Genomic DNA, 53,812 nt, shown 5'->3' with positions numbered 1-53,812 from the left:
GCCTACCACGCCATCATCGGCACCCTGGAGCAGGTCGGCATCGCCGCGCTGATGGCCGTGCCGCTCGGCGTGCTCGGCGCGATCTACCTGGTCGAGTACGGCCGGGGCAAGTTCGCCGCCACGGTCCGCTTCTTCGTCGACGTCATGACCGGCATCCCGTCGATCGTGGCCGGCCTGTTCGTCCTGTCGTTCTGGGTGCTGATCGTCAGCAAGTGGTTCAACGACGGGACGCCGCAGTTCTCCGGCTTCGCCGCCTCGCTGGCCCTGACCGTGCTGATGCTGCCGACGATCGTGCGGTCCACCGAGGAGATGCTGCGCCTGGTGCCCGGTCCGTTGCGGGAGGGCGCGTACGCGCTCGGCGTGCCGAAGTGGAAGACGATCCTCAAGGTGGTCCTGCCGACCGCCCTGCCCGGCATCGTCACCGGCGTCATGCTCTCCATCGCCCGCGCGGCCGGCGAGACGGCCCCGGTCCTGCTCGTGGCCGGCGGCGCCGCCGCGATCAACTTCAACCCGTTCGAGGGTGGACAGCAGTCCCTGTCGCTGTTCGTGTACCAGCAGGCCGGCGACGCCTCGAAGTACGCTCCGGCCCGTGCCTGGACCGCCGCTCTCACGCTGGTCGCTCTCGTTCTCGTCCTGACGATCGCGGCCAAGCTGCTCGCCCGCCGCTCGAGTCTCCGTTAAGAGGTATCCCCCCATGGCCAAGCGCATCGAGGCGAGCGGCGTCAGCTCGTACTACGGCAACTTCAAGGCGATCGACGGCATCTCGATGACCGTCGAGCCCAAGACGATCACCGCCCTGATCGGACCGTCGGGCTGCGGCAAGTCGACGTTCCTGCGGTCCATCAACCGCATGCACGAGGTGCTGCCGAACGCCCGCATCGAGGGCCGGCTCACCATCGACGACCAGAACATCTACGACCCGGACGTGGACGTCACCGCGGTCCGCCGGCTGATCGGCATGGTCTTCCAGCGGCCCAACCCGTTCCCGACGATGTCGATCTACGAGAACGTGGTGGCCGGCCTCAAGCTCAACGGCGTCAAGAAGAAGTCGGTGCTGGACGACGCGGCCGAGCAGTCGCTGAAGTCGGCCAACCTGTGGAACGAGGTCAAGGACCGGCTCAACCGGCCCGGCGCCGGCCTCTCCGGTGGTCAGCAGCAGCGTCTCTGCATCGCCCGCACCATCGCGGTCGAGCCCCAGGTCGTGCTGATGGACGAGCCGTGCTCGGCGCTCGACCCGATCTCGACGCTGGCGATCGAGGACCTGATGTTCAAGCTGAAGGACCGCTTCACGATCATCATCGTCACGCACAACATGCAGCAGGCGGCCCGCGTCAGCGACAAGACCGGCTTCTTCTCGATCGACAAGACCGGCGACCCCGGCCGCCTGATCGAGTACGACGACACGCAGAAGATCTTCAGCAACCCGTCGGAGAAGAAGACCGAGGACTACATCACCGGCCGCTTCGGCTGAGTTCGTCTTTTTATGGAAGGCGCCCTGCTGCTAAGGAATGTGCAGCAGGGCGCCGCCGTCTTCGGTGAATTCCACGCGAGGCTGAACGGGCGTCGCGGCATTGCGGCGGCTCGAGGCGGCGACCACTTCAGCTATTTTTTTGTACGGTCGTAATGAGTCAACGGTCGAGCGCGTCGGTGGGAGCATGGCCAGGTCGTACGCGGCTGCCGGGCCGGACCATTGGGTGCCGTCACTCTCACCAGAGACGTCACGGGCCGTCTGTCCTTCCGGCAGGAGAGAGACGAAAAACCAGGTGTCGAAGCGCCTCGGCTCGAATTCCGGCGTGATCCAGCGGGCCCAGGGAAAAAGTAGGTCGTCGCGCAGCCGCAGGTCGTGACGCCTCAGCAACTCGGTCAGCGTCAGCTCGCGGGCGGCCAGGGCGGCCCGCTCCGCCTCCCACTCGTCGGTGCTGACATCGCTCACCGTGCGGTCGGGCTGCTCGATCGGGCCGGCCAGCAGGACTCCGGCCTCCTCGAAGAGCTCGCGGGCGGCCGCGCCGACGACGGCCCGGGCGCGCTCATCGGGCACGCCGAGCAGCGCGGACCAGTCCTTGCGGATCGTCTCCGGGCGGTCGGACGGATCGACGCCGCCACCGGGGAACGCGTACAGGCCGCCGAAGACCATCGTGGTGGCGCGCTTCAAGACGTACAGCTGGAAGGAATCGCCCGAAGGGCGCAGAAGCACGACGGTGGCCGCGTCGCGGACCGGAGCCGGAGTGCCGCGGAACTCGCGTGCCCTTTTGACCATGGCCGGTGGAAGGCTGAACGGTGTCGAGTCGGTCACCGTTCGATCCTCCCCATCCAACCGCCCCACCCACCACCCTAAACCGGACTGGACGGCTGTCTTTCTGCCCCGCGAAAGATAGCGTAGCGATCATGACCGCACAGAAGGTTCGCTGGGGCATTCTCGGCCCCGGCGGGATCGCCGCCACGTTCGCCGCCGACCTGCCGCTCGTGCCCGGCGCCGAGCTCGCCGCCGTCGGATCGCGCTCGGCGGAGACCGCCGCCGCGTTCGCCGAGCGGTTCGGCTTCGCCCGCGCGCACGACTCGTACGTCGACCTCGCCGCCGACCCGGACGTCGACGTCGTCTACATCGCCACGCCGCACGCCTTCCACGCCGAGGCCGCACTGCTCTGCATCGAGGCCGGCAAGCACGTCCTGGTCGAGAAGCCGATCACGCTCGACCTGCTGACCGCGGCCGAGGTGATCGCGGCCGCCCGCGACAAGGGCGTCTTCCTCATGGAGGCCATGTGGATGCGGCTCAACCCCGCCATCCGCAAGATCGCCGAGCTGGTCGAGGAGGGCGCGATCGGCTGGGTCAGCGCGATCCACGCCGACTTCGGCCTGCAGGGCCCGTTCGGCGCCGAGCACCGGCTGCGCGACCCCAAGCTGGGCGGCGGCGCCCTGCTCGATCTCGGCGTCTACCCGATCAACCTGGTCCATCTGATCCTCGGCGCGCCGGCCTCGGTGCAGGCCTGGGCGCACCTCACCCCGGAGCGGGTGGACGAGAACACCGGCGTGCTGCTCGGCTACGAGCCGGGCGCGGTCGCCGCGATCACGTGCAGCATCAACGGCGAGAGCCGCAACAACGCGACGATCACCGGCACCGACGGGCGGATCGAGCTGCCCTCGGGCTTCTTCGTGCCGCGCTCGTTCCGGCTGCACCGGGCGGGCAAGGAGCCGGAGACCTTCGAGTTCCCGTTCGAGGGCAGCGGCTACCAGTTCGAGGCGGCCGAGGTGCAGCGCGCCATCCTCGCCGGCGAGCAGGAGAGCCCGCTCATGCCGCACGCCACCACGCTGGAGATCATGACTCTGCTCGACACGATCCGCGAGGAGATCGGCGTCGTCTACTAAGGTGGCTTGATGCCGTCGAGAAAGGTCGGCGGCAAGCCGACGTCGAGCGATGTGGCCAAGGCTGCTGGAGTCTCCCGGTCCGCCGTCTCGTTCGCCTTCAACAATCCCCAGCGCCTCTCGTCGGCGACCCGCGAGCGCATTCTCGCGGTCGCCGGCGAGCTCGGCTACACGCCCAGCCCGCTGGCCAAGATGCTGCAGTCCGGCGCCACCAACTCCATCGGTGTCCTGCTGCCGCAGAAACTGGCCCAGGTGCTGGAGAACCCGTACTACGCCCGCTTCCTGATGGGTGTCGGCCAGGTCTGTGACCAGGAGGGCTACACGCTCCTGCTCAGCCCGCCGCTGCAGGACTCGGTGCTCAAGGCCATCCCGGTCGCGGCGGCCGACGGCTTCATCGTGTGCGGCCTGCAGACCGAGGGCGCCGAGGTGGCCGAGCTGGAGCGGCGCGGCGCCCCGTTCGTGCTGATCGACAGCGACCGCTACGAGAACGCGCCGAGTGTCGACGTCGACGACCGCGGCGGGGCGTACGAGGTGGCCCGCTACCTGCTCGAGCTGGGCCACCGGCGGCTGGCCGTGCTCTCCATCGACCCCGGGCCGCTGACCCGGGGCTATCGCGGGCCGCTCGGGCGCCGGCTGGCCGGGATCGGCGAGGCCCTGGCCGGGGCGGGCCTGAGCATGGACGACGTGGCGCTGGCCGAGGTGCCGGTGTCGCGGACCGAAGGCTACCGGGCCGCCCGCGAGTTGATGGCCCGCGACCCGAGGCCGACAGCGATCCTGGCCCTGTCCGACGTGCTGGCCTACGGGGCGGTGGACGCGCTCACCGAGCTCGGGCTGGAGGTGCCGGGCGATGTGTCGGTGACCGGGTTCGACGATCTGGCGGAGTCGGCGTGGTTCCGGCCGCGGCTCACGACCGTACGGCAGCCGATCGTGACCAAGGGCCGGACCGCGGCCGACTTCCTGATCTCGGCGGTGCGGGGTGAGGACCAACATCCGCACCAGGTGCTCGGTACCACGCTGATCGTCCGTGATTCAACGGCTAAACCGGTGATGTAACACGAGTTAGTAATCCTGCTACGGTCACGATCATGAGTGATTCGTGGTGGCGGTCCGCTGTCATTTATCAGATCTACCCGCGCAGCTTCGCCGACGCGAACGGCGACGGCGTCGGTGACCTGCCCGGTATCCGCAGCCGGCTGCCCTACCTGCGCGACCTGGGCGTCGACGCGGTCTGGCTCTCGCCGTTCTACCTCTCGCCGCAGGCCGACGCCGGCTACGACGTGGCCGACTACCGGGTCGTCGACCCGCTGTTCGGCACCGTCGACGACGCCCGCGACCTGGTGGCCGACGCGCACGACCTCGGCCTGCGGGTGATCGTCGACCTGGTACCCAACCACTCGTCCGACCAGCACGCGTGGTTCCAGCAGGCCCTCCGTGAAGGCCCGGGCTCGCCGCTGCGCGAGCGCTATCACTTCCGCGACGGCCGCGGCGATCTCCCGCCCAACGACTGGCCCTCCATCTTCGGCGGCCCCGCCTGGACCCGGGTGCCGGACGGTCAGTGGTACCTGCACCTGTTCGCCCCCGAGCAGCCCGACTTCAACTGGGACCACCCGGCGGTCGCCGACGAGTTCCGCACCATCCTGCGCTTCTGGCTCGACCTCGGCGTCGACGGCTTCCGCGTCGACGTGGCCCACGGCCTGGTCAAGGAGGCCGGCCTGCCCGACATCGGCCGCGAGACCGAATGGCACCTGCTCGAGGTCGGCGAGAGCCCGTGCTTCGACCGGGACGGCGTCCACGAGATCTACCGCAGCTGGCGGCGCATCCTCGACGAGTACCAGGGCGAGCGGATCGCCGTGGCCGAGGCGTGGGCGCCCACCCTGGACCGGGTGGCCGGCTACGTGCGCCCCGACGAGCTGCACCAGGCGTTCAACTTCAGCTACCTGGCCACCCCGTGGGAGGCCACCGCCCAGCGTTCCGTCATCGACGCCTCCCTGGCCGCGATGCGGGCGGTGGGCGCACCCACCACGTGGACGCTGTCGAACCACGACGTGGTCCGCCACACCAACCGCCTGCTCCAGGACCTCACCGGAGACGTCGCCGGCCGCCGGCCCACCGAGGTCGACCCGGTGGCCGGCCTGCGCCGCGCCCGGGCGGCGTCGCTGCTGCTGCTGGCCCTGCCCGGCTCGGCCTACCTCTACCAGGGCGAGGAACTGGGCCTGCCCGAGGTGATCGACCTGCCGCCGGAGGTCCGCCAGGACCCGGCCTTCCACCGCGCGACCGGCCAGGACGGCTACCGCGACGGCTGCCGCGTCCCGCTGCCCTGGTCGGGCACGTCGGCGCCGTACGGCTTCGGCCCCGAGGGCGGCCCGTCCTGGCTGCCCCAGCCGGCCTCGTGGGCGGCACTGAGCGTCGAGGCCCAGGACGGCGTCGCCGGCTCCACGCTGACCCTGTACCGCGACGCCCTGGCACTGCGCCGCAAGCTGCTGTCGGGCGACGACCTGACCTGGCAGGAGGCCCCCGAGGGCCTGCTGATCCTCGACCGGGGCGCCGGCTTCCGCTGCACGGTCAACATGGGCGCGGCCCCGGTCCGCTTCACCCCGCCGGGCGAGCTCCTGCTGACGAGCGGCCCCGTCGACGGCACCCCCACCGAGATCGAACTCCCCCCGGACACCACAGTGTGGTGGCAGATCTGAGAAGACTCGCCAGGCCGGGGGACGGTCCCGGCCTGGCGCCTCTCACCGGCCTGATCCGGTCCGGCGGACGAGCATGTACCCGTACGGCGGCTCCGATCCTCCGGGCTGCGGGTTGCGACCCTCGAAGATCAGGGTGAACCCCGCGGCGGCGAAGCGGTCCGTCATCTCCTGGGCCGAGAGCCAATAGCGGTCGAAGTCGATGCCGAAGCTCGCGACACGGCTGTCCGGAGCGTTGCGGTGCCGGGCGCCGTCGCCGTGCTTGAAGGCGGCCACTAGATATCCGCCCGGCTTGGCGACCCGGGCCAGCTCGGCGAAGGCGGGAACCCGGGACTCCGGCGCCAGGTAGATCAGCGAGAACCAGCACACCACCCCGGCCAGCGAGGCGTCCCCGAACGGCAGCTCGCGCAGGTCGGCGACCTCGTAGGCGAAGCCGGGGTTGTCCCGCCGCGCCACCTCGATCATCCGAGGCGAGAGATCCACGCCGCGCGGCGACAGGCCCCGGCCCGCGAGGTAAGGAAGAAGGCGGCCGGTGCCGCAGCCCACATCCGCGACGTCGGTGCCCTCGGCCACCGTGAGCTCGGCGAACAGGTCGAGCATGGCCCGCTCGATGGGCATGCTCTCGAGCACCCCGGTCAGATTCTCGGCATACCACTCCGACAGCACGTCATGCGCGTCCCGCAGTTCCTCAGTACCAGCGTCCATCCCGGGCAACTTACCGGTGCGGTCGTTAGCCGGCTATCGGGTTACGCTGCGGCAAGATCGTTAGCTGGCTATCCTTCGATGGTGAAGAGCGTCGAGGTCATGCGCGTCAATGCGGCGCTGAACAAGATGAGCCAGCTGTACCGGGTGGCCAAGGCCAGGCGGCTCGGGGAGCTCGGGCTGCACCCCGGCCAGGACGTGTTGCTGTGGCAGCTGGCTCAGGAACCGGACGGGATCACCGTGACCGAGCTGGCCGGGCGGCTCGGGGTCGAGCCGCCCACGGCTACCCGCAGTCTGGCCCGGCTCGGTGCCGGTGGGTGGTTTCGGCGGGAGCCGGTGCCGGGGGACCGGCGGCAGGTACGGATCGTGATCTCCGAGGCGGGGCTGAAGCTGATCCCGCGTATCGAGGACGCCTGGAACGACCTGGCCGATCAGATCATCGGGTCGGCCACCGTGGCCGAGCGGGCGATCGTGCTCAGCGCCCTCGAACGGGCCAACGACCGGCTCCGGGCCGACCTGGGCGACGACGCCCCGGCCGATAGTTAGCCGAACAGCGGGCGGACCAGCAAGTAGACGCCGCAGGCGATCAGGCCGGCGGCCGGGAACGTGGTCACCCAGGCGACGACGATGTTGCCGGCCACGTTCCAGCGGACCGCGTTCAGGCGCTTCGTGGCGCCCACGCCCATGATCGCCGAGGTGATCGTGTGGGTGGTCGAGATGGGTGCGTGCAGCACGTACGCGTTGAAGAAGAGCACCGAGCTGGCGACCGTCTCGGCGGCGAAGCCCTCGGCCGGGCCGAGGTCGATGATCTTGCGGCCGAGGGTACGGATGATGCGCCATCCGCCGGAGTAGGTGCCCAGGGCGAGCATCGTCGCCGTGGTGATGTAGACCCACCACGGGATGTCGGTGCGGCTGTCCTGGAAACCGCCCGTGTACAGGGCCAGCACGACGATGCCCATGGTCTTCGCCGCGTCCTGGATGCCGTGGCCGATGGACATCGCGGCCGCCGACAGCGTCTGGGCGTGCCGGAAGCCGCGGTTCAGCTTGCCCGGATTGCCGCGCCGGAAGATCCACATGATGGCGACCATCACCAGGAAGCCGAGGATCAGGCCTACGATCGGCGAGGCGACCATCGGGATCAGCACCTTGCTGACGATGTTGCCCCATTGGACGGTGCCCAGGGAGGAGGCGAGCAGGGTGGCGCCGACCAGGCCGCCGAACAGGGCGTGGGACGAGCTCGAGGGCAGGCCGAAGTACCAGGTGATGAGGTTCCAGGTGACGGCGCCGACGACGCCGGCGAAGACGACGCCGAGGCTGGGCACGCCCGGTTCCAGCGTGACCAGGCCGTCGCCGACGGTCTTGGCCACCTGGCCGCCCAGGTGGGCGCCGATGAAGTTGCCGACGGCGGCCATCGTGAGCGCCACCCGCGGGGTCAGCGCGCGGGTGCTGATGCTGGTGGCGATGGCGTTGGCGGCGTCGTGAAAGCCGTTCGTGTAATCGAACGCCATGGCGGCGATGATGACCGCCAGGACGGCGATGAGCTCGGGCGACAAGGTCTAGGACTCCTTGACCGCGATGGTCTCGACCGTGTTCGCCACGTGTTCGAAGGCGTCGCAGGCGGCCTCGAGCTCGTCGGCGACCTCCTTCATCTTCAGGACGGTCAGCGCGTCGTACTCACCGGAGAAGAGCCGGACCAGGAGCATGCGGTACGCCCGGTCGCCCTCGTTCTCGAGGCGGTTGATCTCGATCCAGTACTCGTCGAGACCCTTCATGGCGCGCAGCTTCGGCATCGCCTCGGCGGTGATCTTCGCCTGCTGGTCGAGCACGTTCACCAGCTCGTGCATCTCGCGCGGCAGGGACGGGAGCTCGGTCAGCCCGTACAGGTAAAGCAGATTGCCGACCGCCTCGAGGTGGTCCATCACGTCGTCGAGCTGCGAGCCCAGCGAGTAGATGTCCTCACGGTCGAACGGCGTGATGAAGGTGGAGTTGATCTTCTTATACAGGTCGTGGGTGATCTGGTCGCTGTCGTGCTCGACGTCGGTGAGCCGGTCGCTCACCGACTGCACGTCCACACCGGGCAGCGCCAGCTCGTTGAGCATCTCGGTGCCCTTCACGAGGTTGTGCGCCGCCTTCGTGAAGAGCTCGTAGAAGGCTCCCTCGACGGGACGGAATGAAAACTTCACGGGGCGACCTCGATCGGCAAGCTGGGGATGGATCTCCAGGAATGCTAAGGCCTCCCGTGGTTTACCTTTCGTTCGCCTGTTAAACGGGCTCGCGGCGACGATCGCCACGGGCTGCCGTGGGCCGGGGTGAGGCACGCCGGACGGCCCGGGTCGGCAGCGGTTCGCGCGCCACCCACTGGCTGACCGGGTGGCGGCGCAGATGCTTGGCGAGCCCGCGCTGGTCGGTGTCGGCGATGACGTCGACGCCGGCCTCGCCCAGTTCCGTCCAGATCGCCCGCCGGGCTTGGCGGGTCCCTTCGGGCAGACCCGCGATTCGCACCGTACGGCCGTCCTCGTGGGCCGAGCGCACCATTGCGTGCAGCAGGTGACGCTCCTCGGCCGAGATCGGTTCGCGTCCGTCCCACCCGAACCGGCGGCTCCACGGCTCACTGATCATCGGGACCAGTCCCGCGGGCGCCGCCGGGGAGCCGATGTCGTCGAAGGTCCCCTCGGCGAACGCGTACCGCACCCGCTCGGCCGCGAGCAGCTCGCGCACGTCGACGATGCCGGCGATCGAGACGGTGACCGCGCCCGGAGTCAGCTCGTCACCGTCGCCGCGGCTGAGCAGGGCGGCGTGGTCGCGCAGCTGCTGGTCGAGCATGCGGTAGGCCTGGAGCAGCGTCTCGGCGTCCCGGTTGGCCCCGGTGAACTCGACGGTGAGCCGGAACGGCACCTGCTGCCCCTGGGCGAGCCGGCCACCGTGGGCCCCGATCCGCGCGAAGAGCGGGGTGAGTACCAGCCGGCGCAGGGTGCGCCCGGGCTGGGGGGTGCCGGGGCCGAGGAACAGCTCGCCGTGCGGCCCGGGGGTGACCGGCACGGTCAGGCCGCCCAGGCCGTTGCGCAGCACCGCGGGGAGCGGGTCGAGGTCGGCCGGCCGGGCGATGGCGTGCCCGGTCGCCTGGTACGGGCGGGGCCGGCGGGCCCGTACCGCGGCCGTGACCGCTCCGGCCACGGCCGCGACCCCGGTGAGACCACTCGCGATCGTCACGGCGTCGTTCACAGCGCACCATCCGTATTAGTCCAAAATGTGCGTTTTTACTGTGTCACATGTGCTACCCGCGGCAGGGCAATCTCCTTCAGAATTCCCCCATGCCGCCCGTCGAGGAGTTCGAGGCCCACCGCCCGCACCTGTTCGCGGTGGCCTACCGGATGCTCGGCAGCGCCGCCGAGGCGCAGGACGTGGTGCAGGAAGCGTGGCTGCGCTACTCCAACGCGCACGAGGACGTCCGGGATGTGCGCGGCTGGCTCACCACCGTGACCGGGCGGCTCTGCCTCGACGTGCTCAAGTCGGCCCGGGTGTCCCGCGAGGCCTACCCCGGGCAGTGGCTGCCGGAGCTGTTCGTGGACCCCGACGGCGACCCGGCCGGGCAGGCCGAACGGCGCGACCAGGTCGGCCTGGCCCTGCTCGTGGTGCTCGAACGGCTCACCCCCGAACAACGGGTCGCCGTCGTGCTGCACGATGCCTTCGCCATGCCGTACGGGGAAATCGCCCTGGTCCTGGGCAGCACCGAGGCGACAGCGCGTCAGCACGGGTCACGCGGACGCCGGGCGGTCGCCGACGGGCAGGTCCGGCACACCACCGACCAGGCCGAACAGCGCCGGGTGCTGGCCGCCTTCCTCGAGGCGGTGAACGGCGGCGACGTCCGCGAACTGGCCGCCCTGCTGGCGCCCGACGTGGTGTCGATCAGCGACGGCGGCGGCTGGTTCAATACGGCCCGGCGCCCCGTCGTCGGCGCCGACAACGTCGCCCGGTTCTTCCTCGGCATCATCACCGGCAAGCGGCTCGGCGACGACGCGGTCTTCACTCCGGCCCTGGTCAACGGCATGCCCGGGGTCTACGCCTCCGGCCGTTACGCCGACGGGCGGCCGCTGCGGGCCGCGCTCGCGCTCACCGTCTCGGGCGGGCGGATCACCGGCATGTTCCAGCAGCTCAACCCCACGAAGGTGCTAGTCAGCGACCTTCTGTAGGTACTTGTGGAAGTGGTGGGCGAACGGCTCGCTGCCGTCACCCAGGGCCACCATCAGCTTGTCCGCGGCCGCGTGGGCCTCCCGTACCAGATCGCCGGGATATCCGAACAGCTCCCGGTGCTCGGCGAACTCGTCCTCGTCGCGCAGCTCGACCACGCCCGTCGAACGCCGGCGCACCACGTCGAGGTCGAGGTCGACGATGTGCACGGTGTCGCCCTCCCACCGCGCCGGCGTCGTGATGTCGCAGTAGACCTCGCTGGTCCGCGGCGGCGGGTTGAACATGCCCGTCCACCAGGCGTGATGGGGGATGAGCAGGACGAACGGGATCTGCTCGACACTCGGCCGGCCGTGGTAGACCGACGACGTGCCGCGGGTGACACCCACCCACACGCCGAGGTCGTCCTCGTCGAACCGGCGGGCCGGATAGTCCCGGTGGGCCGAACCGTCGTACTTGGTGTAGACGACCCGGACCGTCTCGTTCGGCATGCGAGAACCCTAACGGTGGTCGGCTTCTGTCGGTGGTGGCGGGTACCGTCTCCGCGTGCCCGCAGCTACGAAGAAGAAGGCCACCGCCGAGCAACTCCTCGCCGCAGCCGTCGGGGCGGTCCCCGGCGGAGCCGCCCGCCCCGGCCAGCAGGCCATGGTGGCGGCCATCGACAAAGCCATACGCGACCGTGAGCACCTGCTTGTGCAGGCCGGCACCGGTACGGGCAAGAGCCTGGCCTACCTGACCCCTTCGCTGCTGGTGGACGGGCCCGTGGTCGTCTCCACCGCCACCCTGGCCCTGCAGAACCAGCTCGTCGAGCACGACCTGCCCCGGCTGGCCGCCGCCGTCGAGCCGGTCCTCGGCCGTAAACCCACCTTCGCCGTGCTCAAGGGCCGTCACCACTACCTGTGCGTCGCCAAGATGGAACACGCCGACGAGCAGGAGCCCACCGACACGCTCTTCGACGACGCGCCGCCGCAGCGGGCCACCCAGTGGCTGGGCGAGGCGGGCCGGCTCGGCAAGCAGATCCAGCGCCTGCAGGCCTGGGCCGAGAAGACGAAGACCGGCGACCGCGACGAGCTCGACCCCGGCGTCGACGACACCGCCTGGCGCCAGGTCTCGATGCCGGCCCGCGACTGCGTCGGCGCCGCCAAGTGCCCGTACGGCGCCGAGTGCTTCGCCGAGGCCTCCCGCGCCCGGGCCCGCGAGGCCGACATCGTGGTGACCAACCACAGCCTGCTCGCCGTCGACATGCTGGCCGAGCGGCACATCGTCCCGCCGCACAAGCTGCTGGTCATCGACGAGGCGCACGAGCTGGCCGACCGCGTCTCGGCCGCCTCGCAGGCCGAGCTGACCCCCGACGCGATCGAGCGCTCGACCCGCCGGGCCCGCACCCTGATCCCGCCCGCGGTGGCCGAGTCGCTGGCCGAGGCGGCCGACGCGCTGACCGTGGGCCTGGCCGACGTGCCGGCCGGCCGCATCACCTCGGGCCTGCCGCAGCCCCTCCAGCACGCGCTCACCCTGCTCGACTCGGCCACCCGGGCCGCGCTCAGCGCGATCGGCGAGGTCAAGTCCGACGACTCCGACCCGGTCCGCAAACAGCAGGCCAAGGCGGCCTTCGACGACCTGAGCGACACCACCCAGCGCCTGTTGGAGGAGGATGCCTTCGACGTCGCCTGGGTCGAGAAATCCGACATGGGCTCGGGCCGCCGCGCGCTCGTGGTCGCCCCGCTCTCGGTCGCCGGCACGCTCTCCCAGGGCCTGTACTCCGACCGCACGGTCGTCGCCACCTCGGCCACCCTGACCCTGGGCGGCCGCTTCGACACGGTGGCCCGCTCCCTCGGCCTGCCGGTCGCCGCCACCGCCCCGACACCGGCCGCCGAGGCGCCCTCGGCCTCCGGCGACGGCTGGACCTCGCTCGACGTCGGATCCCCCTTCGACTACCCCAAACAGGGAATTCTGTACGTGGCGGCGCACCTGCCCCGGCCGCAGATGTCCGGCCTGCCCGACGCCGCCGGCGAGGAACTGCTCAAGCTGGTCGAGGCGCTGGGCGGCCGTACGCTCGGCCTCTTCTCCTCCCGCAAGGCGGCCACCCAGGCCGCCGAGCTGCTGCGCGCCCGCACCGACCTGCCGATCCTGCTCCAGGGCGAGGAGTCGCTGCCGATCCTGGTCCGCAAGTTCCGGGAACAGAAGGAGAGCTGCCTGTTCGGCGTGATGTCCCTCTGGCAGGGCGTCGACGTGCCGGGCGACTCCTGCCAGCTGGTGGTGATCGACCGGCTGCCGTTCCCCCGCCCCGACGAGCCGCTGGCCGCCGCCCGCTCGGCCGCGGTCGACGCCAACGGCGGCTCCGGCTTCGCCTCGGTGAGCGTGCCGATCGCCGCGATCCGGCTGGCGCAGGGCGTGGGCCGCCTGATCCGCGCGACCGGCGACAAAGGCGTGGTGGCGGTGCTCGACTCCCGGCTCGAGACGGCCCGCGGCTACGGCGCCTTCCTGCGCAAGTCGCTGCCCCCGTTCTGGTACACGACCCGCACCGACGTGGCCGTCGGCGCCCTGCAGAGGCTGGCCAAACAATGATCAGAATCGCCTGCACCTTCGTGGTCGACACGACCGGCGCCCTGCTGTTGCAGTTGCGCGACGACAAGGCGCCCTACCACCCGAACGTCTGGGGCCTCCCCGGCGGCTCGGTCGAGGAAGGCGAGACCCCGGCCGAGGCGTCGGTGCGCGAGCTCTGGGAGGAGGCGTCCATCCGGCCGTCGGAGCCGGTGCGGCTGTTCGCCCGCCAGGAGCTGCCCGCGGAGAACAGGGTGAAGAACTACTTCTACGCCCCCACCACCGCGACCCAGTCCGACGTGGTCCTGGGCGAGGGCGCCGCGATGCTGTTCATCCCGGCCCTCGAGGTCCCCGGCCGCCCGTTCACCCCCGGCACGGCCGAGATGGTCGACCGGTTCCTGGCCTCACCCGAATACTCGGCCCTCCACCGATGACCGACCTGCCCCCACCCACCAGCTCCCGATCGAACGCCGACACCGCGCCGGGCGAGGGCTCGGGCGCCGGCTCTTCACTGGAAGCCTGCGTGCCGGGCCCTTATCCGCGGGGCGGTTCTTCCCCGGGAGGTCCGGCGCAAAGGCGGTGGTGGCTGATCGGGGTGGTCGGCGCGTGGATCGTCGTGGTGGCGGCGCTGGCGGTCTGGTCGGTGGGGCACGAGCGGGCGACCGTCCCCGAGCAGCGTGCCATCGCGCTGGCCGTGACCGACCTTCAGCGGGCGGCCGGCGCGCTGGTGGCGGCGGCCGAGGGGCCGGGGCGCGCGGTGGTGCTGGGCGAGCTGGAGCTGGTCGACGGCTGCCGGGTGACGCCCGTGCGCGAGGGCGTGGCCGGAGCCCGGGACGTGACCGTCCACGTGCCCCGGGGCGAGCTGAGAACGTCGATGGAGTCGATCAGCAAGGCGCTGCCCGGCGGATATCGGACCGAGCTGGGTGAGGGCCGCGGCGGCACCCGGCTGTCGTTCCACTCCGACGCCGGCGACTTCATCGGCATCGACGGCACGGCCGAGGCGACCGCCCAGGTGCTGACCCTGCGGTTGTCGACGGGCTGCCGCCCCCGCTCGGACGACCTCGACCGCCGGGATCCGCCGGCCGGCTCCGCCCCCGCGCTCTTCCAGCGCACCGTGCGGGCTCTGGGCCAGGGTGATACCCCGGAGACCTTCGCCGCCCTGTGTCCGAACAAATCGGTCGTTGCCACGTACGTCGCCGCGGGTGTGCCGATGTCCAAGGACCTGGCCGCCGCCCTGGCCACGGTCACCGATGGCGCCGAGGTCATCCGGGCCGACAAATCGGTCCGGGCCTACCGGGTGGGGCCCGACTCGCTCGTGGTCAGCCCGGACGACGATCTGCTGAAGGTCAGCGTGACGACCGCCTGCGGTCAGTAGACCAGCGCCTGGGCGCCGTCGCCCATGATTTCTTCGACGAAGACGGCGGCGCCGGCTATGCGGATGCCGGGGAGCACGTCGTCGGGGGTGATGTCGCGGCGGGCCGCGCACTGCGTGCAGAGCGTCAGGCGGCCGTTGGTCAGCAGCAGGTCGATCAGGTCGGGAAGGGGGGCCGCGTGGGGCAGTTCGAACTCCGCGGCGCGGCCCGGCAGGGCGAACCAAGCCGACTCGCCGGTCAGCCAGAACGACACGTCCACGCCGGACGCGGCGGCCGTGGAGGCCACCGTGAAAGCTTGCGAACAGCGTTCCGGGGCGTCGGCTCCGGCGGTTGCCTTGACGACCAACAAGCGTGCCATGAGCGCCAGCATAAGATGGGCCGGTCATGGTTACGGAAATCGGGTTCGTGAGCCTGCTGGTCGCCGGTCTGGGCGGTCTGGCCGGCGGTTTCGGCTATTTGGCTATGCGTGTTTCTAGGGGGCGTTGGTGAGTGAGAATCCGTTGGGCCCACCGCCCTGGCTGAACGCTCCTCCGGTCGAGCCCTATCCCTACGAGGACACCCACGACCTGCGTACGGGCCCCGACCTGCACCCGGCCCTGCTGGGCCTGCTGCCGTTCGTCGGCCTGTGGCGCGGACGGGGACAGGGCGGCTTCCCCGAGGATCAGGACTACGACTTCGCCCAGGAGGTCCGGATCAGCCACGACGGCCGTCCGTTCCTGCGCTGGGATTCGCGGTCCTGGCTGCTCAACGACGCCTCCGAGGCGACCGGTGAGTGGATCGTCGAGTCGGGCTTCTGGCGGCCGGTGCTCAACGACGGCCGGGCCACCGACGAGATGGAAGCCACGATGATCACCGCGGACGGTGTCGCGGAGCTGTACGTCGGCAAGGTCATCGGCACCACGCGGCTGGAGATGGAGGCCGACGCGATCGCGTACGTGCCCTCCGGTCTGCACGTCACCGGCGGCCAGCGGCTGTTCGGCATCGTCGAGGGCGCGCTGCTCTACGCGCACGAGCAGGCGGTCGACGAGAGCGGCCTGCGGCCGCACATGTCGGCCCGGTTGCTGAGGATCGGCGGCTGACAAGAGGGCGTAACCTTCGTTACGTGTCCGCCACTTCGCTAGCCGCCATGCTCCGGGAGCGGGGGCTGCGGCTCACCCCGCAGCGCCAGCTCATCCTGGAAGCGGTGCACGAGCTCGGCCACGCCACGCCCGAGCAGGTGCACAACCATGTGCGCGAGCGGGCCGCCGGGGTCAACATCACGACCGTGTACCGGACGCTCGAGCTCCTCGAGGAGCTCGGGCTGGTCAACCACACCCACCTGTCGCACGGCTCGCCGACTTACCACACGGCGGGTGAGGATCAGCACGTTCACCTGGTCTGCCGTGGATGCGGGTCGATTTCTGAGGTAGACCCGTCGGTGATGAGGCCGGTCACCGACCGGCTGCTCGCCGAGCGGGATTTCCGGGTCGATGTCGGCCACGTCTCGCTCTTCGGGGTCTGTGGGGACTGCAAGGAGCTGTGAGATGACCGTCGTGATGGCCGAGGATCTCGACCCCACGTCCGCCGACGCGGGTGTGCCCGTGCACTACGGCGACCCGATGCGTGAGCAGCGCACCCTGGCCACCGCCGTGGGCCTGGTCGACCGGTCCAACCGGGACGTGATCGCCGTGCCGGGCGAGGAGCGCGCCTCCTGGCTCCACACCCTGACAACCCAGCATTTGTCGGATTTGTCCGCTGGAACCGGCAGTGAACTGCTCGTCCTCTCGCCCAACGGCCATGTCGAGCAGCACGCGTACGTCACCGAGGACGGCACCACCGCCTGGCTCGACACCGAGCCGGGCGCCGGCGCCGGTTTGCTGAAATACCTGGAAATGATGCGGTTCTTCACCCGGGTCGAGCCGCGCGACGCGAGTGAAGAGATGGCCGTGCTGTCACTGGTCGGCCCGGGCGCCGCCGATCTGTTCCCCGCGCTCGCGGCGCCGAGCATCGCCGAGGTGCCGGGCGCCAAATTCGCCGCCGGCGAGGTGCCGGGCCATTCCACGAGTGTGTACGCGGTGACGCCTTACGCCGGGGGCCTGGCCCGGCGCGTACCCCTAGGAATTGATCTTCTGGTTCCCCGGGCCGAGAAGACCGCCGTCATCGAGAAGCTCGGGGTGCCGCTGGCCGGCCTCTGGGCCTACGAGGCGATCCGCGTCGAGCACCGCGTGCCCCGGCTCGGCTGGGAGACCGACCACCGCACGATCCCGGCCGAGGCCGACTTCATCGCCGCCGCCGTCCACCTCGACAAGGGCTGCTACCGCGGCCAGGAGACCGTCGCCCGGGTGCACCACCTCGGCCGCCCGCCGCGCCGCCTCGTCCTGCTGCACCTCGACGGCGTCGCCACCGACCAGCCGCCGGCCAAGGGCACGCCCGTCGTCAACGGCGACCGCGAGGTCGGCTTCGTCGGCACCGCCGTCCGCCACCACGAGTTGGGCCTGATCGCCCTCGCCGTCCTCAAGCGCAACGTCGCCGACGACGCCGAGCTCCGGGTGGGGGAGTCCGCCGCCGCGATCGATCCCGCCTGAGGCAGGATCGGTGCCATGACCGGTACCGTGATCACCGTCGCTCCGACCGGCGCCGAGAGCAGCAAGGCAGCCGTACCCGCGCTGCCCGTGACCCTCGACGAGCTCGTGGCGACCGCCAAGGAGTGCGAGGCGCTGGGCGCCTCGATCATCCACGTGCACATCCGTGACGACCGCGCCGAGCCGACCCTCGATCAGGGCCGGCTCCGCGCGACGGTCGCCGCGTTGCGCGAATCGACCGACCTGATCGTGCAGCTCTCCTCGGGCGGCGCCGTCACCGACCCGGAGTCCGACCGGCTCGCCGTGCTCGACGCCGGGCCCGAGATGGCCTCCTGCACGATGGGCACCGTCAACTTCGGCGACGGCGTCTTCCTCAACCGCTGGGAGTTCATCGTCGACCTGCACACCCGCATGCAGGAGCGGGGCATCGTGCCCGAGTACGAGATCTTCGACCTGGGCCAGCTCGCCACGCTCCAGCGCCTGCTGGGCCAGTACGGCCTGCCGTTCGGCGGGCACGTGCACGTCGACCTGGTGATGGGCGTGCCGGGCGGGATGCCGGGCACGGCCGCCGCGCTCGTCGCCTGTGAGCAGGCCATTCGCGATCTGCCGGTGGGTACGACGTTCTCGGCCACGGGCATCGGGCGTACGGCAATCCCGGTCATCCTGGCCTCTTTGTCGGCCGGCGGGCACCTGCGGGTCGGCATGGAGGACACCATCACGTACGCCAAGGGCCGTCCGGTCGAGTCGAACATGCAGCTCGTCGCCCGTGCGGCCGGGTTCGCGCAGCTCGCCCAGCGTCCGCCGCTGACCTCCGCCGAAACCCGCGAGCTGCTGGGAGTCCCCCCGTCCAAGCACCCCGCCGCCGCCCTTGACCGGACTGAAGGCTGAAATGATCATCGCCGAAGTAGTGCGTTCCGGTTTCGTCGAGAGCGTGCACCACGGTTCGGTCGCCGTGCTCGGCGGTCAGAGTCGCGGTGACGTGCTCAGCCCGATCTTTCCCCGGTCGTCGAACAAGCCGATGCAGACCGTCGGGATGCTGCGCGCCGGCCTGGTGCCGCGTGACGGCGCCGACCTGGCCCTGATCAGCGGCAGTCACTACGGCGAGCCGTTCCACGCCAGGCGGGTCCGGGAGATCCTCGACGCCGCCGGCCTGACCGTGGGTGACCTGCGGTGCCCGGTGGCGCTGCCGATCGCCGAGAAGGACCGGGACGATTGGGTACGCGGCGGAGGCGGCCCCGAGCGCGTGCTGATGAACTGCTCCGGCAAGCACGCCGGCATGCTCGCGACCTGCGCCGCCAACGACTGGCCGCTCGAGACGTACCTCGATCCGAAGCACCCGCTCCAGGTGGCGATCGCCGAGGCGGTGGCCGAGCTGGCCGGCGAGCCGGTGGCCGCGACCGGGGTCGACGGCTGCGGCGCGCCGGTGCTGGCGGTGTCGCTGACCGGCCTGGCCCGCGCGTTCCAGCGGCTGGTCGAGGCCGCGCCGGGCAGTGACGAGCGCCGGGTGGCCGACGAGATGCGGGCCCATCCGAAGCTGGTGGCCGGCACCGGCGCCGACGACACCGTCCTGATGGGCGCCGTGCCGGGCCTGCTGGCCAAGGGCGGCGCCGAGGGCGTGGTGGTGGCCGCCGTGCCGGGCGTCGGCGCGATCGCCATCAAGGTCGACGACGGCGGGATGCGGGCCCGTACGCCGGTGCTGCTCGACGAGTTGCGCCGGCTCGGCGTCACGGCGCCGGCGATGACCGAGCTGATCCTCGGTGGCGGGGAACCTGTCGGTGAGGTTCGCGCCGTTCGGTGAGCGACTTCACGCTAGCTCTTGTTAGCACTTTGCTTGCAAGAGCTAGCACCTCGCGCTACCTTCGAACACGTGGCCGCACCCAAGGACCTGCCTCAGGACATCGGTGGTTTCATCCGTGACCTGCGGCAGACCGCGAAGATCTCGCTCCGTCAGCTCGCCGACAAGGCCGGCGTGAGCAACCCGTACCTGAGCCAGATCGAGCGCGGCCTGCGCAAGCCCAGCGCCGAGGTGCTGCAGCAGATCGCCAGCGCGCTGCGGGTGTCGACGCCCGCGATGTACCTGCGCGCCGGCCTGCTGGACAGCGAGGGCCAGCAAGGCGTGCTGGCCGCCATCGCCGCCGATCCCGAGCTCACGATCGCGCAGAAGCAGTCGCTGTCACAGATCTACGAGACGTTCCGTAACGAGAACCTGCGCAACCAGCCGGCCGAAGAGAACCCGCCGGCCGAAAAGACCGTCGAGGAGACGACATGACCGAGCAGACCAAGACCCGCTTCCCCGCCCCGATCTACGCCGCCGCCGGCGCCGGTGACCTCGCCTACCAGCAGCTCCGCAAGCTGCCGGCCGTGGTCAACGTGCTGAGCGAGCGCGCCGCCGCCTCCCTGCGCACCTACAACGAGCAGGCCGGCACCAAGGCCGCCGAGCTGCGCGACAAGGCCGCCACCACCGACTTCGACGCCCTGCGGGGCAACGCGGCCAGCGTGGCCACCTCCTTCGCCCAGCTCGCCCAGGACCGCGCCCTCGCGGCGTACACCGCCCTGGTCGCCCGCGGCGAGCGCGTCGTCGGCTCCGGCGTCGTCGAGGCCGCCGACGTGGTGAACGCCGACATCGAGACGACCGAGGAGACCAAGGTCATCGAGGCCGCCGAGGCCACCAAGGAGGTCGCGGCCGCGCCCGCGACGCCGAAGCCGCGCAAGCGCGCCCCCAAGGCCAAGCCGGCCGAGTGAACCCGGAGCACGACATGATCCGCGGGGCCCAGCAGTCGCTGGGCCCCGCGGCATAGACTTCTCCTCATGGCCTCTTCCGCGCCGATCTTCTACGACGACGTGCTCGTCTACCTCGGCCTGCTCCTGCTCATCCTTTCGCTGGTGGTGCAGGCGGTCGCGCTCATTCACTGCCTGACCCAGCGCGGTGACGGGTTCCAGGCCATCGGGACCCTGCCCAAGGGCGCCTGGGCGGCGATCCTCGCCGTCTGCATCGTGCTGACGCTGCTGCTCGGCAGCGGGGCGACCGGCATCTTCAGCCTCATCGGCATCGCCGCCGCCCTGATCTACCTGCTGGACGTCCGTCCCGGGCTCAAGGATCTGTCGGACGGCAAAGGCTTCTGGTGAGGCGGTTCGGCCCGCCTCCGCCCGACGGCGGGCCCCGCCTGCTCCGCGCCGACTCCACCGGTCCGCGATCCGGGCGGCCCACCCTGCCCGGTCCGCCGACCGAGATCGTTTCGACCCCTTCCGGTGTACGCCTCGAGCTGCTCACCACGGGCGTCGGCGACCCGGTGACCGTGTTCGCGCACGGGCTGGCCGGTGACATCTCGGGCACCCGCCCGCTGGGCTCCGCGGTCGCCGGTCGCCGGGTCTTCTTCCACTTCCGCGGCCACGGCCGGTCCGAGGCGCCCGCCGGCCCGTGGAGCTTCGGCGACCTGGCGAGCGACCTGCGCTCGGTGGCCGACCTGTCCGGGGCGACCCGGGCGGTCGGCGTCAGCATGGGCGCGGCCGCCCTCTGCCGGCTGCTGAGCGAGACCCCCGACCGGTTCGAGCGGGTGGTCCTCTATCTGCCGGCGTCGCTCGACGGCACCCGTCCGGCGGCGGCCGAGGAACGGGTGGAGCGGCTGCTGGCCGCCGTCGAGTCCGGCGAGGCGGCGTCGATCGCGGCGGCCGCCGAGAGCGAGCTGCCGCCCTCGGTGCGCAACACCCCGACCGGTTGGTCGTACCTGCGCCAGCGGGTCGAGCAGCTGCAACGCGACGGTCTGGCGGCCGAGCTGACGACGCTGTGGCACGAGCCGGCGGTCGCCTCTCCCGAGACGCTGCGCCGCTTCTCCGGCCGGGCGCTGGTGATCGGCTGCCTCGGCGACGAGGTGCACCCGGTGGCCTGGGCCGAGCAGGTGGCCGACCTGCTACCGGGTGCCGAACTCCACGTCTACGACCGGCCGGCGGTGCTCTGGAACAACCGCCGCGAGCTGCGCGAACGCATCTCCGAGTTCCTGAACGCCTAGCTGCTCAGCGTGATCTGGCGCCAGTTCAGTTCGCTCCAGTTACCGACCTTGTCGGCCGCCTGGTACTGCGGTTCGATGATCCAGCCCTTGGTGAGGCCCTTGACCGGCACCGACCAGGTGCCGGCGGCGGAGACCGCCGACATGCCGAAGACGCTGTCCGGGAGCGCGTTCAGGTTCTGCCCGGTGTAGCGCACCCAGGTCTTGGCCCCGAAGTTGTAGAAGTACTCGACGCCGGCGGTGTTGTACTTCCACAGGAAGACGGCGGCGAGGTCCGCACCCGACTGGCTGTCCCGGGCCGTGCCCCGGATCGTCGACCACGAGCTGGCCTTGTTCGGGCTGCCCGGGAAGGTGAGCGCGACCGTGGGCGGGGTCGAGTCGGTCAGCACCGACAGCGGCGGCGCGACCGTCGGGGTCGCCTTGCCCTGCTCGTTCTTCACCTGGACCTGCGGCCGCCACGTGCCCGGGCCGAACCAGTGCTCGACAGTGGTCGAGGTGCCGTCGCGCAGCAGCGTCCGGGTGCCGTCGCCCCAGCTGGTCCAGGTGGCGTCGGAGTTGGCCGGCACGTTGCTGGCGTTCCAGACGGCCAGGTTCGAGTAGGACCCGTACGTCCAAAGCGTGGGGTTCTTCCAGGAGTACGTGCCGGTCGGCGCGGTCACGGCGACCGTCGACCCCTGGGGGAAGGTGCCCGGGCCGGCCGCCTCGCCGTCGCTCAGCTGGACCGCGACCGGGTAGCTGCGGGCGGCCGTGTACTTGTGGGTCCACGAGGTCTCGCCGGCGGCGGCGGTCGTGGTGGTGTTGTCACCCCAGTTGATGGTGCGGGTCAGCAGCGCCGGGTCGGTGACGTCGTCGTCGCTGAACGCGGTCTCGGTGAGGGTGACCGTCTGCCCGGGCCAGATGGCCAGACTGTCCAGGGTGTAGCTGCCGACGGGCGCGGCGCCGGCCGCGAGCGCGGGAGTGGCGGTGCCGACGAGGCCGGCGGCCAGGGTCAGAGAAAGGAAGGATGCGAGCTTCATGTGTACCCCCGTGGGCGTGCTCTCCCGTCCCGACAGAGGGGAGCCAGCGGACAGTACCGGGGCCCCACCGAATTGATCAACCCCGTTCTCCCCGCTGGGCCGTAACCTTTCGCGCCTGTCCGCCTGTTGTTCAAGCGTGCGGTTATCCCCTAAATCAGTTTTTTTCGGACTCGTGGCGCTGGGTCTGCCGATCGCGGTGTCGATCGGATGGTCGCTGGCCGCCCCGGCCAAGCGCCCGGCGGCGGTCGGCCTCCCCGGCGGCGAGGGCGCCCTCGGCTCGGCGCCTCGACCCGAGCGGACCACGCCGCTGACCACGGTCCGGTACTCGCCCCGGCCGAACCAGCCGGCCCCGGCCCCGGCTACGACGTCGGCCGGCCCGGCCGCTCCGGTCGCGTCGACGACGGTCCGGCCCAGCGCCACGACCACGGCGCCCGCGCCGACGACCCCGGCACCCACCGTCTCGTCGGAGTCGCCGCTGCCGCCGCTGACCCTGCCGCCGGTGCCGACCCCCACCGAGATCACCACAACGCCGCCACCCAGCGAGTCGGCCGACCCCAGCACCAGCCCGAGCCCGTCCGCGTCGTGAGCCCGAGCCCGTCGGCGTCGTGAGCCCGAGTCCGCCGCGTCGTTGCGGGCCCGTCGGCGACGTGATGGTGGGTCCTAGACTTCCGGGTCGTGAACGTTGACGCCGGAAAGCCGCTCGGAGCGGCCCGCAGGTTCCTGATCGGAGCCGGGCTGCTCGCCCGCGGGCTGGGCATCCTGCTGCGCCGCCCCAAGCTGCTCGCGCTCGGCCTCATCCCGGCCCTGATCGCGGGCGTGCTCTACGCGACCGCGCTCTTCTTCCTCATCGACTTCCTGCCCCAGCTCTCCGACGCGGTCACCTGGTTCGCCGACGACTGGGGCGAGACGTGGGGCGACCTGGTGCAGGTGCTCGCCGGCGCCGGCCTGCTGGGCGTGGCCGGCCTGCTCGGCGTGCTCAGCTTCACGGCGGTCACCCTGCTCATCGGCGACCCGTTCTACGAGCGCATCTCCGAGCTGGTCGAGGACCAGTACGGCGGTGTGCCCGACGGCGTCGAGGCCGGCTTCTGGGCGTCACTGGGCCGCAGCCTGGTCGACTCGCTGCGGCTGATCGGACTGTCCATCCTGGTCGGCATCCCGCTGTTCCTGCTCGGCTTCCTGCCGCTGGTCGGCCAGACGGTGATCCCGGTCCTGGGTGGCGCCGTCGGCGGTTGGCTGCTGGCCGTCGAACTGACCGGCGTCCCGTTCCAGCGCCGTGGCCGGCGCCTGCGCCACCGCCGCGAGGTGCTGAAACAGAACAAGGCCCTGGCCCTCGGCTTCGGCGTCGCCGTCTTCTGCTGCTTCCTGATCCCCTTGGGCGCCATCCTCCTGATGCCCGCCGCCATCGCCGGCGCCACCCTGCTCTCCCGCGAGGTCCTGGGCCACCCGACGTCGGCGAACCTGCCCGCTGGGCGATTCGCGGACCAGCGCCCCGCCCGCTAGGGAAGGGTTTCGATGCCGCGGCGGCCACGATCCTCGTGCGAGGCTGAGGGCGTGGAACAGCCGGCGTGGCCGGAGATCTCGGCGCTGGTGGCGGAGGCTCCGTGTCCGGTGGAGGTGCTTCCAGCCGATCCTCGGCGGGCGGCGGACTGCCTGGCCGCGTTGGAGATTTCGACCCGGTCGTGGCTCGGCGCGGTGGTCGCCAACAGCGGTGGGCTCGTGGTCGATCACGGTTGGCTGCGGGTGCTGGGCGGCGGGCACGACGGGCTGCCGGGTGTTGCTGTCGAGGCGGGACGCCTGGTCGTTGCCTACGACGTGATGGGCGGGCAGTTCGCCTGGTTGCCGGCGGAGCCCGGCGCGAGGCCGACGATCCACTATTTCGGGCCCGACGATCTGACCTGGCAAGACCTGGAACTCGGGTACGGCGATTGGCTCGAGGCCATGCTCACCGGTGCGCTGCACGGCTTCTCCGCGGGATTGCGGTGGCCGGGGTGGGAGGCGGAAGTGGCCGGCGTCGCGCTGGACCAGGGGATCAGCGCCTGGCCACCGCCCTGGACCAGGGAGGGCAAGGATCTGGCGGCGGTGTCTCGTAAGCCGATTCCGCTCGCTGAACTGGTTTCAGTTCATCACGACATGGCGCGGCAGCTCGGCTTCCTCTGACCCGTGCGGGCGTCAGGCGGAGTCGCGGACCACCAGTTCGGTCGGCAGAACGACGGCGTCGGGGAGGGCCGGGTCGCCGTTGATCAGGCCCAGGAGCTGGCGGGCCATGGTGCGGCCCATGTCGGCGATGGGCTGGCGGACGGTGGTCAGCGGAGGGTCGCTGTAGCGGCTGATCTCGAAGTCGTCGAAGCCGATCACGGCCACGTCGTCGGGAACCCGCCGGCCCGCCTGGCGCAGGGCGGCCAGGGCGCCGTGGGCCATCATGTCCGAGGCCGCGAAGACCGCGTCGAGGGCCGGGTCGGCCTCGAGCAGGGAACGCATCGCGGTCAGGCCGGACTCGCGGGTGAAGTCGCCCAGCGCCGTGCGCTGCGGGATGCCGGCTTCCTCCAATGTGGCGCGATAGCCGGCGAGCCGGTCGATGCCGGCCACCATGTCCTGCGGGCCGGCGATGGTGGCGATGCGCTTGCGGCCGCCGGCGACCAGGTGGCGTACGGCCGCGGCGACACCGCCGAAATGGTCGACGTCCACATAGGGCACGTCGGCGCCGCCGATCGGGCGGCCGCTGCAGATCACCGGAATGCCCAGGCGGACCAGCGTGCCGGGCAGCGGGTCGGCGCCGTGCATCGAGGCGAACATGACGCCGTCGACGTGGCCGGCGACCGCGTACCTCTCCACCCGGTCGTGGCTGCGGGCCGAGCCGGCCATCATCAGGACGAGCTGTTTGTCGGCCGCCTCGAGCTCGACGCCGGCGCCGCGGATGATCGCGGGGAAGAACAGGTCGTCGGAGAAGACCCGGTTCGCCGTCTCCGGCAGGATCAGCGCGATCGATTCGGTGCGCTGGGTGACGAGGCTCCGGGCGGCCTGGTTGGGCACGTAGCCGAGCTCGTCGACGGCCCGGTTGACCGCCTCCCGGATTCCGGCGGCCACCGAGGTCGATCCGTTGACGACGCGGGAGACGGTCGCCCGGGACACCCCGGCGCGGCGCGCCACTTCTTCCAGGGTCGGCCGCTCCCGCGTCACCACTGAGGATCACCCTTCGTCAGTACCCGGCGCCTCGATACCGTTGCGCCGGATCACCTCCCGGTACCACTTCGCGCTGTCCTTCAGGGTCCGCTGCTGGGTGGCGTAGTCGACGTGCACGACCCCGAAGCGCTTGCGGTACCCCTCGGCCCACTCGAAGTTGTCCATCAGCGACCAGACGAAGTAACCGCGCAGATCGACACCGGCCGCCAGGGCATCATGGCAGGCACGCAGGTGGCCGTCGAGGTACTCGACGCGGCGGGTGTCGTGGACCTCGCCGTCGGCCGACGGTCCCTCGGGGTACGCGGCGCCGTTCTCGGTGATCATCACCGGGGTGCCGGGGTAGTCCTCGTGGATCCGCTTGAGCAGGCTGGTGAGGCTGGCCGGCTCGATGAGCCAGTTCATGTCGGTCACCGGGCCGTCCGGCGCGCGGTAGGCGATGCCTTCGCTGCCCGGCTGGTCGAGCGAGGCCGGGGTTCCGGGCTTCGCCGACACGTACGCCGGCTGGTAGAAGTTGATCCCCAGCACGTCGATCGGCGCGTTGATCGTCTCCAGGTCACCGTCCTTGATGTACGACAGGTCGGTGAACCGGGAGATGTGCTCGAGCACATCCGCCGGGTATTCGCCCTTGAGCAGCGGGTCGAAGAAGATCCGGTTGGAGAGGCCGTCGATGATCCGGGCGGCCTCGCGGTCGGTCGGGTTCTCCGGGTCGACCGGGAAGACGACGGCCGGGTTGAGCGTGATGCTGACGTTGCGGGCGCCGGCCGAGCGCAGGGCCCGGGCCGCCAGGCCGTGGCCGAGCAGCAGGTGGTGCACCGACTCCAGGGCGGCCGTGGGCTCCTGCCGTCCGGGCGCGTGGACGCCGCTGCCGTATCCCAGGTAGGCCGAGCACCACGGCTCGTTCAGCGTGGTCCAGGTGCCGACCCGGTCGCCGAGCCGGCCGTACACGATCGCCGCGTACTCGGCGAAGGCCTCCGCGGTCTCCCGGTTGGGCCAGCCGCCGCGGTCCTCGAGGGTCTGCGGCAGGTCCCAGTGGTAGAGCGTGACGACCGGGTCGATGCCCTTGCCGAGGAGCTCGTCGGTGAGGCGGTCGTAGAAGTCGAGGCCGGCCGCGTTGACCGGGCCGTTGCCGTCGGGCTGGATGCGCGGCCAGGCGACGGAGAACCGGTACGACTTCAGGCCCAGGTCCGCCATCAGCGCCACGTCGTCGACGTAGCGGTGGTAGTGGTCGCAGGCGACGTCGCCGGTGTGGCCGCGGTAGACGCGTCCCGGCGTACGGCTGAAGGTGTCCCAGATGGACGGGCCGCGACCGTCCTCCCGCGCCGCGCCCTCGATCTGGTACGACGCCGTGGCGGCGCCCCAGATGAAGCCGTCGGGGAAGGTGATCCCGGCGAGGGCCGGCTGGGCCGACGTTGTGACGGTTGCCGTCATGCGTTCCCCGCTTCCTGGGTGTGCTGCTCGTCATTCGAACTTAACCGGTTCATCATAGGGACGAAATCGGTCCCTGGATGTTCCGTAAGTCGAATTTAAGCGGCTACCCAGCCTGCAGGGCGGAGATCAGCCGAGGGTCTCCGGTGACGACCAGGCGGTCGGTGCGCTGGCGCCCCATCAGCACCAGCAGCAGGTCACTGGCGGTGCCGGTGGCCTGGGCGCGGGCGTGATGGTCGTCGTCGTCGAGGATCGTGCTGGTGTCGAGCAGCGCCACACCCATGCCGCGCAACCGGACGAACCACTCATGACCGGCGTCGCTGGCCACCAGTTGAGCCACGCCGCGCAGGTCGGTCGGGCCCGTGCGCCGGCCGGCCGGCAGCCAGGTGTCGAGCACTTCACCGATGCCGTCGGCGGCCAGCTTGGTCTCGATCGGGGTGGGCCGGCCCACGGCGAGCTCGGCGTCCCAGCGGGACAGCGAGATCTCGTGCGCCGTGCGGCGATGCCAGAAACCGGCCGTCTTGGCCTGCGGCGCCCAGTTCCAGGCGGGCAGGTCGGCCTCGACCGCCTCGAGCGTCTCGATGGTGCCGGTCAGCTCGCGGCGCAGGCCGTCGAGCTGGGTCTCCCAGTCGGGGCGGGGCGGGAGCGGCAGCTCCTCGGGCCGGGTGGTGACGCCGCGCGGCGTGTAGTCGCGGACGAAGCGCAGATAGGAGGTCACTCGTTCGACCAGGGAACCCGCGGCCTCCGGGCCCGCCTGGGCGACAGCGTCCTGCAGCGCGGGGCTGTCAGCCCGCAGCGCCGCGAGCCAGAAGTCCTTCGTCGCGTGCAGCCTGTTCATCGCGATGCTCTCCGCTCCACCGGACCGCCGATGAGATGTCCCGAAACTCGTGAGCCTAGGGTTGGTGCCGTGCATGACCTTAGTGCCGCACCGCAAACCGACCTGTCGGCGTACACGACGCTACGCCTCGGCGGGCCCTCCGGCGACCTCACGGTGGCCACCGAAACGGACCAATTGGTTGCTTCGGTACGTAAGTCCTCGTCGATCCTCCTTCTGGCGGGCGGCAGCAACGTCGTCATCGGCGACAAGGGCTTCGACGGCACTGTCGTGCTGATTCGCACGCGAGGCGTTCGCGAGGTGGAGCCGGGGGTGCTGCGGGTTGCCGCGGGGGAGCCTTGGGACGATTTCGTGTCGTACGCCGTGGAGAACGGTTACTCGGGGCTCGAGTGCCTCTCCGGCATCCCGGGCTCGGCCGGCGCCACCCCGATCCAGAACGTCGGCGCGTACGGGTCCGAGGTGGCGCACACGATCGTGGCCGTGCACGCGTACGACCGGCGCACCGGTACGGTCCGCGCGATGACGCCCGAGGAGTGCGGCTTCGCCTACCGGGCCAGCGTCTTCAAGCACAACGACCGCTACGTGGTGCTCGAGGTCGACTTCCGCCTGGAGCGCTCGGACGAGTCGGCCCCGATCCGCTACGCCGAGCTCGCCCGCAACCTGGGCGTCGAGGCCGGCGACCGGGTGCCGCTGCGCCAGGCCCGCGACACCGTCCTGAAGCTGCGCGCGGGCAAGGGCATGGTCCTGGACCCCGACGACAAGGACACCTGGTCGGTCGGTTCCTTCTTCACCAACCCGGTGGTGAGCGCCGAGGAGTGGGCGGTCCTCGGTCTCGAGGCTCCGCACTGGCCGGCCGCCGACGGCTCGGTGAAGATCCCGGCGGCCTGGCTGATCGAGAACGCCGGCTTCCCCAAGGGCTTCGCCGGCGACGGCGTCTCCATCTCCACCAAGCACACGCTGGCGCTGACCAACCGCGGCACGGGTACGACGGAGTCGTTGCTCGCCCTGGCCCGTACGGTCCGCGACGGTGTCCGCGGCCGTTTCGGGGTGGAGCTGCACCCCGAGCCGGTGCTCATCAACTGCGAGATCTAGGGGAGCCTTCAGTCCGGTCAAGGGCGGCGGTGGGGTGGTCGGATGGGTCACTCCCAGCCGAAGACCTGGGTGTAGTACGGGACTCCGTTGGCGGCGTAGACGACGCCGGTGCCGATCGAGTGGGCGCCGCAGTTGAGCATGTTGGCGCGGTGCCGCGGGCTCGCCATCCACGCGCGTACGACCTCGCCGGCGGTCCGGTATCCCCAGGCGATGTTCTCGCCGGACGGCTGTTCGTAGCCGGCCTGGTGCGAGCGGCGCACGAAGGTGGTGCCGTCGTTCCAGACGTGGCTGAACCGGCCGGTCCGGGCCATGTAGTAGCTCTGCCGCACCGAGGCGACGATCAGCTCCCGATCGACGGTGAGCTGGCCGCAGCCGTTGGCCGACCGTTGCTGGTTGGTCATGGTGACCACCTGCGACATCAGGACCGCCGGGGCCACCGGTAGCGTCGGCACTTCCGCCTGGGCCGGCTCGGCCGCCGTGAGCAGAAGAGCCGGAGTGACGGCGAGCGGTAAGAGACGTCGCAGCACGGTTGCCCCCAATCCCGGAATGCGTGGGCCGAGTCGCCCACCTGGCCTATCGCAGCGGCTTATCGGGCGTACGTCCCTTATTTGCCCGAAACCGGAATGTACGTCGGATTTCGTGTCACGCTGAGGGGATTGCGAGCGTGGCCGGGGGTGGGGGCGGTCGTTCGGCGGGCGCGGAGAACCCGCCCCGGCGGGCGATTAGCCCGCTAAACTGTGACTGTCCGTAAATAGACCGTGACATCACGCTATCGTGGGTTTGCGCGGTTGATTCCGAAGCTCGCGGTCGCGCGAGTGACGCCGAGCAAGACATCGACAGTTCACCGGACGCCAACCCGGCGTAGCCGGTCGAACCGTCGTGCCCGGCGGCGAGAGCGCGAGCGAGGGGTGGGGGCAGGGTGAGCACAGCATGAGTCGCCTACTCGTGGTCGAGGACGATCCGGATATCGCGCTCGCTCTGCGGTTGCTTTTCAGCCGTGCGGGTTACGAGGTCGCGCATGCCGGCGACGGCCGGACCGGGCTCAAGGAGGCGTACGCCGAACACCCCGATCTGGTGGTGCTCGACGTCGGCCTGCCCGAGATGGACGGCTGGCAGGTGCTGGAGCGCCTGCGGGACGTCTCGGACGTGCCGGTGCTCGTGCTGACCGCGCACGGGCAGGAAGCGGAGAAGGTCCGCGGCCTGCGCGGCGGGGCCGACGACTACCTCACCAAACCGTTCGCCAACAACGAGCTGCTGGCCCGGGTCGAGGCCCTGCTGCGCCGCTCGTCCAGTGGGCAGAACAGCTGGGCTAGCCAGGTCTACGACGACGGGCTGGTGCATCTCGACCCGACCAAGCGCCGGGTCTACGTCAAGGGCGATGAGAAGCGTCTGACGCCCACCGAGTTCCGGCTGCTGAACGCCCTCGTCCGGCACGCCGGCGCGGTTCTCAGCCCCAATCAGCTGCTGACGCAGGCGTGGGACGACCCCACCGGCATCGGCCAGGAACGGGTGAAGTTCGCCGTCCTGCGGCTGCGCCGCAAGCTCGGCTGGTCCGATCCCGACGACTCACCCATCGAATCCGTACGCGGGTTCGGCTACCGCTACCGCCGTCCGGGCGGAGAGGGCTGAAATTTCCCATTCGGTCGACCTCCGGGTGTCCTCAGATGACGCGGCTAACCGTCGATGAGGGCTGTGGGAAGGCGAGCAGGAGGTAGTAAGCGTGGAAGATCTTGGTGAAATCGTCGGCGAATTCCTCATGGAAAGCCACGAGAACCTGGACCAGATCGACCGTGACCTGGTGGATCTGGAGCAGGAGCCCAACTCCCGCGATCTGATCTCCCGAATCTTCCGGGCGATTCACACGATCAAGGGCACCAGCGGCTTCCTGGCGTTCACACGCCTGGAGACGCTCGCCCATGCCGGCGAGTCACTGCTGTCCAAGTTGCGCGACGGCGTCATGCCGGTCACGCCGTCGACGATCACCACACTGCTGGCCACGATCGACGGTGTGCGCTCGATCCTCGCCTCCATCGAGGAGAACAGCAACGAGGGCGACGTCGACATCGAGAGCATCATCGCGCAGGTCCACGCGCAGATGAACGCCGGCGCCGAGCCGGCCGCCGCCGCACCGGCCGCCGAGGGCGGCGAGGGCGCGGAGGCCGCCGCCGAGCCGGCGGCCGAGGCCGAGGCGCCCGAGCCGATCGCCGAGACACCCGCCCGGCCCGTTCCGGAACCGGTGGAGAACCAGCGCAAGCCGGTCGGCGAGATCCTGGTCGAGTCGGGGGCGGCCCAGCCGGCCGACGTCAGCTCCGCGCTCCAGCAGCAGATCGAGGGCGACGAGCGCAAGCTCGGCACGATCCTGCTCGACGAGGGCAAGGCGCAGCCGGCCGCGGTCAACGAGGCCCTGCAGCAGCAGGCGCCCAAGCGCAGCATCGCCGACAGCGCCATCCGCGTCGACGTCGACCTGCTCGACACCCTCATGAACATGGTCGGTGAGCTGGTGCTCGCCCGTAACCAGCTGGTCCGGGGCGTCATGGAGATCGGCGACGCCACGCTGGTGCGCAGCGCCCAGCGGCTCGGCATGATCACCAGTGAGCTGCAAGAGGGCATCATGAAGACCCGCATGCAGCCCATCGAGCACATCTGGTCGAAGCTGCCCCGAGTCGTCCGGGACCTCTCGAACTCGCTCGGCAAGAAGGTCGAGCTGGTCATGGAGGGCAAGGAGACCGAGCTCGACCGGAGCCTGCTCGAGGCGGTCAAGGACCCGCTGACCCACCTCGTGCGCAACGCGGTCGACCACGGCATCGAGGACCCGGAGCGCCGCCAGGCGAGCGGCAAGGGCCCCGAGGGCACGCTGACCCTGCGCGCCTATCACGAGGGTGGGCACGTGGCGGTCGAGGTCGCCGACGACGGCGCCGGCCTGAACGTGGAGCGGATCGCCCAGAAGGCCGTGGAGAACGGCCTGCTGCGCGCCGAGCAGATCCCCAACATGGACAAGCGCGACATCATGGCGATGGTGTTCCAGCCCGGTTTCTCCACCGCGGCCAAGGTCACCAACGTTTCCGGCCGCGGTGTCGGCATGGACGTCGTCAAGACCAACATCGAGAACATCGGCGGCGCGGTCAGCGTCGACTCGACGCCCGGCGAGGGCACGGTCTGGCGGCTCACCATCCCGCTCACGCTCGCCATCATCCAGGCGCTCACCGTCGACTGCGGCGACCAGCGCTACGTGGTTCCGCAGGTGGCGGTGCTCGAGCTGGTCTTCATCGACGGGCAGTCGACGAAGATCGAGTACGCGTCGGGCGCGCCCGTCTACCGGTTGCGCGGCAAGCTGCTCCCGCTGGTGCGCCTGGACAAGGCGCTCGGCTTCGAGGTGGCCGGCGACCAGGGTGTCTACATCATGGTGCTGCAGGCCGACGGCCGGCGGTTCGGACTGGTCGTCGACCGGGTCCTGAACACCGAGGAGGTCGTGGTCAAGGCCCTGAACAGCCGCCTCAAGGACATCGGCCTGTACGCCGGCGCGACCATCCTGGGCGACGGAAAGGTGGGCCTGATCCTCGACGTCTCGTCGCTGGCCCGCCGCAGCCACCTGGCCGCCGACGCCGAACGCAAGGGCATGGACTCGTCGTCGCGGGCGGCGGGTGTGGGCGGCACCGGCGAACGTCTGCTGGTCACCGCGGTGGGCGAGCGGCGGGTCGCGATCCCGCTGGACACGGTCACCCGGCTCGAGGAGTTCCCGCGCGACCGCATCGAGCACGCCGGCTCGCGGGAGGTGGTCCAGTACCGAGGGCAGATCCTGCCCCTCGTGCGCCTGTCCCACCTGCTCGGCGCGTACGGCGAAGAGCCCGAAGGGGACACCGTGTCGGTGGTCGTCTACAGCGAGGGTGGCCGCAGCGTCGCCCTGGTCGTCGACCGGATCGTCGACATCGCCGAGAACTCGACCACGGCCCGCCGCGACGCGGAGGAGGACGGCCTGGTCGGCACCGCGGTGATCCAGCAACGGGTGACCGAGCTGCTGGACGTCCGCCGCGCGATCCTCGCCGCCGATCCGAACTTCTACACCGACCTGGAGAACGACGAGATGTTGGTGGAGGCCTGAGATGGCGAGCCGGCAGTTCGCCACCTTCGAGGTGGCCGACCAGCTCTTCGGCGTCGAGGTGCACACGGTGCAGGAGGTGCTCTCGTACAACGAGTACACCCCGGTGCCGCTCGCGCCGCCGGCCGTCGGCGGGCTGTTCAACCTGCGCGGTCAGGTGATCGCCGCGGTCGACCTCCGGGTCCAGCTGGGGCTGGTCCGCAAGGCGTTGCAGGGCCCGGTGATGAACGTGATCCTGCGCGGCGACGGCGAGCCGGTCAGTCTGGTCGTCGACAAGATCGGTGAGGTGGTCGACCTCGACGAGGCGACGTTCGAGCCGCCACCGGACACGCTCAGCGGGCCGACCCGGGAGCTGGTGGTGGGCACGTTCAAGCTGGACGGCCGGCTCATGCTGGCCCTGGACGTCAACCAGGCCGTCGACACGCACCGCGCCACCACCTGATGTACAGCCTCGTCAGCGCGCCGGTGCTCGGCTTCGACCTGACCCGCCTCAGCGGCGGGTCGGCGACGGCCGAGGTCGTGCTGCGCGGACTCCGGTTGAGCGTGGACGATCTGCCGGTGCTGGCCGAGCGCCTGCCCGACGAGGGGGTCCGCGGCCCGCTCTGGGTCGAGGTGGAGAGCGCGGCCCGCCGGATGCCCTCGCTCAAGGGCATGTCCAAGGACGACCCGGCGGGCAGCCTGGCCCTGGTCGAGCGCGCGCCGATCGGTTCGGTCGACGCGCTGCTGACCTGCGTGCGGTACGACGTGATGGCCTGGACGTGGACCGGCACCGGCCGGGACGCGACGCAGACCGAGGTGGCCGCCGCGGCCACCGGCCTGATCTGCGACGCGGCCGTGGCCAGTTATCTGCGCGAGGTCCTCGACTCGGACACGCGCCGGCGGCTGGGCGCGGGCTGGGTGGCGGCGATGCGCCGGCTGCCCACCGGCGCGCCGATCGACCTCGGCCCGCACCACTACACGGTTTCCGCGCTGCTCGACCGGTTGCGCTCGCTGCGCTCATCGGATCTCAGCCGGTTGGTGGCCTCGGCGGAGGACGCCCGCCGCAACGCCGGCGGTTGGTCGCCGGCGGTGCATTCCGCCTCCTGGGCGGCGTATCTCTCCGATCGGGTCCGCACCGCCGCCGCGGCGCAGATGCTGTTGGTACAGGCCGTCGACACGGCCGCGATTCCGCTGGCCGACCGGGCCGGCGGTGTCTGGAACATGCTCAGCGGCGCGGTGCAGGCGCTGGTGGTGCGGGATCTGCTGGATACCTCCACCGCCCATCGCCTTCTCGCACCTGTCGTCGCCGCTCTCGGCCCCGCGTGGCTCGGGTGAGAGGAGGTGGTCAGATGATTTCGGTCCTCGTCGTGGACGACTCCGTGGTGGTCCGGCGTTTGATCGTGGACGCTCTGGGCGGAGCGGAGAACATCGAGGTCGTCGGCACGGCGTCGAACGGCCAGCTGGCTCAGGCCAAGATTGACCAGCTCAAGCCCGACGTCATCACCATGGACATCGAGATGCCGCAGATGGACGGCATCGAGGCGGTCCGTGAGCTGCGCAAGCGTCACAAGCACATCCCGGTGATCATGTTCAGTACGCTGTCGGCCGCGGGCGCGACGGCGACGCTGGAGGCGCTCTCGGCCGGCGCCACCGACTACGTCACGAAGCCCAGCAACGTCGGGTCCGTGAACGAGTCGATCGCGGCCGTACGCAACGAGCTCGTCCCCAAGATCTACGCGCTGGCCGGCCGGAAGCGCCCGGGCGCCGCACCGCCGAGCGCCCCGGCCCGCCCCGGCGCCACCGCGCCGGCCCGCCCGGCCACCCCCACCCGGCCCGGCGCGGCCCCGCCCCGGGCCGGCCTGCCGCCGGCCGGACCGGGACGACCCGGCGCGGCGCCACCCGGAGCGGCCCCGGCCCGTCCCGCCAAGAAAGCCGGAGCGGGCGGCCGGATCGACATCCTGTGCATCGGCTCCTCCACCGGCGGGCCCGACGCGCTCACCAAGGTGCTGCAGGGCCTGCCCGCGGACTTTCCCGTGCCGATCGTGGTCACCCAGCACATGCCGCCCGTCTTCACCAAGATGTTCGCCGAGCGACTGGACCGCAGCACCCCGCTGCGGGTGGTCGAGGCCGGTGACGGGATGGAGCTGACGCCCGGGTGGGCGTACATCGCACCGGGTGACAACCACCTGGTGTTCCACCGCCGGGGCACCGCGACGCTGACCCAGCTCAGTGGCGCGCCGCCGGAGAACTCCTGCCGCCCGGCCGTGGACGTGATGTTCCGGTCGGTGGCGGCCCTTTACGGCGCTTCGGCGTACGCGACCGTGCTGACTGGAATGGGACACGATGGACGAGGTGGTGCGAAAGTGCTGAGAGACGCGGGCGCCGAGGTGCTGGCGCAGGACGAGGCCACCTCGGTGGTGTGGGGCATGCCGGGCGCGGTCGTCGGTGCCGGGCTGGCGGATGAGATCCTTCCGCTCGACCGGATCTCGGCCCACCTGGTCAACCGCATCAAGAGCAGCCGGTCGGCGGCGGTGGCCCGATGACTCTCTCGCAAGCCGAGTTCGCCTTCGTCTCGCAGCTGGTGCGCCGCGAGGCCTCGATTGTGCTCGCCCCGGGCAAGGAGTACCTGGTCGAGGCCAGGCTCATCCCGGTCGCCCGGGCCGTCGGGGCGCCCAACGTCAACGAGTTCCTGGCGGAACTCCAGCGCCGCCCGAACCCGCAGAACCAGCGCAAGATCATCGACGCGCTGACCACGAACGAGACCTCGTGGTTCCGGGACCGGGAGCCGTTCGCGGCGCTGACCGACGTGATCCTTCCCGAGCTGATCAAGTCGCGCACCGCGAACCGCAAGGTGCGGATCTGGTCGGCGGCCAGCTCCAGCGGCCAGGAGGCGTACAGCCTGGCCATCCTGCTCCAGGAGAACCTGCCGCCGGGATGGTCGTACGAGATCATGGGAACCGACATCTCCACCGAGATGGTCAAGCGTGCCGAGACCGGCGAGTACAGCCAGGTCGAAGTGAACCGTGGTCTGCCGGCCCAGCAGCTCGTGCAGTACTTCGAGCGGGCCGGCGCGCACTGGCGGATCAGCCAGCAACTGCGCCGCAACGTGTCGTTCAAGCTGATGAACCTGACCGCGCCGTTCCCGGCCATGCAGCCGTTCGACGTGATCTTCCTACGCAATGTCCTGATCTATTTCGACGTCGCCACCAAGCGCAACGTGCTCCAGAACATGGCCAAGGTGCTACGGCCCGACGGCTGGCTGTTCCTGGGCGCGGCCGAGACCACGATCGGGATCGACGACAACTACGAGCGGGTGGCCGCCGGCCGCACGTCCGCCTACCGAGTCCGTACCGGAGCGCCCGCGGGCGCCGCGAGAAGGGGATGAAGCCGCGATGCGCGCCATGGTGATCGACGACTCCCGCGCAATGCGCATGATCCTCAAGCGCATTGTCTCGAAGCTGAACTTCGAGGCACTGGAGGCAGGCGACGGCCGGGAGGCCCTGGACCTGCTGGCCACCCTGGATGAGGTGCCCGAACTGGCTCTCATCGACTGGAACATGCCCAACATGAACGGGCTCGAGTTCGTGACGAACGTCCGGGCCGACCCGCGTCTGCGTGAGATGACGCTGGTCATGGTCACCACCGAGAGCGAACAGAGCCAGATCGTACGGGCGCTCGCCGCGGGCGCCCACGAGTACGTGATCAAGCCCTTCACCGAGGGCGCCATGATCGAAAAGCTGGCCCTGCTGGGCCTCGTGCCGACCGGAGCGAATTCATGAGCGTCGAAGTCGAGGTCAATGAGAACGACCTCACGGAGATGGTGGAACAGGTGTGGGAGTCGTACCTGGATCCGGAGGGCATCAGCCCCCTGATCCCGACGTACGACGAGAACCAGCCTTCCGAGGTGCACTCCTCGGTCTCCATCACCGGATCATGGACCGGGCACATCGTCTACGCCTCCTCGACGTCGGCGGCGCGCCGCGCCGCCGCCGCGTTCCTCGCCATGGAAATGGACGAGGTCAGCGAGGAGGACGTGTCGGATGTGCTCGGTGAACTCGCCAACATCGTTGGTGGCAACGTGAAGGCCATGCTGCCCCCGGGAGCGCTGCTCTCGCTGCCGCAGGTGGTGCTCGCGCCCGAATCGACCGCTCGCTTTCCCAACACCGAACGCATCAGTGGCGTCTACGGGGTCTGGGACGGCGAACCGGTGTCCATTTCCATGTGGCATAGCCGCGGCGACAACAAGGAGGGCGCGGAATGAAGATTCTCATCGCTGATGACAGTCGGGTGATGCGGCAGATCGTGGTCCGCACACTCCGTCAGGCCGGCTTCGGTGACCATGAGCTGATCGAGGCCGCGGACGGCCAGCAGGCGTTCGACATGGCCAAGTCGGAGAACCCGGATCTGGTTCTGTCGGACTGGAACATGCCCGGAATGACGGGCATCGAGGTGCTGCGGCAACTCCGTGCCGCCGGCAACGACATCAAGTTCGGTTTCGTGACATCGGAGAGCACGCCTGAGATGAAAGATCAGGCCGATGCCGCCGGTGCACTTTTTTTCATCGTGAAGCCCTTCTCGGCTGAGCGATTCGATGAGGTCTTCGCTCCTATTTTGGGATGATTACGACATGTCTGATGTCTCGGTTCTTCCAGGCACCCTGGCCGTTCGCAACCTCTTCGAGGACCTGCTCGGCCGGGAAGTGACCGTCAGCCCCGGCGACCCGCTCTCCGCGGACGAGGTGAACACCTCGACGATCGCCATCTTCACCGACAACGCACAGCAGATCTACGGCGTGCTCGGGATGGATCTCAATCTGTCGGCCAACGCCGGCGCCGCCCTCGGCCTCCTGCCGGCCGGCGCCGCCGAGGACAGCATCGACGAGAAGAAACTGTTCCCGAACCTCGCCGAGAACGTCTTCGAGCTCTGCAACGTGCTGACCAGCCTCCTCAACCGCGAGGGTGGCCCGCACATCAAGATGTACCAGGTGATCTACCCGGGCGACCCGCTGCCGGCGGACGCCCGCGCCCACCTCATGGCCCTCGGCCGGCGGGTCGACCTCATGGTCGAGGTCAACCGCTACGGAAAGGGAAAGTTCAGCCTTTCCCTCGCACCGTGATCTGACGAAGCAGGAAATCGTGGGGCCGCCTCTCTCGGGGCGGCCCCACGATTGTTTTTGGGCTAAGCAAAGCCGCAGACCTGTCGAAGCGTAGTTCGAGCTAGCTATCAGGACAGGAGTGCGTGATGACCTCACCGACTTCCGGCTCCACGGGACCATCGGGGACATTCGCGGCGGGGGCCGCGGCGGCCGCGGCCAAGGCCGGCGTTCCCGAGAAACCCAAGTCGCTCGGCGACAAGGACACCTTCCTCAAGCTGCTGGTGGCCCAGCTGAAGTATCAGGACCCCAGCAAGCCGGCCGACTCGACCCAGTTCCTGGCCCAGACGGCGCAGTTCACCCAGGTCGAGAAGCTGGGTGAGGTGGCCGACATGCTCAAGGCCCAGCAACTCGTCGGTGCCAGCTCCCTGGTCGGCAAGACGGTCACCTACATGGACGACAACGGTGCCAAGTTCACGGGAGTCATATCGGCAGCGAAGCTCAACGGCGACAGCGAACCGACTCTGCGGGTCGGGAACACGGACGTACAGCTGTCCAAGGTCATGGAAGTCCAGACGCAGGCGGACGCCGCGGCCCAGGCGGCCGCGATGACCGCGCCGCTCGCGGCACCGGCGGCACCGCCGGCGCCGGCGCCGAAGGCCGCGCCGACGGACAAGACCTCAGAGACACCCAAGCCGTAGTCCCTCTTCACCGCGAAGGACCCAACTCATGCTGCGCTCTCTCTACTCGGGCATCAGTGGCCTGCACGCCCATCAGATGATGATGGACGTCACCGGTAACAACATCGCGAACGTCAACACCGTCGGTTACAAGGCCAGTTCCGTGCAGTTCCAGGACACGCTGAGCCAGATGGTCGGCGCCGCCGGCTCGCCGCAGGACGGCATGGCCGGCACCAACCCGGCCCAGGTCGGCCTCGGCGTCCGCAACGCCGGCATCACCTCCAACTTCAGCCAGGGATCGGCGCAGACGACCGGTAAGGCCGGCGACATGATGATCCAGGGCGACGGCTTCTTCATCACCCGCCGCGGCCAGGAGGAGCTGTACACCCGGGCCGGCTCGTTCTTCTTCGACGCCAACGGCACGCTGTCCACCGCCACCGGTGAGCCTGTGCAGGGATGGACCGCCGATGAGAAGGGTGTGGTCAACCCGGCGGGCAAGCCGGACGACATCAAGATGCCGCTCGGCCAGAGCATCGACCCGAAGCCCACCGACAAGATCGAGATGAAGGGCAATCTGACCTTCGACGTGCCCGAGGGCGTCACCGACGTCTCGACGTTGGATCCGATCGAGATCCCGTTCAAGGCGTTCGACAAGTTCGGCACCCCGGTCAGCCTCTCGGCGTACTTCAAGCGCACCACCGAGGCCGGTGAGGACCCCGGGAAGTACGAGGTCAGCGTTGGTGTGTCAGGTAATTCGGCGACGGCCAAGCCGATGACGGAAAACGGCGGCGTCCTGGAGTTCACGGCGGGCAAGCTCGCCGACACGGCGAAGACCCTGTCCTTCTCCGGTCTCTCGGATCTCAACTCGAACCTCAACGACGAGCTCACCGTCGACGGCGCCGACCTGACGATGTTCCACGGCCTCACCGAGGCCCGGGTCTCCGACTCCAACGGCAACGCGGCCGGCACGCTGGCCTCGCTGTCGTACACCGTGTCGGACACCGGGCAGATCATCGGCGCCTTCAGCAACGGCCAGAAGAAGGTGCTCGGCCAGGTCGCCCTGGCCACCTTCAAGAACGTGAACGGTCTCGAGAAGACCGGTGACTCGATGTACCGCTCGACCGTCAACTCCGGCCTGGCCCAGGTCGGCACACCCACCAGCTCCGGCCTCGGCCAGGTGATCAGTGGCGCCGTCGAGATGTCGAACGTCGACCTGGCCCAGGAGTTCACCAACCTGGTCATCGCCCAGCGTGGCTTCCAGGCCAACTCCCGCGTCATCACGACCTCCGACGAGCTCCTGCAGGAGCTCGTCAGCATGAAGCGCTAGTCGTAGCAGCAGTCCGGCCGGCGGCCGGGACGGGCACTTGAGTGCCTGTCCCGGCCGTTCTGTGTAACCGATCGGCTGCACCCGAAGCGCGACCGTATGGATCTCATCGGCAACCGTCAGGTCGCCGAAGTACACGGTGAAGGGCCACGGAGGGTCCTACAGCCCAGGACCACACCACCACCCAAGGACGGATGACAGTGATCCTTGTAACCCGCATCAACGGTGCCGTGTTCGCCCTCAACCCCGACCTGATCGAGCGCGCCGAGTGCACGCCCGACACGGTCATCACCCTGGTAGACGGCACCAAGTACGTCATTGCCGAGTCAGTGCCCGAGTTCATCGATTCAGTGCGCCACTACCGCGCCTCGCTGATCTCCCAAGCTTCCCGCCTCGAGGCCCAGCCCGCGGCCGCCGCCATTCCGTCTGACGACGACCACGACGCCCAGGTGCTCACGCTGCACCGGAAGGACCGCTGAACATGGATATCTCAACGATCGTCGGTGTAGTTGTTGCCTTCATCATCATCTTCACGGTGCAGATCCTGGAGGGCGGCTCACCGGCCTCCATCATCCTGATCCCCTCGATGCTGCTGGTGTTCGGTGGAGCGCTCATGGCCGGTATGGCCGGCGGTGTCCTCAAGGACACGACGGGCATCGGCAAGAACCTCCAGAAGGCGTTCCTGGCCAAGGTCACGCCGCCCACGCAGCTGGTCGACAGCATCGTCAAGCTGGCCGAGCGGGCCCGCCGCGAGGGTCTGCTGGCCCTCGAGGACGCGGTCAAGACCGTGGAGCACCCCTTCCTCAAGCGCGGTCTTCAGCTGGCGATCGACGGCACCGACCCGGAGGAGCTGCACGACGTCCTGCACGCCGAGATCGCGGCCAAGAAGAAGGCCGACAAGGCCGGCAAGAAGCTCTTCGAGAACATGGGCGGTTACGCCCCGACGATCGGCATCATCGGTACGGTCATGGGCCTCGTGCACGTGCTCGAGAACCTGAACCAGCCGGAGACGCTGGGTCACTCGATCTCCGCCGCGTTCGTCGCCACCCTCTGGGGTGTGCTCAGCGCCAACGTTCTCTGGCTGCCGCTCGCCGCTCGTCTCGACCGCCTCAGCGGCATCGAGGCCGAGGAGATGGAGCTGGTCGTCGACGGTGTCCTGGCCATTCAGGCCGGCTCCAACCCGCGCCTGGTGGCGCAGAAGCTCCGCAGCCTCCTCCCGCCGGACGAGGCCAAGAAGGCCGAGGCGGCCGCGAACACCAAGAAGGCGGCGTAACGCATGAGTTCAGGCGGGGGCAAGCGTAAGCAGCGTCATGAGGAGCACGAGGAGCACGTCAACCACGAGCGCTGGCTCGTGTCGTACGCCGACATGCTCACCCTGCTGTTCGTTCTCTTCGTGGTCCTGTACTCGATGAGTGACGTCAACATGAAGAAGTTCGCCGAGTTGGCGGCCGGTCTCTCCTCCGGCTTCGGTGCGCAGAGCGCCGCCTTCTCGGGCCAGACCTCGACCCTGGACGGTGCCGGTCAGAGCGCCGAGGTCGTCCAGATCGACCCGGGCGCCAACCCGGGTGACGGCAAGGCCGGCTCGTCCAACCTGACGGCCAAGCAGCAGGAGGCGGTCAAGGCGGCGATGGCCGCGGAGGACCGCGCCAAGGCTTCGAAGAACGCTCAGGCCGCCACCAAGGAGGCCGAGAACCTCAAGAAGATCGAGAACCAGATCTCCGACGTGCTCGCCGCGCAGAAGCTGCTCGGCTCGGTCAAGTTCACCATCGACCGGCGCGGCCTGGTGGTCACGGTCCTCACCAACGACGTGGTCTTCGCCGGCAACCGGGCGGAGCTCAAGCCCGGTGGCAAGAAGATCCTGGACGCCATCGCGCCGACCCTGCGGAAGCTGCCGAACAACATCGAGGTCGACGGCAACACCAACCAGCTCAAGGCTCAGACGACGTACTACCCGAGCGGCTGGGAGCTCTCCGCCGCCCGTGCCTCGACCACGGTCCGCTACCTGACCGGCAAGGGCCTCGCCAAGAACCGCATGACGGCCGTCGGCAACTCCGACACCAAGCCGCTGATCGACCCGGCCGACCCCCGGTCGATCACCATGAACCGCCGCGTCGACATCGTCGTCCTGACCACTCTGACCGCCGACCAGGCCGCGCTTCTGCCGGCCGCCTCCGGCTCCGACAGCAAGTTGCACACCGGCCAGACCTCGGCTCAGGCCAAGGCGGCTCAGGACGCGGCTTCCGCGGCCGAAAGCACGACTAAGTCCAGCACCACGTCTACCGCACACGACTGAGGGGGAGTTCCGATATGAGCAACGAGCAGACGCCCGCCGCCGAGGCGCCGAAGAAGTCCAAGAAGATGCTGATGATCATCGTGATCGCCGCCGTGGTGCTGCTGGGCGGTGGTGGCGGGGCGTTCTTCATGCTGAAGGGTGACAGCGCCGAGGCCGCCGCGCCGGAGAAGGGCGTGGTCACCGCGATCGACGAGGCGCTGACGATCAACCTGGCCGACGGCCACTACCTGAAGCTGGCCTTCTCGCTGCAGCAGACCGCTGACGCGGCCGAGGCGGTCGACACCAGCGAGGCGATCGAGCTGGCGATCGACGAGTACACCGGCCGGAAGGTCGCCGAGCTGGAGACCGAGAAGGGCCGCACCGCGATCAAGGAAGAGCTCCTGGCGAAGATCGAGAAGGCCTACACGACCAAGGACAAGGTCAAAGAGGTCATGGGCATCTACTACACGCAGTTCGTGACCCAGTAAGACGCACGCTTCGGGCGGGTTCACTTCGGTGGACCCGCCCGAAACGCGTTTAAGGGGATGAAACGGCGCTCCGGCTCAGCCGTTCCGGAAACGAGCCGATGGGGACAACGTGACCACCGCCGCACGCTCCCCGGGTCGGATGTCGCGTCGTGGACAGGGCGCAGGGCCGGCCCCGTACGACTTCCGCCGCCCCATCAAGCTGTCCCGCGAGCACGTCCGTACGTTGCAGATGGCCTTCGAGACGTACGCCCGAAGTTGCGGAACCCTGCTGACCACCCGGCTGCGCGCCGTGAGCAGCGTCAGCCTGGTCTCGATCGAGCAGCTGAACTACGACGAGTACGTGGCGTCCCTGAACAACCCCACGGTGATCGCCGTCGTGGTCCTCGACCCGCTGCCGGGCTCGGCTCTCATGGAGATGTCTACCTCGGCCGTGATGTCCGCTATCGATCACATGCTGGGCGGTCCTGGCGGTCCCCAGCCGGAACGGCCGCTGACCGAGGTCGAGATGCCCCTGCTGCGCGGCCTGCTGGAGCGGATGCTCGGCGAGCTGCGGTACGGCTTCGAGAACCTGGTCGAACTCCAGCCCAAGCTCAAGGACATCGAGTACAACGCGCAGTTCCTGCGCACCCACCAGCCCGGTGACGCCTGCGTGATCGCCACCTTCGACATGAAGATCGGCGCCGAGGAGTGCCTGGCCAGCATCTGCCTGCCCTTCAACACGATCCTGCCGGTGCTCTCCCGCACCGAGGCGGTGGTGCTCAGCGACGCCGAACGGGCCACCAAGGACATGGCGCTGCGCAACATCACCGCCGGGCTTTCCGCGGCTCCGCTCGATGTGGCAATCCGATTTCAGCCCATTCGCATGCGTACCGATGACATCGTGGACCTACGCCCCGGCGACGTCGTCCCGCTGGGCCACCCGACCAGCCGGCCGCTCGAGGTGACAGTCAACGAGACCGTTTTCGCCCATGCAGTTCCCGGTAATCAGGGGGCTCGGCTCGCCTGCCTCGTGGTGCCGTCCCCCAAGGAGTCCTCGCCCAAGGAGTCTGGCCGCCCATGACCGCGCCCACCATCACCGCGCCGCAGCTGGCGCTCGCCCGGACGGCCGCCGAGGCCGCGCTCGCCGTCCTGCCCACCAGCCGTCCGCTGGCCGTCGCCGACCCGATCACCGCCTCCGCGGACATCCTGTCCGAGGGGCAGGCGGTGACCGCGAGGTTCAGCGGCGCCGCCACCGGCGAGGTGGTCGTGGTGGTCGGTCAGGACCTGGCGGACGCGCTCAAGGAGAGCCCGATCGGGGAGCTCGACCTGACCGCCGCCGTCCGGCCCGCGCTCGAGGCCGCGGCCCGCGCCTTCGGGCCGGTGGTGCTCGACCCGGGCACGGTGATGGAGCCCGGCGTGGCGCTCAGCGCGCTCGCCACCAAGGACGACGCCATCGCCGTCCCGCTGGTCGAGGGCCCGGACATCCGGGCGGTGCTGGCGCTGTCGCTCACGCCCTGGCCGACCGACGACCCGGCCGCCGCCGGCGGGGTGGCCCGCCGCGAGACGGCGGCGCCGGCGATGGCGATCCGCGGCGGCCTGGACATGCTGCACGACGTCGAGATGGAGGTCTCGGCCGAGCTGGGCCGGACCCGGATGAGCGTGCGCGAACTGCTCTCGCTCACCCCGGGCGCGATCGTCGAGCTCGACCGGGCCGCCGGCAGCCCGGCCGACCTGCTGGTGAACGGCCGGCTGATCGCCCGCGGCGAGGTGGTCGTGGTGGACGAGAACTTCGGCATCCGGATCACCGAGATCGTCGCTCCCGGCGCCGAAGGGTAAGGCCTTGTTCGAGCTGGCCCTGCGGATCGGTTTCTCGCTCTTCGTCATCCTGGGCATGATGTGGCTGCTGGCGCGCCTGATCCGCCGGCCGCTGGGGCGTGGGCACGGCGCGCTCGTCGTGCTCAACCGGCAGCAGCTGACCCGGGGCGCGGCGGTGGCCGTCGTCCGGGTGGCCGACCGGGCGATGATCCTCGGGGTCACCGACCAGAACGTGAGCCTGCTCGGCGAGGCCGACGTCGAGGACTTCGAGAAGCACCCGCACGAACACCGCGACCACCTCACCCTCGGCCCGGAGGAGACCGCCTCGCTCGGCGTCGAGCTGCCCGGCCGGCATCCGGCGGCCGGGTCGCCGGGCCGGCTCGACGGCTCGCTCCTCTCACCCCGCACCTGGTCGCAGACCATGAGCTTCCTGCGTGATCGGACGACCCGGCGATGATGCGGCGCGCGCTCCTGCTGATCTTCGCGAGCCTCGGGCTCGCGCTCGTCCTGCTGCCCGGCCCGAAGCCGGCCGCGGCCGAGCCCACGGTCATGGAGCGTGCGCCGGCCACGGTCGTCGTGGCCCTGCCGGAAAGAGCGCCCGAGCGGGCGCCGGCGCCGCCGACCCCGCCGAGCCGGCCCGGTCAGCCCAACATCAACCTCAACATCAACGGCACCAACCCGGACGGCAGCCGGCCCTCCACATCGCTGATCATCATGCTGGGCCTGACGATCCTGTCGGTCGCGCCGGCGCTGCTGCTGCTCTGCACCTGCTTCACCAAGATCTTCATGGTTCTCGGCATCACCCGTAACGCCCTCGGCCTGACCTCGATGCCACCCAACCAGGTCCTCGCCGGCCTGGCCCTGTTCATCAGCCTGTTCATCATGGGGCCGACCGTGTCCGCGATGAACGAGCAGGGCGTACAGCCCTATCTCAAGGGCGACAAGACCCAGACGCAGGCGTTCGAGGCCGGCGTGAAGCCGCTGCGGGACTTCATGTGGCGCACCACCCGCGAGGACGAGGTGGCGTTGCTGGTCAAGCTGTCCGGCGAGGACCGGCCGAAGAACCGCGACGACGTCGAGCTGACCACGCTGATCCCGGCCTTCATCCTGTCCGAGCTGCGGGCCGCCTTCATCATCGGCTTCGTCATCTTCATCCCGTTCCTGCTGATCGACATGGTCGTCTCGGCGTCGCTCATGTCGCTGGGCATGATGATGCTGCCACCCGTCACTATTTCTTTACCCTTCAAGCTTTTGCTGTTCGTGCTGGTGAACGGCTGGGGGCTGATTCTCACCGCGCTCGTGGCGTCGTACAAATGAACCTCGACGTCGCGATCGCCGACCTGCTCGCGATCCTGCTCGGGGCGGCGCGCACCGGCGCCTGGCTGATGATCTGCCCGCCGTTCAACTCGCGGCTCATCCCGGGCACGGTCAAGGCGCTGCTGTCGGTCGGCCTCACCCTGCCGCTCGCGCCCTACCTGCGCGGCACGGTGCCCTCGCTGGAGACCTCCGACATCGTGTTCAGCGCGGCCCTGCAGGTGTTCGTGGGCGCCGGGCTCGGCTTCGTCACCGCGCTGCTGTTCGCCGCCCTGCAGGCCGCGGGCGACCTGCTCGACCTGTTCGGCGGCTTCACCCTGGCCATGGGGTACGACCCGCTGTCGCAGAACCAGAGCTCGGTGTTCGGCAAGTTCTACAACCTCGTCGCGGTGACCCTGCTGTTCGTCACCGAGGGCCATCAGATGGTGCTCCGGGGTTTTCTCCAGTCGTTCCGGACGGTGCCGCTGGACGTCACCTTCTCGCTCGGCACCTTCAGCGAGGTACTGCTCAAGGGCATCGGCGACATGTTCGTGGCGGCCATCCAGATCGCCGGCCCGCTGGTCGCCGTGCTGTTCCTCACCGACTGCGCGTTCGGCCTGCTCAACCGGGTCGCTCCGGCGCTCAACGCGTTCCAGCTGGGCTTCCCGGCCAAGATTTTCCTGGTTCTGCTGCTGTCCGGCATCGCGATCACCGCGCTGCCCGGCGTGATCGGCAAGGTGGTGGAGCGCGCGGTCAGCGCGGTCCTCCAGCTGACCGGCGGCTGAAGGGGGGTGCGCGATGTCGGGCGAGAAGACCGAACAGCCGACACCACAGAAACTCAAGAAAGCCAAACGCGAAGGACAGATCGGCCGTACGCAGGACATCGGCGCCTGGTTCGGCATGCTCGCGGCGAGCATCCTGCTGCCACGGACCATGGAATCGGCCATGAAGCACGCCGAGGAAGTCATGGTCCAGGTCCCCGATGTGGTCGCCGATCCGCAACCGTCGCAGGCCCTGTACATCCTCAAGGAGGCGATGTTCGGCGCCGCCTGGGCGGTGCTGCCGCTGGCTCTGACGATGATGGCGGTCGGCGTGGCGGCGGCCGGCGCCCAGGGCGGCATCCGGGTCGCCACCAAGCTGTTCATCCCGAAGTTCAGCCGGCTCAACCCGCTGCCCGGCATCAAGCGGATGTTCGGCCCCCAGGCCCTCTGGGAGGGCATCAAGGCGCTGGTCAAGACCGCGGTGCTGGCCGGCGTGCTGTACACGACGACCAAGGACGTCATCCCGGTGCTGATGACCGCCGGGCAGCTCCCGCTCACCTCGCTGCTGGGCGAGGTCACCGACTCCATCGTCGGCCTGATTCAGGCCGCCTCGGTGGCCGGCATCGTGATGGCCGCGGCCGACTACTTCGTGGTTCGCCGCCGCACCAACAAGCAGCTGCGGATGACGAAGGAAGAGGTCAAGCAGGAGTACAAGAACACCGAGGGTGACCCGCTCATCAAGGCGCAGATCCGCGCCCGGCAGATGGCGATGGCCCGCAACCGGCAGATGGCCGACGTGCCGACCGCCGACGTGGTGCTGGTCAACCCGACCCACGTGGCGGTGGCGCTGCGCTACGAGCCGCAGAAGGGCGCGCCCCGGGTGGTGGCCAAGGGTCAGGGCCCGCTCGCCCTCAAGATCCGCGAACTGGCGGCCGAGCACCGGGTGCCGATGGTCGAGGACGTGCCGCTGGCCCGGGCCCTCTACGCGGGAACCGAGGTCGGCGCCGAGATCCCGGCCGACTTCTTCGGCTCGGTGGCCAAGGTGCTGGCGTTCGTGATGAGCCTGAAGGCGAAGGGATCGGCGGCAGGCCTGCACCGCAGCCCCAATTCCGCCTCAGCCGCCGCATAACACGAAATACGGAGATTTCCTCACATCGGTACCGCGAACGCGAGAAGATCGGCACGTAAGTGAGACGCACCCCGGGGAGGTGTCGTGAAGAACCGCAATCTCAGCCGGCTTGCCGTGCCTGTCGGGGTCATCGGCATCATCCTCATGATGGTCGTGCCGCTGCCGACCTTCCTGCTGGACATGCTGCTCGCGGTGAACATCACGGCGGCCCTGCTGATCCTGCTGACCAGCATGTTCGTACAGAAGCCGCTGGATTTCTCGGTCTTCCCGGCGCTGCTGCTGGTGGCCACCCTCTTCCGGCTCGCCCTCAACATCAGCGCGACCCGGCTCGTCCTGCGCGACGGCGACGCCGGCAAGGTGATCCACGCCTTCGGCAGCTTCGTCGTCGGTGGCAACCTCGTCATCGGCCTGGTGATCTTCCTGATCCTGGTCATCGTCCAGATGGTCGTGGTCACCAAGGGCGCCGAGCGGGTGGCCGAGGTCGGCGCCCGCTTCACCCTCGACGCCATGCCCGGCAAGCAGATGGCGATCGACGCCGACCTCAACGCCGGCCTGATCGACGAGGACCAGGCCAAGAAGCGCCGGGCCGAGGTGGCCGAGGAGGCCGAGTTCTACGGCGCGATGGACGGTGGCTCCAAGTTCGTCAAGGGCGACGCCATCGCCGCCATCATCATCACCCTGATCAACCTGGTCGGCGGGTTCGCGATCGGCGTCGCCCAGCAGGGCATGTCGGCCACCGACGCGATGAACCACTACAGCCTGCTGAGCATCGGCGACGGCCTGGTCTCGCAGATCCCCGCCCTGCTGCTCTCGGTGGCCACCGGTCTGATCGTGACCCGCTCGGCCACCTCCGGCGACATGGGCTCCAGCGTCACCGCCCAGCTCAGCCAGAACAAACTCGCGCTGCGCATCGGCGGCGCCGCCGCGCTCGCCCTGTGCATCATCCCGGGCCTGCCCAAGGTGCCGTTCCTGCTGGTCGGTGTGGCCGTCCTGGTCTTCGCCCAGCGCATCAAGGACCCGGTGCCGGAGGCCGAGGTGGCCGCGGCCGAGGCGGTCGAGATGCCACCGGCCGACTCGCCGGAGCAACTGCTCGGCGAGATGCGGGTCGACCCGCTCGAGCTCGCCCTCTCGCCCGACCTGGTCGACCTGGTCGACGCCAGCAGCGGGGACCTGCTCGACCGGGTCCGCGCCCTACGGCGCAAGATGGCGATGGAGCTCGGCGTGATCATGCCGCCGGTGCGCACCCGCGACGACCTCGACCTGCCGCTCTCCTCGTACGCGATCCGGATCTCGGGCGTCGACGCCGGCACCGGCGAGGCGCCGCCCGGCACCGTGCTGGCGATCGGCGACGGCCTCCAGGGCCTGCCCGGCCGGGCCGGCGTGGAACCGGTATTCGGCCTGCCCGGCAAGTGGGTGCCCTCCGAGCTGCACTATCAGGCCGAGCTCTCCGGTGCGACGGTCGTCGACCGGGCCAGCGTGATCATCACGCACCTGGCCGAGGTCGTCCGGAGCAACGCGAGCCGCCTGCTCGGCCGCGAGGACGTCCGCGCGCTGACCGAGATGGTCAAGCGCACCCACCCGGTGGTGGTGGAGGAGCTGACCCCGTCGATCCTCAGCCTCGGCCAGATCCAGAAGGTGCTCCAGGCGCTGCTCGACGAGGGCGTGCCGATCCGCGACCTGGTCCGCATCTTCGAAGCGCTCTCCCTTCGAGCGAAGCACACCGTCGACCCGGACTCCCTGGTCGAGGCCGCTCGCGGCGCGCTGGGACCGGCGATCGCCGCCCAGTACGCGACCGGCGGCCGCCTCACGGTGATCACGCTCGACCCCATGCTCGAGCAACAACTGCTCGAATCGCTGCGGCCCAGCGAGACCGGCGCCTTCATGGCGATCGACGGCATGCGTGCCGAGGCGATCGTCACCGAGGCGGCCCGGCTCGCCGAGACCGCGGAACAGCAGGGACTGGCACCGGTGCTGGCCTGCTCGCCACAGCTGCGGCTGCCACTGATGCGGCTCCTGCGCGCCGGCTCACGCCGGGTGCAGGTGCTGTCGTACGGCGAAATCTCTGGTTCCACAGCACAGATCGAGACGATAGGAGTGGTGAACGGTGCCTACGCGGGTGCTGCTTGAGGGGCCGGCCATCGAGCCGTTGCTGGCTCAGGTGCGCGATGAGTACGGCTCCCGGGTCCGGATCATCTCAGCCGACAAGGTCCGCAGTGGCGGCGTCGGCGGCTTCTTCGCGAAGCAGCATTACGAGCTTTCCGTGGAAGTGCCGGACGGGAACGAGGACGGGAACGACATGCCACAGCGATCGAAGACGGCCGACAACGGCCAGCACAGCCTGGAACGGCTCCTCGAGCGGGCCGAGTCGCAGGACCGGATGGACGAACCGGCCCGACCGGCGTTCGGCACGGCCACGCCCCGCTCGGTGACCCCGGCGTCGTTCGCCACGGCCCGGCCCAAGCCGCCGGCGGAGTTCGGCGCCGACGAGGGCCGGCACGCCGCCATCGGCGACACCGGCGCCGCCTTCGCCGAGCTCATGGCCGGGCTCGACGCCACCGGCGGCACGGCCACCGAGCGGTCGCGGCCGAAGCCGCCGCCGCGGGAGGAGACGCCGACGGTACGGCCGTTCCGCCCGGCCGCGGCGACCGAGTCGGCCGTCAACGCCGGCGCCAAGCCGGCCATGCCGCAGGCCTTCGAGCCGCCACCGGTGCAGCACATCCAGCCGCAGTCGCCGGCCGCGCCGCCGGTCGCCCCGGCCCCGGCCCCGGCCGCTCCGGTCGCCGCCACGATGCCGCCACCGGCCCCGGTGGTCGAGGTGGCGCCGCAGGCGCCGGCCCACACGCCCAACCTGGCCGAGCACATCGGCGGGTTCGCCGCCACCGAGGTCGAGGTGGACGAGCCGCCGGCGCCCACGCCCGAGCCCTACGAGTTCCAGCAGGTCACCCCGGCGCCGGCGGTGCCGGCCACCCCGGAGCCGCAGTCGGCCTCGGAGCAGGTGGTGAACAACCTCGTCTCGGTCGGCATGCCGGAGGCCATGGCCCGGCAGATCACCGGCAGCGACACCTACGCCGGTGTGCTGAGCGTGCTGGCGGCCCGCCCGTCCGCGCCCGGCATCCCGGACGGGCCGGGCGAGATCCTGGTCCTGGCCGGCGACATCAACATCGCGGTGCCGATCGCCCGGCAGCTCCTCGAGAACATCGACGTTCCCGAGAACCACCTGCTGCTGGCGGCCCCGTCGACGGCCGGCACCGGCCTGCACTCGTCCCGGCTGATCTCCACCCCGGAGGCGGCCGAGACCCGCGCCGAGAAGCTGCACCAGGCCGAGCAGTCGTGGGTCGTCGTGCTCGACGCCCCGGTCGGCGGCACCGACCCGCTCTGGGTCAACGAGATGTGCGACGCGATCGGCGCCACCGCGCTGTGGGCGGTCGTCGACGCCACCCGCAAGACCGCCGACACCGGCCGCCACCTGCGTACTCTGGGCGAGGTCGAGGCCCTGGTGGTGCACGGCGTCGAGCTCACCGCCGACCCGGGCTCGGTGCTCGGCCTGGACCTGCCGATCCACTCGCTGGACGGCAAGCCGGCCACCCCGCACGCCTGGGCCGCCATGCTGTGCGCCCGGATCGCCTCCGACGTGGCACCGGTCGCGGCCGCGCCCCGCCGGGTCACCCGATCGGCACGCCAGCCGTGATACGCCCGTCGGTCCTGCTGTTCGCGCTCCTGATGAGCGCGCCGGCGCTGTACCGCTACGTGCTCGACGAGGTCGACATCACCCAGGTGCTGATCCGGTTCATCATCGCGGTGCCGATAGCGGCCCTGCTCCTGGCCGGGCTGCGGTTCGTCACCGCCGGCTACGGCCGCAAGGACGAGGACAAGGGCACACCGGTGACACCGACACCGCTCGAAGGCCAGGACGGCCTGACCCAGGCATGAAGAGACCGGCGGCCGCCAGGCCGCCGGTCTCTTCGCTGTCCGCTGTGGTGCGTCAGGCGTGGATGTCCAGGCGGCTGTCGCCCGGCACGGCCCGCCGGACGGCCGGCGCCGGCTCGGTCGGCAGGGCGGTCTCGGCCCGCTCGCCGCGGCCCATTCCCGGGAAACTCGCCGCGAACTGCTGCCGCGCCTGCTCCTGCTGCGGGTTGCCCTGCCGCAGGTCGAGGTTCGTGTTGCCGAAACCGGCGTCGTTGAGCTCGCGGCGCAGGTCGTCCATGGCGTTGCGCAACGCCTCGTTGCCGGCGTCGGTGCTGCCGGTGAGCTGCACGGTGATGTCGCCGTTGCGGATCTCGGCCACCACCTGGACCGGTCCGAGATCGACCGGATGCAGGTGGACGGTCAGCCGGTGTACGCCGTCGGCGTCCAGCTTGAGCGGCACGATCCGCATCGCCAGCTGGGCGGCGGGCGGGCTGGACAGCTGACCGGGCGGAGGCGGCGGCGCGGCCGGTGCGGTGGGCGCGGCCGGCGCGGCGGCCTGCGGTCCGGAGACACCGGCCATCCCGGCCTGCCCGAGCACGCCCGGGTTGGCGGCGCCGTCGGCCGCCACACCGGGCGCCGCGGCCGGATTGACCGGATTCGCGGTGGGCGCGGCGGCGTCACCGGCACGAGCCGGCGCGGCTTCGGTCGTGGTCACCGCGGGCGGTGCGGTTTCGCCCTCACCGGGTACGGCGGCAGGTGCGGCCCCGCCCGCGTCGGCCGCCGGCGGTGCCGGCGCCGTAGCCGTGGCGGCCGCGTCGGCGGCCGGGGCCCCGGCGTCCTGAACGGCGAGCCGGCCCGAACCGTCGGGCGCGGTGGCCGGCGTCATCACCGAGACGCCGTCCTGCGCCAGCTGCGCGGCGAACTCGGCCGGAATGGGCAGGCCGGCCGCCCCGCCGGCGCCCGGCTGAGCGCCGGAGATCGTGCCGAGGCCGAGCGCCGAACGGCCGGTGGCCGCCTGCACCGCCGCGGCCTGCGCCTCGGGGTTGAGGTGAGCGCCGGTCGGCGGCAGACCGTTGCCGGTCTGCAGTGGGGTGGCGGGGGAGGTCGTCGCCGGGCCGCCGGCCAGCGCGACCCCGCCGATCGCCCGATCCGGGCCACCCGCCGCGGCCCGGGCGCCGCCGGCCGCAGCCGGCTGAGAGGCCTGGTCGGGCTGGACGGTGGGTGGCACCTGCGCGGTGGTGGCGGCGGCCAGGGCACCGGCCTGGGCGAGCGCGGCCGCGCCGGGTACGGGTGCTGTCTCGGCCGCCTTGACCTCCGGCGTGGCCGTTTTCTCGCCGGTCGGCGCCGCGGTCTCGTCGCCCGCTTGCTCGGCGTCGCCGCTTGCACCCGCGATGAGCTTGCCCTCAAGTTCACCGTCGGCCGGCTGGGTGCCGGCCGGCTGGGCGGCGTCGCCGTCGGCGGTACGGCGGCCGTCCGCCCGGCCGGTCCGGTCCGGTCCCTCGGCCCGGTCTCTTCCCTCAGCCCGGTCTTTTCCCTCAGGCCGGTCTGTTCCTTCGGCCCGGTCTCTTCCCTCGGCCCGGTCCCCTCCGCCGGCCCGGTCGCTGCGGTCGGTCCTCTCCGCGCGGTCCGCCCGGTCCGCCCGGTCCGCCCGGTCACCTCGGTCGGTTTTGTCCGGCCGCTCGGCCCGGCCGGTCCGCCGGTCTGCCGCCGCCCGGTCGGCGTCGGCCCGGTTGAGGCGGGCCCGCTCCGCCGCCTCGCGCTGCAACGCGTTGCGGCCGGCGGCGGCCCGCTGGTCGGCCACCTGGTCGGCGGCGCGCTCGGCGGCCCGGTCAGCGGTCCGCTCGGCCGCCCGGTCCGTGGCCGCGCGGTCGGTGGCGGCCCGCTGGTCGGCGCGCTGCTCGTCGGCCCGGCCCCGCGCCGCCCGTTGCCCGTCGTCCTGACCCGGGCGGCTCAGCTCGGCCGACAGCGCGGAGTCGAACTCCTCCCCGCCCTCACCGCGCTTGGCCCCCGGCCGGCGGCCGATGTCGGCGATCCGGT

61 protein-coding genes and 1 pseudogene (2 of these 62 cut by a window edge) are annotated in these 53,812 nt (G+C 70.4%); 49 read left to right on the top strand and 13 right to left on the bottom strand.

What is annotated here, in order from left to right; all coding sequences use genetic code 11:
• Together pstA and pstB are read left to right on the top strand one after the other, a co-directional pair.
• Positions 1 to 681 carry the 3' portion of a phosphate ABC transporter permease PstA gene (gene pstA, locus ACGFJ7_RS06240; protein WP_392641314.1) on the top strand. 366 nt of this gene lie to the left of the window's left edge, so the window shows 681 of its 1,047 coding nt (coding positions 367-1,047); its start codon lies beyond the left edge, outside the window; its stop codon occupies positions 679 to 681.
• A 13-nt stretch (positions 682 to 694) separates the two neighbouring features.
• Positions 695 to 1,471: a phosphate ABC transporter ATP-binding protein PstB gene (gene pstB / locus ACGFJ7_RS06235; RefSeq protein ID WP_360247034.1), complete on the top strand. Its 777-nt coding sequence runs from the start codon at positions 695 to 697 to the stop codon at positions 1,469 to 1,471.
• Between the two features lie 30 nt (positions 1,472 to 1,501).
• Here pstB and ACGFJ7_RS06230 read toward each other — a convergent pair whose 3' ends face one another.
• The gene (locus ACGFJ7_RS06230; RefSeq protein WP_392641312.1) at positions 1,502 to 2,257 is read right to left on the bottom strand and encodes an NUDIX domain-containing protein; all 756 of its coding nucleotides are present in this window, start codon (positions 2,255 to 2,257) and stop codon (positions 1,502 to 1,504) included.
• A 128-nt stretch (positions 2,258 to 2,385) separates the two neighbouring features.
• Here ACGFJ7_RS06230 and ACGFJ7_RS06225 point away from each other — a divergent pair, with 128 nt between their 5' ends.
• The 3 genes from ACGFJ7_RS06225 to ACGFJ7_RS06215 are packed head-to-tail and all read left to right on the top strand — an operon-like array spanning position 2,386 to position 6,050.
• Positions 2,386 to 3,363, top strand: a complete 978-nt coding sequence (locus ACGFJ7_RS06225) for a Gfo/Idh/MocA family protein (protein ID WP_392641120.1) — start codon at positions 2,386 to 2,388, stop codon at positions 3,361 to 3,363.
• Between the two features lie 9 nt (positions 3,364 to 3,372).
• Complete coding sequence (locus ACGFJ7_RS06220; protein WP_360247030.1) at positions 3,373 to 4,413, top strand: LacI family DNA-binding transcriptional regulator; 1,041 nt, start codon at positions 3,373 to 3,375, stop codon at positions 4,411 to 4,413.
• Positions 4,414 to 4,445: 32 nt separating this feature from the next.
• Positions 4,446 to 6,050, top strand: a complete 1,605-nt coding sequence (locus ACGFJ7_RS06215; protein WP_360247028.1) for a glycoside hydrolase family 13 protein — start codon at positions 4,446 to 4,448, stop codon at positions 6,048 to 6,050.
• Positions 6,051 to 6,092: 42 nt separating this feature from the next.
• On the opposite strand, the gene ACGFJ7_RS06210 is transcribed toward ACGFJ7_RS06215, so the two are convergent.
• Entirely contained in the window at positions 6,093 to 6,752 is a 660-nt protein-coding gene (locus ACGFJ7_RS06210; RefSeq protein ID WP_392641117.1) for a class I SAM-dependent DNA methyltransferase, read from the bottom strand.
• A gap of 81 nt (positions 6,753 to 6,833) precedes the next feature.
• Between ACGFJ7_RS06210 and ACGFJ7_RS06205 the strand changes: the two genes are divergently transcribed.
• Positions 6,834 to 7,295 carry a MarR family winged helix-turn-helix transcriptional regulator gene (locus tag ACGFJ7_RS06205; protein WP_392641115.1) on the top strand — a complete coding sequence of 154 codons (462 nt, stop codon included), beginning with the start codon at positions 6,834 to 6,836 and terminating at the stop codon, positions 7,293 to 7,295.
• Here the strand turns inward: ACGFJ7_RS06205 and ACGFJ7_RS06200 are convergent.
• The 3 genes from ACGFJ7_RS06200 to ACGFJ7_RS06190 form a co-directional block, all read right to left on the bottom strand.
• The gene (locus tag ACGFJ7_RS06200) at positions 7,292 to 8,302 is read right to left on the bottom strand and encodes an inorganic phosphate transporter (protein ID WP_360247022.1); all 1,011 of its coding nucleotides are present in this window, start codon (positions 8,300 to 8,302) and stop codon (positions 7,292 to 7,294) included. The genes ACGFJ7_RS06205 and ACGFJ7_RS06200 overlap by 4 nt on opposite strands.
• Before the next feature lie 3 nt (positions 8,303 to 8,305).
• The gene (locus tag ACGFJ7_RS06195; protein WP_360247020.1) at positions 8,306 to 8,932 is read right to left on the bottom strand and encodes a DUF47 family protein; all 627 of its coding nucleotides are present in this window, start codon (positions 8,930 to 8,932) and stop codon (positions 8,306 to 8,308) included.
• Between the two features lie 79 nt (positions 8,933 to 9,011).
• Positions 9,012 to 9,971: a hypothetical protein gene (locus ACGFJ7_RS06190; RefSeq protein WP_392641113.1), complete on the bottom strand. Its 960-nt coding sequence runs from the start codon at positions 9,969 to 9,971 to the stop codon at positions 9,012 to 9,014.
• A gap of 89 nt (positions 9,972 to 10,060) precedes the next feature.
• On the opposite strand from ACGFJ7_RS06190, the gene sigJ reads away from it, so the two are divergent.
• A complete protein-coding gene (gene sigJ / locus ACGFJ7_RS06185; RefSeq protein ID WP_392641111.1) occupies positions 10,061 to 10,939 on the top strand; it encodes an RNA polymerase sigma factor SigJ in 879 nt (292 codons plus the stop codon).
• Here the strand turns inward: sigJ and ACGFJ7_RS06180 are convergent.
• Positions 10,919 to 11,425, bottom strand: a complete 507-nt coding sequence (locus ACGFJ7_RS06180) for a DUF402 domain-containing protein (RefSeq protein WP_360247014.1) — start codon at positions 11,423 to 11,425, stop codon at positions 10,919 to 10,921. The two genes, sigJ and ACGFJ7_RS06180, sit on opposite strands and share 21 nt — an antisense overlap.
• Positions 11,426 to 11,579: 154 nt before the next feature.
• Between ACGFJ7_RS06180 and ACGFJ7_RS06175 the strand changes: the two genes are divergently transcribed.
• The 3 genes from ACGFJ7_RS06175 to ACGFJ7_RS06165 are packed head-to-tail and all read left to right on the top strand — an operon-like array spanning position 11,580 to position 14,850.
• Complete coding sequence (locus tag ACGFJ7_RS06175) at positions 11,580 to 13,499, top strand: ATP-dependent DNA helicase (RefSeq protein WP_360248239.1); 1,920 nt, start codon at positions 11,580 to 11,582, stop codon at positions 13,497 to 13,499.
• Positions 13,496 to 13,909, top strand: a complete 414-nt coding sequence (locus ACGFJ7_RS06170) for an NUDIX domain-containing protein (RefSeq protein ID WP_360247012.1) — start codon at positions 13,496 to 13,498, stop codon at positions 13,907 to 13,909. The genes ACGFJ7_RS06175 and ACGFJ7_RS06170 overlap by 4 nt, the downstream gene beginning before the upstream one ends.
• On the top strand, positions 13,906 to 14,850 hold the full coding sequence (locus ACGFJ7_RS06165; protein WP_392641108.1) for a hypothetical protein: 945 nt from the start codon (positions 13,906 to 13,908) through the stop codon (positions 14,848 to 14,850). Before ACGFJ7_RS06170 ends, ACGFJ7_RS06165 begins: the two co-directional genes overlap by 4 nt.
• Here the strand turns inward: ACGFJ7_RS06165 and ACGFJ7_RS06160 are convergent.
• Positions 14,844 to 15,218 (bottom strand): DsrE family protein, encoded by a 375-nt coding sequence (locus ACGFJ7_RS06160; RefSeq protein ID WP_360247008.1) that lies wholly within the window; start codon positions 15,216 to 15,218, stop codon positions 14,844 to 14,846. The genes ACGFJ7_RS06165 and ACGFJ7_RS06160 overlap by 7 nt on opposite strands.
• Before the next feature lie 14 nt (positions 15,219 to 15,232).
• Here ACGFJ7_RS06160 and mtfM point away from each other — a divergent pair, with 14 nt between their 5' ends.
• The 10 genes and pseudogenes from mtfM (at position 15,233) to ACGFJ7_RS06110 (ending at position 21,416) form a co-directional block, all read left to right on the top strand.
• Positions 15,233 to 15,337 (top strand): small membrane protein MtfM, encoded by a 105-nt coding sequence (gene mtfM, locus ACGFJ7_RS06155; protein WP_284044707.1) that lies wholly within the window; start codon positions 15,233 to 15,235, stop codon positions 15,335 to 15,337.
• A complete protein-coding gene (locus ACGFJ7_RS06150; RefSeq protein ID WP_392641106.1) occupies positions 15,331 to 15,927 on the top strand; it encodes an FABP family protein in 597 nt (198 codons plus the stop codon). Before mtfM ends, ACGFJ7_RS06150 begins: the two co-directional genes overlap by 7 nt.
• A gap of 47 nt (positions 15,928 to 15,974) precedes the next feature.
• Positions 15,975 to 16,370, top strand: coding sequence for a Fur family transcriptional regulator (locus ACGFJ7_RS06145; RefSeq protein ID WP_097317675.1), 396 nt, complete (start codon positions 15,975 to 15,977; stop codon positions 16,368 to 16,370).
• A gap of 1 nt (position 16,371) precedes the next feature.
• Positions 16,372 to 17,412, top strand: coding sequence for a folate-binding protein (locus ACGFJ7_RS06140; protein WP_360247003.1), 1,041 nt, complete (start codon positions 16,372 to 16,374; stop codon positions 17,410 to 17,412).
• A 15-nt stretch (positions 17,413 to 17,427) separates the two neighbouring features.
• Entirely contained in the window at positions 17,428 to 18,297 is an 870-nt protein-coding gene (locus ACGFJ7_RS06135) for a 3-keto-5-aminohexanoate cleavage protein (RefSeq protein WP_360247001.1), read from the top strand.
• A 1-nt stretch (position 18,298) separates the two neighbouring features.
• A complete protein-coding gene (locus ACGFJ7_RS06130; protein ID WP_392641103.1) occupies positions 18,299 to 19,207 on the top strand; it encodes an asparaginase in 909 nt (302 codons plus the stop codon).
• 69 nt (positions 19,208 to 19,276) lie between these two features.
• Positions 19,277 to 19,657 (top strand): annotated as a pseudogene (locus tag ACGFJ7_RS06125) (helix-turn-helix domain-containing protein); the annotation flags it as partial.
• Positions 19,658 to 19,674: 17 nt separating this feature from the next.
• Positions 19,675 to 20,151 carry a hypothetical protein gene (locus tag ACGFJ7_RS06120; RefSeq protein ID WP_360246995.1) on the top strand — a complete coding sequence of 159 codons (477 nt, stop codon included), beginning with the start codon at positions 19,675 to 19,677 and terminating at the stop codon, positions 20,149 to 20,151.
• Between the two features lie 66 nt (positions 20,152 to 20,217).
• Complete coding sequence (locus ACGFJ7_RS06115) at positions 20,218 to 20,535, top strand: DUF2516 family protein (RefSeq protein WP_097317681.1); 318 nt, start codon at positions 20,218 to 20,220, stop codon at positions 20,533 to 20,535.
• Complete coding sequence (locus ACGFJ7_RS06110; protein WP_392641101.1) at positions 20,532 to 21,416, top strand: alpha/beta fold hydrolase; 885 nt, start codon at positions 20,532 to 20,534, stop codon at positions 21,414 to 21,416. Before ACGFJ7_RS06115 ends, ACGFJ7_RS06110 begins: the two co-directional genes overlap by 4 nt.
• Here ACGFJ7_RS06110 and ACGFJ7_RS06105 read toward each other — a convergent pair.
• Positions 21,413 to 22,429 carry a hypothetical protein gene (locus ACGFJ7_RS06105; RefSeq protein ID WP_360246991.1) on the bottom strand — a complete coding sequence of 339 codons (1,017 nt, stop codon included), beginning with the start codon at positions 22,427 to 22,429 and terminating at the stop codon, positions 21,413 to 21,415. The genes ACGFJ7_RS06110 and ACGFJ7_RS06105 overlap by 4 nt on opposite strands.
• A 172-nt stretch (positions 22,430 to 22,601) precedes the next feature.
• Here ACGFJ7_RS06105 and ACGFJ7_RS06100 point away from each other — a divergent pair, with 172 nt between their 5' ends.
• The 3 genes from ACGFJ7_RS06100 (at position 22,602) to ACGFJ7_RS06090 (ending at position 24,586) form a co-directional block, all read left to right on the top strand.
• Positions 22,602 to 23,015, top strand: coding sequence for a hypothetical protein (locus ACGFJ7_RS06100; protein WP_360246989.1), 414 nt, complete (start codon positions 22,602 to 22,604; stop codon positions 23,013 to 23,015).
• A gap of 89 nt (positions 23,016 to 23,104) precedes the next feature.
• Positions 23,105 to 23,929 (top strand): EI24 domain-containing protein, encoded by an 825-nt coding sequence (locus tag ACGFJ7_RS06095; protein WP_392641098.1) that lies wholly within the window; start codon positions 23,105 to 23,107, stop codon positions 23,927 to 23,929.
• Positions 23,930 to 23,980: 51 nt separating this feature from the next.
• On the top strand, positions 23,981 to 24,586 hold the full coding sequence (locus ACGFJ7_RS06090; protein WP_392641096.1) for a DUF2625 family protein: 606 nt from the start codon (positions 23,981 to 23,983) through the stop codon (positions 24,584 to 24,586).
• A 12-nt stretch (positions 24,587 to 24,598) separates the two neighbouring features.
• On the opposite strand, the gene ACGFJ7_RS06085 is transcribed toward ACGFJ7_RS06090, so the two are convergent.
• The 3 genes from ACGFJ7_RS06085 to ACGFJ7_RS06075 all read right to left on the bottom strand — a co-directional run bounded on the left by ACGFJ7_RS06085 (position 24,599) and on the right by ACGFJ7_RS06075 (position 27,872).
• Positions 24,599 to 25,609 carry a LacI family DNA-binding transcriptional regulator gene (locus tag ACGFJ7_RS06085; protein WP_392641094.1) on the bottom strand — a complete coding sequence of 337 codons (1,011 nt, stop codon included), beginning with the start codon at positions 25,607 to 25,609 and terminating at the stop codon, positions 24,599 to 24,601.
• Positions 25,610 to 25,615: 6 nt separating this feature from the next.
• Positions 25,616 to 27,037 (bottom strand): GH1 family beta-glucosidase, encoded by a 1,422-nt coding sequence (locus tag ACGFJ7_RS06080; RefSeq protein WP_360246981.1) that lies wholly within the window; start codon positions 27,035 to 27,037, stop codon positions 25,616 to 25,618.
• A 103-nt stretch (positions 27,038 to 27,140) separates the two neighbouring features.
• A complete protein-coding gene (locus ACGFJ7_RS06075; protein WP_360246979.1) occupies positions 27,141 to 27,872 on the bottom strand; it encodes a hypothetical protein in 732 nt (243 codons plus the stop codon).
• 69 nt (positions 27,873 to 27,941) lie between these two features.
• Here ACGFJ7_RS06075 and ACGFJ7_RS06070 point away from each other — a divergent pair, with 69 nt between their 5' ends.
• On the top strand, positions 27,942 to 28,961 hold the full coding sequence (locus ACGFJ7_RS06070) for a UDP-N-acetylmuramate dehydrogenase (protein ID WP_360246977.1): 1,020 nt from the start codon (positions 27,942 to 27,944) through the stop codon (positions 28,959 to 28,961).
• Positions 28,962 to 29,008: 47 nt separating this feature from the next.
• Here ACGFJ7_RS06070 and ACGFJ7_RS06065 read toward each other — a convergent pair whose 3' ends face one another.
• Positions 29,009 to 29,488, bottom strand: coding sequence for a CAP domain-containing protein (locus ACGFJ7_RS06065; protein ID WP_360246975.1), 480 nt, complete (start codon positions 29,486 to 29,488; stop codon positions 29,009 to 29,011).
• 403 nt (positions 29,489 to 29,891) lie between these two features.
• Here ACGFJ7_RS06065 and ACGFJ7_RS06060 point away from each other — a divergent pair, with 403 nt between their 5' ends.
• The 25 genes from ACGFJ7_RS06060 to ACGFJ7_RS05940 all read left to right on the top strand — a co-directional run bounded on the left by ACGFJ7_RS06060 (position 29,892) and on the right by ACGFJ7_RS05940 (position 51,799).
• Positions 29,892 to 30,590 (top strand): response regulator transcription factor, encoded by a 699-nt coding sequence (locus ACGFJ7_RS06060; RefSeq protein ID WP_097317690.1) that lies wholly within the window; start codon positions 29,892 to 29,894, stop codon positions 30,588 to 30,590.
• A gap of 91 nt (positions 30,591 to 30,681) precedes the next feature.
• On the top strand, positions 30,682 to 33,060 hold the full coding sequence (locus ACGFJ7_RS06055) for a chemotaxis protein CheW (protein ID WP_392641091.1): 2,379 nt from the start codon (positions 30,682 to 30,684) through the stop codon (positions 33,058 to 33,060).
• Between the two features lies 1 nt (position 33,061).
• Positions 33,062 to 33,499, top strand: coding sequence for a chemotaxis protein CheW (locus tag ACGFJ7_RS06050; RefSeq protein ID WP_097317692.1), 438 nt, complete (start codon positions 33,062 to 33,064; stop codon positions 33,497 to 33,499).
• Positions 33,499 to 34,371, top strand: a complete 873-nt coding sequence (locus ACGFJ7_RS06045; protein WP_360246971.1) for a hypothetical protein — start codon at positions 33,499 to 33,501, stop codon at positions 34,369 to 34,371. The genes ACGFJ7_RS06050 and ACGFJ7_RS06045 overlap by 1 nt, the downstream gene beginning before the upstream one ends.
• Positions 34,372 to 34,385: 14 nt before the next feature.
• Positions 34,386 to 35,579, top strand: coding sequence for a chemotaxis response regulator protein-glutamate methylesterase (locus ACGFJ7_RS06040; RefSeq protein WP_360246969.1), 1,194 nt, complete (start codon positions 34,386 to 34,388; stop codon positions 35,577 to 35,579).
• Positions 35,576 to 36,421, top strand: coding sequence for a CheR family methyltransferase (locus tag ACGFJ7_RS06035; protein WP_360246967.1), 846 nt, complete (start codon positions 35,576 to 35,578; stop codon positions 36,419 to 36,421). Before ACGFJ7_RS06040 ends, ACGFJ7_RS06035 begins: the two co-directional genes overlap by 4 nt.
• A gap of 7 nt (positions 36,422 to 36,428) precedes the next feature.
• Positions 36,429 to 36,815, top strand: coding sequence for a response regulator (locus tag ACGFJ7_RS06030; RefSeq protein ID WP_360246965.1), 387 nt, complete (start codon positions 36,429 to 36,431; stop codon positions 36,813 to 36,815).
• A complete protein-coding gene (locus ACGFJ7_RS06025) occupies positions 36,812 to 37,297 on the top strand; it encodes a chemotaxis protein CheX (RefSeq protein WP_360246963.1) in 486 nt (161 codons plus the stop codon). The genes ACGFJ7_RS06030 and ACGFJ7_RS06025 overlap by 4 nt, the downstream gene beginning before the upstream one ends.
• Entirely contained in the window at positions 37,294 to 37,656 is a 363-nt protein-coding gene (locus ACGFJ7_RS06020; protein WP_097317698.1) for a response regulator, read from the top strand. Before ACGFJ7_RS06025 ends, ACGFJ7_RS06020 begins: the two co-directional genes overlap by 4 nt.
• 7 nt (positions 37,657 to 37,663) lie before the next feature.
• Positions 37,664 to 38,152, top strand: coding sequence for a hypothetical protein (locus ACGFJ7_RS06015; protein WP_097317699.1), 489 nt, complete (start codon positions 37,664 to 37,666; stop codon positions 38,150 to 38,152).
• Positions 38,153 to 38,277: 125 nt separating this feature from the next.
• Positions 38,278 to 38,829, top strand: a complete 552-nt coding sequence (locus tag ACGFJ7_RS06010) for a flagellar hook capping FlgD N-terminal domain-containing protein (RefSeq protein WP_360246961.1) — start codon at positions 38,278 to 38,280, stop codon at positions 38,827 to 38,829.
• Positions 38,830 to 38,857: 28 nt separating this feature from the next.
• Positions 38,858 to 40,135 carry a flagellar hook protein FlgE gene (locus tag ACGFJ7_RS06005; RefSeq protein ID WP_360246959.1) on the top strand — a complete coding sequence of 426 codons (1,278 nt, stop codon included), beginning with the start codon at positions 38,858 to 38,860 and terminating at the stop codon, positions 40,133 to 40,135.
• Between the two features lie 197 nt (positions 40,136 to 40,332).
• Positions 40,333 to 40,611, top strand: a complete 279-nt coding sequence (locus ACGFJ7_RS06000; protein ID WP_097318682.1) for a flagellar FlbD family protein — start codon at positions 40,333 to 40,335, stop codon at positions 40,609 to 40,611.
• A 2-nt stretch (positions 40,612 to 40,613) separates the two neighbouring features.
• Complete coding sequence (locus ACGFJ7_RS05995) at positions 40,614 to 41,405, top strand: motility protein A (RefSeq protein WP_360246957.1); 792 nt, start codon at positions 40,614 to 40,616, stop codon at positions 41,403 to 41,405.
• 3 nt (positions 41,406 to 41,408) lie between these two features.
• A complete protein-coding gene (locus tag ACGFJ7_RS05990) occupies positions 41,409 to 42,425 on the top strand; it encodes a flagellar motor protein MotB (protein WP_360246955.1) in 1,017 nt (338 codons plus the stop codon).
• 14 nt (positions 42,426 to 42,439) lie between these two features.
• The gene (gene fliL / locus ACGFJ7_RS05985; RefSeq protein WP_360246953.1) at positions 42,440 to 42,892 is read left to right on the top strand and encodes a flagellar basal body-associated FliL family protein; all 453 of its coding nucleotides are present in this window, start codon (positions 42,440 to 42,442) and stop codon (positions 42,890 to 42,892) included.
• 139 nt (positions 42,893 to 43,031) lie between these two features.
• A complete protein-coding gene (locus ACGFJ7_RS05980; protein WP_360246951.1) occupies positions 43,032 to 43,952 on the top strand; it encodes a flagellar motor switch protein FliM in 921 nt (306 codons plus the stop codon).
• On the top strand, positions 43,949 to 44,707 hold the full coding sequence (gene fliN / locus ACGFJ7_RS05975; protein WP_360246949.1) for a flagellar motor switch protein FliN: 759 nt from the start codon (positions 43,949 to 43,951) through the stop codon (positions 44,705 to 44,707). The genes ACGFJ7_RS05980 and fliN overlap by 4 nt, the downstream gene beginning before the upstream one ends.
• A 4-nt stretch (positions 44,708 to 44,711) precedes the next feature.
• Entirely contained in the window at positions 44,712 to 45,143 is a 432-nt protein-coding gene (locus ACGFJ7_RS05970; RefSeq protein ID WP_360246947.1) for a flagellar biosynthetic protein FliO, read from the top strand.
• Entirely contained in the window at positions 45,140 to 46,003 is an 864-nt protein-coding gene (gene fliP / locus ACGFJ7_RS05965) for a flagellar type III secretion system pore protein FliP (RefSeq protein WP_392641084.1), read from the top strand. Before ACGFJ7_RS05970 ends, fliP begins: the two co-directional genes overlap by 4 nt.
• A complete protein-coding gene (locus ACGFJ7_RS05960) occupies positions 46,000 to 46,764 on the top strand; it encodes a flagellar biosynthetic protein FliR (RefSeq protein ID WP_360246943.1) in 765 nt (254 codons plus the stop codon). Before fliP ends, ACGFJ7_RS05960 begins: the two co-directional genes overlap by 4 nt.
• Positions 46,765 to 46,777: 13 nt before the next feature.
• Positions 46,778 to 47,869, top strand: a complete 1,092-nt coding sequence (locus ACGFJ7_RS05955; RefSeq protein ID WP_360246942.1) for an EscU/YscU/HrcU family type III secretion system export apparatus switch protein — start codon at positions 46,778 to 46,780, stop codon at positions 47,867 to 47,869.
• Positions 47,870 to 47,953: 84 nt separating this feature from the next.
• Positions 47,954 to 49,996 (top strand): flagellar biosynthesis protein FlhA, encoded by a 2,043-nt coding sequence (gene flhA / locus ACGFJ7_RS05950; protein ID WP_360246940.1) that lies wholly within the window; start codon positions 47,954 to 47,956, stop codon positions 49,994 to 49,996.
• Complete coding sequence (locus ACGFJ7_RS05945; protein ID WP_392641081.1) at positions 49,974 to 51,557, top strand: hypothetical protein; 1,584 nt, start codon at positions 49,974 to 49,976, stop codon at positions 51,555 to 51,557. The genes flhA and ACGFJ7_RS05945 overlap by 23 nt, the downstream gene beginning before the upstream one ends.
• Positions 51,554 to 51,799, top strand: a complete 246-nt coding sequence (locus ACGFJ7_RS05940; RefSeq protein WP_360246936.1) for a hypothetical protein — start codon at positions 51,554 to 51,556, stop codon at positions 51,797 to 51,799. Before ACGFJ7_RS05945 ends, ACGFJ7_RS05940 begins: the two co-directional genes overlap by 4 nt.
• Positions 51,800 to 51,851: 52 nt before the next feature.
• Here ACGFJ7_RS05940 and ACGFJ7_RS05935 read toward each other — a convergent pair whose 3' ends face one another.
• On the bottom strand, positions 51,852 to 53,812 hold the 3' portion of the coding sequence (locus tag ACGFJ7_RS05935) for a flagellar hook-length control protein FliK (RefSeq protein WP_392641079.1). 31 nt of this gene lie beyond the right edge of the window; 1,961 of the gene's 1,992 nt are visible here — the last part of the coding sequence; its start codon lies off the right edge, out of view — the gene reads right to left on this strand; the stop codon is at positions 51,852 to 51,854.

The sequence above is a fragment of the Actinoplanes sp. NPDC048988 genome, from assembly GCF_043197815.1.
In the GTDB taxonomy this organism is placed as follows: Bacteria; Actinomycetota; Actinomycetes; order Mycobacteriales; family Micromonosporaceae; genus Actinoplanes.
Note: the sequence above shows the minus strand (reverse complement) of the source record. Positions and strands in the feature narration are given on the sequence as shown.

What these genes read in the sequence shown, in the direction of transcription:
- ACGFJ7_RS06080 (WP_360246981.1), bottom strand. Translation starts at nt 27,037, where the DNA reads ATGACGGCAACCGTCACAACGTCGGCCCAGCCGGCCCTCGCCGGGATC.
- ACGFJ7_RS06175 (WP_360248239.1), top strand. Translation starts at nt 11,580, where the DNA reads ATGGTGGCGGCCATCGACAAAGCCATACGCGACCGTGAGCACCTGCTT.
- ACGFJ7_RS06030 (WP_360246965.1), top strand. Translation starts at nt 36,429, where the DNA reads ATGCGCGCCATGGTGATCGACGACTCCCGCGCAATGCGCATGATCCTC.
- ACGFJ7_RS06025 (WP_360246963.1), top strand. Translation starts at nt 36,812, where the DNA reads ATGAGCGTCGAAGTCGAGGTCAATGAGAACGACCTCACGGAGATGGTG.
- ACGFJ7_RS06220 (WP_360247030.1), top strand. Translation starts at nt 3,373, where the DNA reads ATGCCGTCGAGAAAGGTCGGCGGCAAGCCGACGTCGAGCGATGTGGCC.
- ACGFJ7_RS06060 (WP_097317690.1), top strand. Translation starts at nt 29,892, where the DNA reads ATGAGTCGCCTACTCGTGGTCGAGGACGATCCGGATATCGCGCTCGCT.
- ACGFJ7_RS06230 (WP_392641312.1), bottom strand. Translation starts at nt 2,257, where the DNA reads ATGGTCAAAAGGGCACGCGAGTTCCGCGGCACTCCGGCTCCGGTCCGC.
- pstB (WP_360247034.1), top strand. Translation starts at nt 695, where the DNA reads ATGGCCAAGCGCATCGAGGCGAGCGGCGTCAGCTCGTACTACGGCAAC.
- sigJ (WP_392641111.1), top strand. Translation starts at nt 10,061, where the DNA reads ATGCCGCCCGTCGAGGAGTTCGAGGCCCACCGCCCGCACCTGTTCGCG.
- ACGFJ7_RS06215 (WP_360247028.1), top strand. Translation starts at nt 4,446, where the DNA reads ATGAGTGATTCGTGGTGGCGGTCCGCTGTCATTTATCAGATCTACCCG.
- ACGFJ7_RS06115 (WP_097317681.1), top strand. Translation starts at nt 20,218, where the DNA reads ATGGCCTCTTCCGCGCCGATCTTCTACGACGACGTGCTCGTCTACCTC.
- ACGFJ7_RS05995 (WP_360246957.1), top strand. Translation starts at nt 40,614, where the DNA reads ATGGATATCTCAACGATCGTCGGTGTAGTTGTTGCCTTCATCATCATC.
- ACGFJ7_RS06045 (WP_360246971.1), top strand. Translation starts at nt 33,499, where the DNA reads ATGTACAGCCTCGTCAGCGCGCCGGTGCTCGGCTTCGACCTGACCCGC.
- ACGFJ7_RS06145 (WP_097317675.1), top strand. Translation starts at nt 15,975, where the DNA reads ATGCTCCGGGAGCGGGGGCTGCGGCTCACCCCGCAGCGCCAGCTCATC.
- ACGFJ7_RS06130 (WP_392641103.1), top strand. Translation starts at nt 18,299, where the DNA reads ATGATCATCGCCGAAGTAGTGCGTTCCGGTTTCGTCGAGAGCGTGCAC.
- ACGFJ7_RS06075 (WP_360246979.1), bottom strand. Translation starts at nt 27,872, where the DNA reads ATGAACAGGCTGCACGCGACGAAGGACTTCTGGCTCGCGGCGCTGCGG.
- ACGFJ7_RS06105 (WP_360246991.1), bottom strand. Translation starts at nt 22,429, where the DNA reads ATGAAGCTCGCATCCTTCCTTTCTCTGACCCTGGCCGCCGGCCTCGTC.
- ACGFJ7_RS06135 (WP_360247001.1), top strand. Translation starts at nt 17,428, where the DNA reads ATGACCGGTACCGTGATCACCGTCGCTCCGACCGGCGCCGAGAGCAGC.
- ACGFJ7_RS05955 (WP_360246942.1), top strand. Translation starts at nt 46,778, where the DNA reads ATGTCGGGCGAGAAGACCGAACAGCCGACACCACAGAAACTCAAGAAA.
- ACGFJ7_RS06160 (WP_360247008.1), bottom strand. Translation starts at nt 15,218, where the DNA reads ATGCTGGCGCTCATGGCACGCTTGTTGGTCGTCAAGGCAACCGCCGGA.
- ACGFJ7_RS06170 (WP_360247012.1), top strand. Translation starts at nt 13,496, where the DNA reads ATGATCAGAATCGCCTGCACCTTCGTGGTCGACACGACCGGCGCCCTG.
- ACGFJ7_RS05990 (WP_360246955.1), top strand. Translation starts at nt 41,409, where the DNA reads ATGAGTTCAGGCGGGGGCAAGCGTAAGCAGCGTCATGAGGAGCACGAG.
- ACGFJ7_RS06040 (WP_360246969.1), top strand. Translation starts at nt 34,386, where the DNA reads ATGATTTCGGTCCTCGTCGTGGACGACTCCGTGGTGGTCCGGCGTTTG.
- ACGFJ7_RS06015 (WP_097317699.1), top strand. Translation starts at nt 37,664, where the DNA reads ATGTCTGATGTCTCGGTTCTTCCAGGCACCCTGGCCGTTCGCAACCTC.
- ACGFJ7_RS05980 (WP_360246951.1), top strand. Translation starts at nt 43,032, where the DNA reads ATGTCGCGTCGTGGACAGGGCGCAGGGCCGGCCCCGTACGACTTCCGC.
- ACGFJ7_RS06035 (WP_360246967.1), top strand. Translation starts at nt 35,576, where the DNA reads ATGACTCTCTCGCAAGCCGAGTTCGCCTTCGTCTCGCAGCTGGTGCGC.
- ACGFJ7_RS06140 (WP_360247003.1), top strand. Translation starts at nt 16,372, where the DNA reads ATGACCGTCGTGATGGCCGAGGATCTCGACCCCACGTCCGCCGACGCG.
- ACGFJ7_RS06165 (WP_392641108.1), top strand. Translation starts at nt 13,906, where the DNA reads ATGACCGACCTGCCCCCACCCACCAGCTCCCGATCGAACGCCGACACC.
- ACGFJ7_RS06120 (WP_360246995.1), top strand. Translation starts at nt 19,675, where the DNA reads ATGACCGAGCAGACCAAGACCCGCTTCCCCGCCCCGATCTACGCCGCC.
- ACGFJ7_RS06225 (WP_392641120.1), top strand. Translation starts at nt 2,386, where the DNA reads ATGACCGCACAGAAGGTTCGCTGGGGCATTCTCGGCCCCGGCGGGATC.
- ACGFJ7_RS06050 (WP_097317692.1), top strand. Translation starts at nt 33,062, where the DNA reads ATGGCGAGCCGGCAGTTCGCCACCTTCGAGGTGGCCGACCAGCTCTTC.
- ACGFJ7_RS06180 (WP_360247014.1), bottom strand. Translation starts at nt 11,425, where the DNA reads ATGCCGAACGAGACGGTCCGGGTCGTCTACACCAAGTACGACGGTTCG.
- mtfM (WP_284044707.1), top strand. Translation starts at nt 15,233, where the DNA reads ATGGTTACGGAAATCGGGTTCGTGAGCCTGCTGGTCGCCGGTCTGGGC.
- ACGFJ7_RS06010 (WP_360246961.1), top strand. Translation starts at nt 38,278, where the DNA reads ATGACCTCACCGACTTCCGGCTCCACGGGACCATCGGGGACATTCGCG.
- ACGFJ7_RS06005 (WP_360246959.1), top strand. Translation starts at nt 38,858, where the DNA reads ATGCTGCGCTCTCTCTACTCGGGCATCAGTGGCCTGCACGCCCATCAG.
- fliN (WP_360246949.1), top strand. Translation starts at nt 43,949, where the DNA reads ATGACCGCGCCCACCATCACCGCGCCGCAGCTGGCGCTCGCCCGGACG.
- ACGFJ7_RS06210 (WP_392641117.1), bottom strand. Translation starts at nt 6,752, where the DNA reads ATGGACGCTGGTACTGAGGAACTGCGGGACGCGCATGACGTGCTGTCG.
- fliL (WP_360246953.1), top strand. Translation starts at nt 42,440, where the DNA reads ATGAGCAACGAGCAGACGCCCGCCGCCGAGGCGCCGAAGAAGTCCAAG.
- ACGFJ7_RS06020 (WP_097317698.1), top strand. Translation starts at nt 37,294, where the DNA reads ATGAAGATTCTCATCGCTGATGACAGTCGGGTGATGCGGCAGATCGTG.
- ACGFJ7_RS05960 (WP_360246943.1), top strand. Translation starts at nt 46,000, where the DNA reads ATGAACCTCGACGTCGCGATCGCCGACCTGCTCGCGATCCTGCTCGGG.
- fliP (WP_392641084.1), top strand. Translation starts at nt 45,140, where the DNA reads ATGATGCGGCGCGCGCTCCTGCTGATCTTCGCGAGCCTCGGGCTCGCG.